Genomic DNA, 56221 nt, shown 5'->3' on the forward strand with positions numbered 1-56221 from the left:
GGAATACCATTGATCAGTTTGGCAACGCCATCACGCTCGGCCTTTTCGGTGAGGTTGACCGGCTTGCCGTCCTTGAGCTGGAACATGTAGCCCTGCACGATGAACTGGCCATCAGCGCTGGCATACAGCACGCGGCTGCCCTTGAGCTTGACTTCATACAGGCCCGCCATCGGGCTTGCGCTGATGCTCTCGATCGGAACATCCAGTTGCAGCGTATCAAGGCTTTTGCGAATGGCTTGTTCGGCGCCGGTATCGGCGAAAGAAAACGTACTGACCAACGCAATGGCTGCGGCGGCAAAAATCTGGGTCACGCGCATGGGAACTCCTGAAGGCGGACAAACGGCCAAGCCTGATACCACGGTGTAAAAACGGGTTTTGGCGGCTCGCTTTCGAAACCGGCAAAGCCTACCACAGATGGCTTGCCGGGCCGACGATCAACTGACGTCCAGCTAGCCTCGCGGATGGTGCTGAGCGTGCAGATCTTGCAAGCGGGCACGGGCTACGTGGGTGTAAATCTGCGTGGTGGACAGGTCGCTGTGCCCCAACAGCATCTGCACCACGCGCAAATCGGCGCCATGGTTGAGCAAATGGGTGGCAAAGGCGTGCCGCAACGTGTGCGGGGACAGCGATTTTTCGATCCCGGCCACCATGGCCTGATGCTTGATGCGGTGCCAGAAGGTCTGGCGGGTCATTTGCTCACCGCGCAGGCTGGGGAACAGCACATCGCTGGGGCGGCCGTTCAGCAACTCGGCACGGCCGTCGCGCAGGTAGCGCTCAACCCAGACAATCGCCTCCTCCCCCATCGGCACCAGCCGCTCCTTGCTGCCCTTGCCCATCACCCGCAGCACGCCCTGACGCAGGTTCACTTGCTCCAGGGTCAGGCTGACCAGCTCGGTCACCCGCAACCCGCAGGCATACAGGACTTCAAGCATGGCGCGGTCACGCTGGCCGATGGCTTCACTCAGGTCTGGCGCGGCGAGCAAGGCTTCTACGTCTGCTTCTGACAGTGACTTGGGCAAAGGCCGGCCTAACTGCGGCATATCGACCTGCAAGGTCGGGTCAACGGCTATGAGCTTTTCACGCAAGAGATAGCGATAGAAACCCCGTGCACCGGACAAAAAGCGTGCAGTCGAGCGCGGCTTGTACGCTTGGTCGAGGCGCCAGGCCAGATGGTCGAGGATCAACTCACGCCCGGCATCGATCAATTCGATGCCGCGCTCCTGCAACCAGCCATTGAACAGCGCCAGGTCGCTGCGATATGCATCGCGGGTGTTGTCCGACAGGCCTTTTTCCAGCCATAAGGCATCCAGAAAGCGGTCGATAAGCGGGTTGTCGATGGCAGGCATTGGCACTCGTACAGCACGGCCAGTGAGCCGCGCACAAATAAAATGTGAATTGAAAAAGCGGCCGCTAGTCTTTCATAGGCAGCCTGCGCGATAAACCATCAGTTTTTACGGGACTACGTATGACCGAACAACAGATTTTGCTGTCTTTCGGCGGTATCGGCCTTGCCGCACTGGCGTCCCAGTGGCTGGCCTGGCGGCTCAAGCTGCCGGCCATCCTGTTTTTGCTGCTGACCGGTATTTTGGTAGGCCCGGTATTGGGCTGGCTCGACCCGCAGGCGCTATTTGGCCCGCTGCTGATGCCGCTGGTTTCGCTGGCAGTGGCGCTGATTCTGTTTGAGGGCAGCCTGACCTTGCACCTGTCCGAATGGCGTGAGATCGGCAGCGTGGTACACCGTTTGGTGACTATCGGCGCCCTCGCGACCTGGGCTGTGATCACCCTGGCTACCCATTGGCTGCTGGGCTTTGACTGGCTGCTGGCCCTGTTGTTCGGCACCCTGACCCTGGTCACCGGGCCGACCGTGATTGTACCGATGCTGCGGGTGGTACGGCCCAAAGCGTCGATTGCCAACATCCTGCGCTGGGAAGGCATCGTTATTGACCCGATTGGCGCCCTGCTCGCCGTGGTGGTTTACAGCTTTATCATCGCCCGCGCCAGCGACAACGGCCTGAGCCAAAGCTTGCTGACATTTGCCGGGGTTATCATCTGCGGCAGCCTGTTTGGCATTATCGGCGGCTGGATCATGGGCCAGATCGTGCGCAAGCAATGGCTGCCGGAATACCTGCAAAGCCTGGCGACGCTGGCCGGGGTGCTGGGGGTATTTATTGCGGCCAACCAGGTGATGCATGAGTCCGGGCTGCTGGCGGTCACGCTCATGGGCATGTGGATGGCCAACATGAAGGGCGTCGATGTGCGCAACATCTTGCACTTCAAAGAAAACCTCAGTGTGTTTCTGATTTCAGGCCTGTTTATTCTGCTGGCCGCACGCCTGGACTTGCACGCCATGATCGGCCTGGGGCCTGTGGTGCTGGTCTTGCTGTTGATTATTCAGCTGGTTGCCCGCCCTTTGAATGTGCTGCTATCCACGGCGGGCTCAAAACTCAACTGGCGCGAGCGCGCCTTGCTGGCCTGGATCGCGCCGCGGGGGATCGTCGCAGCGGCCGTGTCGGCGATTTTCGCGATCCGGCTCAACGAGGCGGGGCATGAAGGTGCGCTGTTGCTGGTGCCGCTAACCTTTGCAGTGATCATTGGCACTGTGGTGCTGCAAAGTGCAACGGCACGGCCGCTGGCGCGCCTGCTCAAGGTCGCAGAACCGCCCCCCAGCGGTTTTTTGATCGTCGGCGCCAACGGCCCGGCCCGGGCCATCGGCAAAGCCCTGCAACAGCAAGGCAGCCGCGTGGTACTCACCGACTCCAACTGGGAGAACATCCGCGCTGCGCGCATGGACAACTTGCCCACTTACTTTGGTAATCCGGCCTCACAGCATGCCGAGACTCATCTGGATTTGGTGGGGCTTGGGCATTTACTGGCCTTGTCGGCGTCTGGCGAGCTGAACACCTTGGCCGCGGTGCGCTTCGCCCATGAGTTTGGCCCGCGCCGGGTGTTTGCACTGGCCAACGGCCAAGAACACCGCCGTTCTGACAAGCATCGCGCCAGCCATGAATACCGGGGGCTTGCGTTGGGCAATCCGGCGCTGACCTACGGGCAATTGGCCAGCGAACTGAGCCAAGGCGCCGAGATGTACAGCACCACGCTGACCGACAATTTCACCTGGGAGGATTACCAGACGTTGCACGGCAAACGCGCCACCCTGCTGTTCGCCCGTGACAGCACGGGCTGGGTGCATGTGGTGACGCCCGAAAGCGAATTGAAACCGGGCGCAGGGTGGACGTTGCTGGCGTTGATCAGGCAGGACGCCTGAATGGATTACGGCTGCTGCGCAGCCGGACGTCGCCTCGCAAAACTCGACAACTGCTATGGACGGAGTACACCCGTGGACGGCGGTCCTGCGGCCCGCATCGCAGCCTCGTGCCTCGTCAGCGACTACACAATCTGTAGGAGCGAGCTTGCTCGCGATCTTTTGATCTGCAAATGGTTTACGGCTGCTGCGCAGCCGGACGTAGCCTCGCAAGGCTCGTCAACTGCTACGGACGGAGTACATCCGTGGACACAATCTGTAGGAGCGAGCTTGTCTCGCGATCTTTTGATCGTGCCTTGACGTCGCGGACTTAATACCCCGGTAACACCGGCACCGGGCGTTTGGCATCGTCGATGGCAACAAAACTGAACAAGCCCTGGATCGCCAGTTCACGACCATCACTGCTCATGCTCTCGACATACACTTCAACTTCAACCTTGAGGCTGGTGTTGCCCACTTTCACGACACGACCAATCAATTCAACAATCGAACCCGCCGCGATCGGGTGGTTGAAGTCGATACGGTCAGTCGAAACGGTCACTAACGGTAAACGGCAGAAACGAGTCGCGGCGATGAACGACACTTCGTCCATCCAGGCCAGTGCTGTGCCGCCAAACAAGGTGTTGTGGTGATTGGTGGTCGAAGGGAATACCGCTTTGGTAATGCTGGTGACGGATAAATCTGTACGACGTTGGATCTCTTGCTCGCGCGAAGTCATGCTTTTTACTACCTACAACTGGACAAAGGTCTGACAAATTTCAGGCAACAAAAAAGCAGCCCGAAGGCTGCTTTTTTCTGCATCGGGAAGCTGGACTTAAGCCAGTTTTTCCTTGATGCGAGCTGCTTTACCGGACAGGTCACGCAGGTAGTACAGCTTGGCTTTACGAACGTCACCGCGACGCTTCACAGCCATGCTGTCGATTTGCGGGCTGTAGGTCTGGAAAGTACGCTCTACGCCAACACCGTTGGAGATTTTACGAACAGTGAAAGCACTGTTCACGCCACGGTTACGCTTGGCAATCACTACACCTTCGAAAGCTTGCAGACGCGAACGGTCGCCTTCCTTCACTTTCACCTGAACGACAATGGTGTCGCCCGGGGCAAAGGTAGGGATCTCTTTGGTCATCTGCTCTGCTTCGAGTGCAAGGATGATTTTGTTAGTCATGCTGTGCTCCTAAGGTAGATCGTCTGGATCTACCATCGATACGTTGTTAACTATCGTCCCGCTCGCGGATATATTCCTCAAGCAGCTTCTTCTCTTCTCCAGAAAGCGAGCGGCTTTCCAGAAGATCGGCGCGTCGTTCAAAGGTCCGCCCAAGGGACTGCTGTAAACGCCAACGCCGGATGTGTGCATGATTGCCACTTAGCAATACGTCGGGAACACGCTGATCCGCATACACCTCCGGTCGGGTGTAGTGCGGGCAATCCAGCAGACCGTCCGTGAAGGAATCTTCCTCCGCGGAGTCCACATGCCCTAAAGCTCCGGGCAGCAGTCGTGTAACCGCATCAATCAGAACCATCGCCGGCAGCTCGCCACCGGAAAGTACATAGTCACCAATCGACCACTCTTCATCGACATAAGCGTCTATAAAACGCTCGTCAATGCCTTCATAACGACCTGCAATAAGGATTAATGCTTCCTCATTCGCCAGTTCGCGTACCGCCGACTGATTAAGCTGGCGGCCTTGGGGCGACAGGTAAATTACCTTCGCCGCCTCTCCGGCTGCTTCTCTGGCCTGAACCAGCGCATCTTCCAGAGGCTTGATCTTCATCACCATGCCCGGACCACCGCCAAATGGGCGATCGTCCACAGTGTGATGCCGGTCCGTTGTGTAGTCCCGCGGATTCCAACAGGTGAGCTGCAAGAGCCCTTGTTTCACCGCGCGACTGGTGATGCCGTAGTCGCTGATGGCGGAAAACATTTCGGGAAACAAACTGATCACTTCTACGCGCAATTTAGCCACGCTTAGAAGTCCGCATCCCAATCCACCTTCATCTCGCCAGCTGCAAGGTCAACGTTCAACACACACTGCTCTGTATAGGGCAACAAGCGTTCACGATCATCCAGGCTACCTGGGCAAGGTTTGACTTCCATGACATCGTTCGAGCCAGTTTCCATAAGGTCTACAATCTTGCCGAGCAATTGCCCTTCAAGGTTGGTCACTTTCAGTCCCTGCAGCTGGTACCAGTAGTACTCGCCGTCGGTCAGTTCAGGGAACAGGCTGCGTGGCACGCAGATTTCGAATTCGCGAAGAAGACCTGCTTCATCACGGTCATCGAGACCCTTGAGCTTTACAACCAGAAACTTGCCGTTATGAGAACGGCCACTGACCAGCTCTGCCTGTCGTACATCATTACCGCGCCGAAGCGTCAGTTTTTTGTAGTCCAACAGGTTATCAATTGGATCCGTAAAGGAGTAAACCTTCACTTCGCCGCGCACGCCGTGAATCGAGTAAATTTTGCCGATAACGATCAAATCATCAGCAGTTTCAGGCGTCACGCTCATATTGCTCAGGCCGCAGCCTTAGCATTGACCTTCACAAGCTGAGCTACACGCTCAGACATTTGTGCACCAACGCCCAACCAGTAAGCGAGACGGTCTTCTTTAACGGAGAAACGAACTTCCTGACCACGGGCAACCGGGTTGAAGAAGCCAATTTGTTCCTTGTGGGAACCGTCACGTGGGTTACGGCTGTCGGTAACGGTCAAGTGGTAAAACGGGCGCTTTTTGGAGCCGCCAAGGGCAAGACGGATTGTTAGCATGTGAACATCGTTCCTGTAGTCGGTGCTGCAAATCTAAATGCACAGCGGGCATAGGTGCCCGAAAGGCCGCATATTCTAAGGAATATCCGGACTTTTGCAAATGTCTTTTTCAGGCGCCTATGGGCCTGCGATGTAGATTTGCCATAAGGCCGCCACGAATGGCGACAGGTCAGCTCCCGCACAACGCGGGTTTGCCGGGTGTCTCGCAAGGTTGCGAGTTACCCGCACGCACGCGTGCGGGCGGGTAATTTACATTTTTGGCATGCCGCCGCCAGGCAACATCGAGCCCATGCCGCGCATCATTTTGGCCATTCCGCCTTTGGCGGAGAATTTTTTCATCATCTTTTGCATCTGCTTGTGCTGCTTGATCAAGCGGCCGATGTCCTGCACCTGAGTGCCGGAACCCATGGCAATACGACGTTTGCGCGAACCGCTGATCAGGTCAGGGTCACGACGCTCGGCCGGAGTCATGGAGTTGATGATGGCTTCCATTTGCTTGAACTGCTTTTCAGCAGCGCCCTGGGCATTGCCCATTTGCGCCAGATTGACACCGCCCATGTTCGGCAGTTTGTCCATGAGGCCGCCAAGGCCGCCCATGTTCTTCATCTGTTGCAGTTGGTCGCGGAAGTCTTCGAGGTCGAAGCCTTTACCTTTTTTAAGCTTTTTAGCCAGTTTGTCGGCTTTGTCTTTATCGAGCGTCTGTTCAGCTTGCTCGATCAGGCTGAGCACGTCGCCCATGCCCAGAATGCGCGAGGCAATACGGTCCGGGTGGAACGGATCGAGCGCGTCGCTCTTCTCGCCCATACCGATGAACTTGATTGGCTTGCCGGTGATCGAGCGCACGGACAACGCCGCACCGCCACGGGCATCACCGTCGACCTTGGTCAGGATCACACCGGTCAGCGGCAGCGCATCACCAAAAGCCTTGGCGGTGTTGGCTGCGTCCTGACCGGTCATGGCGTCGACCACGAACAGGGTCTCGACCGGCTTGACCGCCGCGTGCAACTCCTGGATCTCGGCCATCATCTCGGCGTCGATGTGCAGACGACCGGCGGTGTCGACGATCACGACATCGATGAATTTAAGCTTGGCTTCATTAATAGCCGCTTGCGCGATGGCCACTGGCTTCTGGCTGATATCGGACGGGAAGAACGTAACGCCCACTTCGCCCGCCAGGGTTTCCAGCTGTTTAATGGCCGCCGGACGGTACACGTCGGCCGACACCACCATCACGGTTTTCTTTTTGCGCTCTTTAAGGAAGCGCGCCAGCTTGCCGGCGGTGGTGGTTTTACCCGCACCCTGCAAACCGGCCATCAGAACCACGGCAGGCGGCGCAACATTGAGGAGCAGGTCCTCGTTGGCAGCGCCCATCAGGCTTTCGAGTTCGGCCTGGACGATTTTTACAAACGCCTGACCCGGCGTCAGGCTGCGCGACACTTCGGTGCCGACCGCGCGCTCTTTGACCGAGTTGACGAAGTCTTTGACCACCGGCAAAGCCACGTCGGCTTCCAGCAACGCCATGCGCACTTCACGCAGGGTGTCTTTAATATTGTCTTCGGTCAGCTTGGCCTTGCCGGTGACATGGCGCAGCGTCTGCGAGAGACGATCGGTTAAATTTTCAAACATGCGCGATCCTTTCAGGCCCAAAGTAGACCGGGGTAATTGCGGCCCAGCCCGTGTAAAACTGATGCTCGGCGAGCCTGCGGCGTGGGCAGGTCGCGGATTATAGCGAAGACTGGCCGCCGCGCACACCTTGGCGTCGCGTATGTAGTCTTTCGTGTACGGCCGGTTGTATGCCAAACTCAGCCCTTTCGGGCTTGCCTAACAGGATTTATGCTCCCCTTGTCACCCAGCTTGCTACCCAGCCTCGCCGCCGCCTGCTTATATGCCGCTGCGACCTTTTATCAAGGCAAATGCCTGCGTCAGGGCGCCAAGGCCAACAAACGCCTGTTGGTAACGCTCGGCATTCTTGCCGTCATCGCCCACGCCGCGAGCCTGTTTACCCATTTGCTGACACCGGCAGGCCTTGAGCTGGACTTTTTCAGCGCCGCGAGCCTGATTGCCGTGGCGGTGATCATCGTGACGCTGGTGGCCTGCGCTCGCATCCCGGTCGAGAACCTGCTGCTACTGCTGTACCCGCTGGGGATATTCACCGTACTGATGTCACAGTTCGCCCCCGCCGGCACCGTTCAGGTGGTCGATGAAGAGCCGGGGATCCTGCTGCACATCCTGCTGTCGATTCTGGCGTACGGCATGTTCACGATTGCCGTGTTCCAGGCCTTGCTGCTGTCCTTGCAGAACTACCAGCTCAAGCACAAGCACCCCAAGGGCCTGATCAAAAACTTCCCGCCGCTGCAAACTATGGAAAGCCTGTTGTTTGGCTTCCTGTGGGCGGGCTGGTCGCTGCTGTCACTGTCGCTGATTTCTGGCTGGGTGTTCCTGGGCAACCTGTTTGCCCAGCATCTGGTGCACAAGACCCTGCTCGCTTGCCTGGCCTGGATTGTCTTTAGCGTGTTGCTGTGGGGGCGTAACCGCCTCGGCTGGCGCGGGCACAAAGCCATCCGCTGGACGCTTGCCGGTTTCTGCCTGTTAATGCTGGCCTACTTTGGCAGCAAACTGGTCCGTGAATACATTCTGCATATCTGACGGCGATGAATATGGATAGCTTGCCCCACGGTCCAGTGCTTGCAGTGTTGGCCCTGCTGTTTCTCGGCTTAGGCTTCTTTATTGGCAAAACGTCGCGCAAGGTTGGCGCCAAGGCGCACCGCGACGCGCCGCAGCAGTCGCCCAGCGAAGTCCCGACCCGTGATGCCGAGCCCTCCAGCAGCCGTCCCGGCCTGCTGTCGGGCATTCAGGCGCTGGACAACATCACCGTCAACGACATCCTGATCCCGCGCAGCGAAGTCGAAGGCCTGAACCTCGATGACCCGATCGAAGACCTGATCGAGCAACTGCGCCTGACCAAACGCACGCGCCTGCCGGTGTTTCACAACGACATCAATCAGGTCGAAGCCATCCTCAATACCCGGCACATCCAGCACATGCTGCCCGATGCCAGCCTGACCAAAGAAGCCTTGCTGGCGGTCTGCCACGAACCCTACTTCGTTCCCGAAAGCACCCCACTGCAACTGCAACTGCTCAATTTTCATAAACAGCAGCGACGCATCGGCGTGGTGGTCGATGAGTACGGCGAAGTGCTCGGCATTGTCACCTTGGAAGATATTCTCGAAGAGATCGTCGGCGAATTCGAAAACGAGCAAGACCTCGACAACCCGCATATTGAGCCGCTCCCCGATGGCCGCTATGTGGTCGATGGCGCCGCCAGCCTGCGCGAACTGAACAAAAGCCTGGGCTGGCACCTGCCCAGCGACGGCCCGAAAACCCTCAACGGGCTGGTTACCGAAGCGCTGGAAACCATCCCCGAAAGCACCGTGTGTCTGAAGATCGGCCACTACCGCCTCGAAATCCTCGCCACCGAAGATAACCGCGTCAGCCGTGTGCTGATCTGGCACGACAGCGTCAAGCTCGCGGCCTGATCACCATGTAAGGCCTTGTTACATTCGATTTGGCCTCCCTATAATCAATGCGCTTATCCAAGCCCCGCCGACACGCGTGCTACCCGCACCCAGCGCTGTCAGCGGGTGGCTGCACGTACAATCAGCGCTTGTTCCCATCCCGAACCGCGTTTACACCCAGCCTCAGGGCTTAACGACCATAACAATTGCTCCGGCACATCCAGCCGCCAAGGCGGATAGCGACCACGAGCTCATAACTGTCAGGGATATGCGCATGACTTCCAGCACCACTTACAGCGAAGCCTCGCCTGATAAACCGGCCAATTCCGCGACCCGCGTCGCGACGGCCAGCTTTATTGGCACGGCCATCGAGTTCTATGACTTTTATGTCTATGCCACCGCGGCAGCATTGGTCATTGGCCCGGTATTTTTCCCGCAAACATCCGGCACCGCACAAATGCTGTCGGCCTTTCTGACCTTTGGTATCGCCTTTCTCGCACGCCCGCTGGGTTCATTCCTGTTTGGCCACTTTGGTGACCGGGTCGGGCGTAAATCCACGCTGGTGGCGTCCCTGCTGCTAATGGGCGTGTGTACCATTTTGATCGGCGTGCTGCCGGGCTACGCCACCATTGGCGCCTGGGCCCCGATCCTGCTGTGCGTGCTGCGCTTCGGCCAAGGCCTGGGGCTAGGCGGTGAATGGGGCGGCGCGGCCTTGCTGGCCACCGAAAACGCGCCGAAAGGCAAGCGCGCCTGGTTCGGCATGTTCCCGCAATTAGGTCCGTCGATTGGCTTTCTGGCTGCCAACGGCCTGTTCCTGATACTGGCCATGTCCCTCAGCGACGAACAGTTCCGCTCGTGGGGCTGGCGCATTCCGTTCCTGTTGAGCGCTGCACTGGTAATGGTCGGCCTGTATGTGCGCCTGAAGCTGGAAGAAACCCCGGTGTTCGCCAAAGCCGTGGCGCAACACGAACGGGTGAAAATGCCGATCGTCGAACTCTTTGCGCAATATTGGGCACCGATGCTGCTGGGCGCCGCCTCGATGGTGGTGTGTTATGCGCTGTTTTACATCTCCACGGTGTTTTCGCTCAGTTATGGCGTGGCAACCTTGGGCTACACCCGCGAAACGTTCCTGGGCCTGCTGTGCTTTGCCGTGCTGTTTATGGCCGCCGCAACACCGCTGTCGGCCTGGGCCAGCGATCGTTACGGGCGCAAGCCGGTGCTGGTGGTCGGTGGCGTGCTGGCGATTCTGTCCGGCTTTTTGATGGAACCGCTGCTCACCCACGGCACCACTTGGGGCGTGGCGCTGTTCTTGTGCATTGAGCTGTTTTTGATGGGCGTGACCTTCGCCCCCATGGGCGCCCTGCTGCCGGAACTGTTCCCGACCCGCGTGCGTTACACCGGCGCATCTGCGGCCTATAACCTCGGCGGGATTGTCGGCGCATCCGCCGCACCGTTCTTCGCCCAGAAGCTGGTGGCGATGGGTGGTTTGAGCTGGGTGGGCGGGTATGTCTCGGGCGCAGCGGTGCTCAGCTTGATCGCTGTGCTGTGCCTGAAGGAAACCAGAGAAGCGGACCTGAACAAGGTCGCATAACGACTGTAGGAGCGAGCTTGCCTCGCGATCTTTTAAAGCTCAAAAGATCGCGAGACGAGCTCGCTCCTACAGGTCGCGTTACAGCTCTACGACAACCGCTTGGGCGGCGCGGGTGGCTTTGGCGCGTGCTGCTTCAATCGACTCGTCACGGGCCAGGGCAACGCCCATGCGGCGCTGGCCATTGACTTCTGGCTTGCCAAACAAGCGCAGCGCGGTGTCCGGCTCGCTCAGGGCGGCACCAAGGTTGGCGAATGCGGTCTGGGTCGACTGGCCTTCTACCAGAATCACGGCCGAAGCCGATGGGCCGAACTGACGGATCAACGGGATAGGCAAGCCCAGAATGGCGCGGGCGTGCAGTGCAAACTGCGACAAGTCTTGCGAGATCAGGGTCACCAGACCGGTGTCATGGGGGCGCGGCGACACTTCGCTGAACCACACCTGATCGCCTTTGATAAACAGCTCTACGCCAAACAGACCACGACCGCCCAACGCTTCAGTCACCGCTTTGGCAACGCGCTCGGATTCAGCCAGAGCGATCGGGCTCATAGCCTGTGGCTGCCAGGATTCTTGATAATCGCCCTTCTCTTGACGATGGCCGACCGGCGCACAGAAGGTTGTGCCGCCTACGTGACGCACGGTGAGCAAGGTGATTTCGTAATCGAAGTCGATGAAGCCTTCGATGATGACCCGACCTTTGCCCGCACGACCGCCTTCTTGCGCGTAGTCCCAAGCCTTTTGCACATCGTCAGCGCTGCGCAGCAGGCTCTGGCCTTTGCCCGACGAACTCATCACCGGCTTGACCACACACGGGAAACCCAAGTCTTCGACCGCTTTGCTGTAGTCCTCGAAGGTGTCAGCGAAGTGGTACGGCGAGGTCGGCAAGTCCAGCTCTTCAGCGGCCAGGCGGCGGATGCCTTCGCGGTTCATGGTTAGCGACGTGGCACGCGCGGTCGGGATCACGGTGAAGCCTTCGGCTTCCAGCTCGACCAGCGTCGCGGTGGCGATGGCTTCGATTTCCGGAACGATGAAGTGCGGCTTTTCCAGCTCGATGACGGCACGCAGCGCGGCGCCGTCCAGCATGTTGATCACGTGGCTGCGGTGCGCAACCTGCATGGCCGGGGCATTGGCATAGCGATCAACGGCGATCACTTCAACGCCCAAGCGCTGCAATTCGATGACGACTTCTTTACCCAGCTCGCCGCAGCCACACAGCAATACGCGGGTCGCGGTCGGCGACAGTGGAGTTCCGATACGGGTCATTTCAGGTCCTCAAGGAAGCAAATCATCGAAGGCGCGTGCAACGCTCGCGCCTGCCGGGAAGAAAGGCCAGCATTTTACATGATCCAGCGTGTCAGGCTTTAGCTTGGTTGGCTTTGCGCAACCGCCAGGCCATGGCCAGCCAGACACAGGTCACACCGGCAAATTTTGAAGCCATCGCGGTGATGATCACGCCGGGGGTAAAGGCGTCGATCATGCCGAAGAAGATAAAGGTATCAATCGGGATGCTCAGCGCCGAGCTGATCCACAGACGGTCATGCAGCGGGCGCTTGGTGATGCTGAACACCAGCCAGTCTATGCATTCGGACACCGCAAAGGCGGTGGCACTGGCCAGGGCAATCGAGGGATCGGAGGTGATATAGGACAACACCAGCGCGACCAGCATGGCTATCAACGCGCCATGACCGAAGCGCGTTTGCACCATGTCGCGCAGCACAAAGACCAGCCCACCCCAGGCTGACCAGATGATGTCCAGGTGCGGCGCCGAGGAGAACGCGTAGTTGATCAGCACAACGCTGGCGATGTAAGCGATTAGAAACAGCATGGTTGCGGGTGGCACCTCAAATTAAGGCGCACAGGGTACTTGAGTCATGCATTTTTTTGTAGGAGCGAGCTTGCCTCGCGATCTTTTAGACGATCAAAAGATCGCGAGGCAAGCTCGCTCCTACACGTTCAGGATTGGTTGCCCAACACCCACATCACGCCGCTGGATTTGGCCCGTTCATGACACAAGGCCAGCACTTCGCGGCGCTCGGGGTTAGTCATGCGGCTCCAACGGGTGATTTCGGCCACGGTGCGCTGGCAGCCGGTGCAGATGTCATCGTCGTCCAGTGCGCAAATGCTCACGCACGGCGAGGCGACCGGGCGCTCGGCATCACTCATCGTCTTGCACCGCCAGGTCGCGGGCATAGCGCTGGCCGTTTTTCACATAGCTGGCCGCGCTGGCTTCGAGCATTTTTTTCTGTTCTTCGGTCAGCTCACGCACCACTTTGCCCGGCGAGCCCATGACCAGCGAACCGTCCGGGATCTCCTTGCCCTCGCCGATCAGCGAGTTAGCGCCGATGATGCAATGTTTGCCGATTTTGGCGCCGTTGAGGATGACCGCATTAATACCGATCAGGCTGTAATCGCCCACGGTGCAGCCATGCAACATGGCGTTATGGCCAATGGTCACGCCAGTGCCCAAGGTCAGCGGGTAGCCCATGTCAGTGTGCATCACCGCGCCGTCCTGCACGTTGCTGTGCTTGCCGATCAGGATCAGTTCGTTATCGCCGCGCAACACAGCGTTAAACCAGACACTGGCGCCCTCTTCCAGGCGGACCTTGCCGATCAGGGTGGCATTGGGGGCCGCCCAACTGTCGGGATGTGTGTCGACGCAGGAATCGCCCAAGCGATATTTCATACTGATGTCCTCAAGGCAGGCGTGGCTGTCTGCAGACAGCTCTATACATTGATAAAACGTTCAGGCGGGGTGTGCAGGCTGATGTTGACGTCGTCGTACAGCAGGTTCATCAACTCAACGATCATGATCGCCGACAGGCCCCAGATCTTGTAAACACCAAAACGGTAACTGGGCACATACCAACTGCGCCCCTGGTAATCGATACGGTGGGTGTGCTCGCGCGGATCCTGGCGGAAAAAATCCAGCGGCACGCTGAACACCGCCGCAATCTCGGCATCGTTGGCCAGATACTCGACGTAGTCCGGGACCAGCCCCACATAAGGCGTGACACGGATACCGTGCAGTGAGACCAAAGGGCTGAGAGGCCCGACGACCTCGACCAGCCCCGGCGGCAAACCGATTTCTTCTTCGGCTTCACGCAGAGCAGTAAACACCAGGTCCGGGTCTTCGGGGTCGCGGCGCCCACCCGGAAAAGCCACTTCACCGCCGTGAGTCGACAACCCGCTGGCACGCAGGGTCAATATCAGTTCAGGCTTGTCACTGCGCGTCACCGGCAACAGTACCGCGGCCTCCGGAAAGCTGCGGTCTGTTTCCAGCGTCCGTGGGGTGTAGCGACTCATACGGCTAAGTAGCTCATCCAGCATAGGTCATCTCGATCCGTCACTTATCGGGCATCATGCACCAAATTGCCCAAGGCACCCAAGCCCCAGACTGTCGCAGGGCACAAAGTGGGGCTTGCCGTAAATTCGTCTCAGCCCCAAGATAGGCGCCACAGCGCGAGAGCACAGCATGAAATTTTGCAGTCAGTGCGGCAACTCTGTCAGCCAACATATCCCGCAGGGCGATTCGCGCCTGCGTTATGTCTGCGACCACTGCCACACGATTCATTACCAGAACCCGAATATCGTCGCCGGCTGCCTGCCCACCTGGGGCACGCAAGTGCTGCTGTGCCGTCGCGCCATCGAACCGCGCAAAGGCTTCTGGACCCTGCCCGCAGGCTTTATGGAAAACGGTGAAACAGTCGAACAGGCGGCCCGCCGGGAAACCCTCGAAGAAGCGTGCGCCCAGGTTCAGCAGTTGGCGATCTACACGTTGATTGATGTACCCCACATTAATCAGGTGCATATTTTCTACCGCGCCCAATTGCAAAGCCCCGACTTTGCCGCCGGTGAAGAAAGCCTCGAAGTGCGGCTGTTTGATGAGGCCGATATCCCTTGGTCCGAGTTAGCTTTCCGCACTGTGAGCCGTACCCTAGAATGCTTTTTTTCTGATCGCCCGACACAGGCTTACCCTGTGCGCAGCGAGGCGGTACCGCCGCTGCCAGAGTTGATAACACCCCCACAATAATGATGTTCGCCTTGTACCTCAGGAATACCTCCCTAATGCGCTGGTTGCTTGCTGCACTTTGCCTGTCGTTTGCCGTTACTTGCCAAGCCGCTGTAGTCATGACTATCAACGGTAAGCCCGTCGACAAAGAACAGGTGCTTAAACCACCCCAAGCGTCACAACGGGCCAGTGCCAGCAAATCGGTCGACAAGATCCTGGTGATCAAGTCAGCGCGCAGGCTCGAGCTGATCAGCGATGGAAAAGTGATCAGAAGCTATCGCATCTCATTGGGCAAACAGCCTAAAGGGCCAAAATTACAGGAAGGCGACAAGCGCACCCCCGAAGGGCTGTACTGGGTGGATTGGCGCAAGCGCAGCGACAAGTTCAACCTGGCCATGCACATCAATTACCCCAACATCAGCGATGCCGCCAAGGCTCGGCGTGAAGGGGTGAATCCGGGGTCGATGATCATGATTCATGGCACGCCAGACTCTGAAGAAAACCCCGAAGAGCTGTTTCACACGCTGGACTGGACCGATGGCTGCATCGCCATGAAAAACTACGAAATGCGTGAAGTCTGGAGCATGGTCAAAGACGGCACGATGGTTGAGATACGCCCTTAACCTGCAAAAACGCCGCGCACTAAAAAGCCCGCTGCCCCCCATAAGGGCCAGCGGGCTTTTTACTGCAGCGCCGGGTTAGATATCAGCCAGACGCCACACCTCGTATGCAGGCGTTTCATACGGGTGGCTGTGTTTGAGCGCAGCCACCACGGCATGAATCAACTCATCTGCAACGACCAGCTCAACTTTCCATTCGCCGACATACTCGACCTGACCGGTTTGCCCGATAAACGGCTGACTGCCGTCCAGCGCACGAAACTGGCCCTGCCCCATGGTCTGCCAGGCGCAGTGGTCATAGCTGCCGATGCGACCGCCACCGGCGGCGAATACGGCATCTTTGACCCCATCAACATGGCTTGGCGGAACGAAAAAGCTGAGCTTGTACATGCCTTAGTCGACCCAGACGCGAGCGTTACGGAACATGCGCAACCATGGCGCATCTTCGTTCCACTCTTCAGGACGCCACGAGTTCTGCACGGCGCGGAACACACGCTCAGGGTGCGGCATCATGATCGTCACACGGCCATCACGGCTGGTGAGGCCGGTAATGCCGCGCGGCGAGCCGTTCGGGTTGGCCGGGTAGTTCTCGGTGACCTTGCCGTGGTTGTCGACGAAACGCAGGGCAACGGTGCCCGACAGATCGGCTTGCAACAACGCTTCAGGGCTGGCGAACTCTGCGTGGCCCTCACCGTGAGCGATGGCGATTGGCATGCGCGAACCGGCCATGCCCTGCAGGAAGATCGAGTTCGACTCTTGCACTTGAACCATGGCAACACGGGCTTCGAACTGCTCGGAGCGGTTACGCACAAAGTGCGGCCACAACTCGCTGCCCGGAATCAGTTCGCTGAGGTTGGACATCATCTGGCAACCGTTGCACACACCCAGGCTGAAGCTGTCGGTACGCTCGAAGAAGCCCTGGAACGCATCACGTGCGCGGGCGTTGAACAAGGCCGACTTGGCCCAGCCTTCACCGGCACCCAGTACGTCGCCGTAAGAGAAACCACCGCACGCTACCAGACCCTTGAACTCGTTCAGGTCGACACGGCCGGCCAGAATGTCGCTCATGTGCACGTCGATCGCGTTGAAACCGGCACGGTCAAATGCCGCTGCCATTTCAACCTGACCGTTAACGCCCTGCTCACGCAGAACGGCAACTTGTGGGCGAATGCCTTTTTTGATGTACGGCGCGCTGATGTTGGCGTTGACGTCAAAGCTCAACTGAGCGGTCAGGCCCGGGTTGTCTTCTTCCAGCAGCACGTCGAATTCTTGCTGTGCGCAGTCTGCGTTGTCACGCATACGCTGGATCTGGAAGCTGGTTTCAGCCCACTGGCGCTGCAACTCGCCTCGCTGACCAACAAACACTTTGTCACCGTGGAAGCTGATGGTGACTTCGCTGTTGTTCAGCGGCTGACCAATCACGTCCACGCATTCACCCAGACCCGCCGCGCTGAACTGTGCGAGCACGTCAGCGGTAGCGTCCTGGCGAACCTGGATCACGGCACCCAGCTCTTCGTTGAACAGCACGGCCGGCAATTGACCAACGCTGTCGGCCAGGCAATCGAGGATCAGGTTCAGACCGCAGTGACCGGCAAAGGCCATTTCCATCACGGTGGTCAGCAAACCACCGTCGGAACGGTCGTGGTAAGCCAGCAGGTGGCCATCAGCGTTCAGGCCTTGAATCACGGCGAAGAAGGCCTTGAGGTCTTCTGCGTCGTCAACGTCCGGGGCTTGTTTACCAAGCTTGCCGTAGGTCTGGGCCAGGATCGAAGCGCCCATACGGTTTTGGCCACGGCCCAGGTCGATCAGGATCAGATCGGTCAGGCCTTTGTCCATGCGCAGTTCTGGGGTCAGGGTGCGGCGAACATCGAGCACCGGTGCGAAACCGGTGACGATCAACGACAGCGGCGAGGTCACGCTCTTGTCGGTGCCTTCATCGTTCCAGCGGGTTTGCATCGACATCGAGTCTTTGCCCACCGGAATGGTGATGCCCAGCTCAGGGCACAGTTCCATGCCGACCGCTTTCACGGTGTCGTACAGACGTGCGTCTTCGCCTGGGTGGCCCGCCGCCGACATCCAGTTAGCGGACAGTTTTATGTCAGAGATTTTGCCAATTCGCGAGGCCGCGATGTTGGTCAGGGTTTCACCGATGGCCATGCGGCCCGATGCCGGAGCATCCAGCAGTGCCAGCGGCGTCCGCTCGCCCATGGCCATGGCTTCACCGGTGTACACGTCAAAGCTGGTCGCGGTAACGGCAACGTCTGCCACCGGCACCTGCCACGGGCCGACCATTTGATCACGGGCAACCAGGCCGGTGATGGTACGGTCGCCGATGGTGATCAGGAAGCTCTTGCTGGCGACTGCCGGGTGGTGCAGAACGCGCTCGATACACTCGCCCACGTTAAGCGCTGCTGGATCGAAGTCATCGCCCAACTCGGCTTCACGCACCACCGAACGGTGCATGCGTGGCGCCTTGCCCAGCAACACTTCCAGTGGCATGTCCACCGGGCTGTTGCCGAAATGGCTGTCGGTGACGGTCAGTTGTGGCTCGGCAGTAGCCTCGCCCACCACGGCAAACGGGCAACGCTCACGCTCGCAGATCGCCTGGAAGCGCTCGAAGTCTTCAGCGCTGACTGCCAGAACGTAACGCTCTTGGGATTCGTTACTCCAGATTTCGTGCGGGGCCATGCCCGGCTCGTCGTTTGGAATGTTGCGCAGTTCGAAACGGCCACCACGGTCGCCGTCGTTGACCAGCTCAGGGAAGGCGTTGGACAGACCGCCCGCACCCACGTCGTGGATGAAGCTGATCGGGTTTTTGTCACCCAGTTGCCAGCAACGGTCGATCACTTCCTGGCAGCGGCGTTCCATTTCCGGGTTTTCGCGCTGTACCGAAGCGAAGTCCAGGTCGGCCGAGCTTGCGCCGGTAGCCATGGACGAGGCAGCACCGCCGCCCAGGCCGATCAACATGGCCGGGCCACCCAGCACGATCAGCTTGGCGCCAACGGTAATTTCGGCTTTTTGTACGTGTTCGGCGCGGATGTTGCCCATGCCGCCCGCCAACATGATGGGCTTGTGGTAACCGCGCACTTCATCACCGTGCGGGGTGGTGATGGACTGCTCGAAGGTACGGAAGTAACCGGTCAGAGCCGGACGGCCGAACTCGTTGTTGAACGCCGCGCCACCCAGCGGGCCTTCAATCATGATGTCCAGCGCCGTCACGATGCGCTCTGGCTTGCCGTACGGCACTTCCCATGGCTGGGTAAAGCCCGGGATTTGCAGGTTGGACACGGTAAAGCCGGTCAGGCCTGCCTTTGGCTTGGCGCCACGGCCGGTTGCACCTTCGTCACGAATTTCGCCACCGGAACCGGTCGCAGCACCCGGGAACGGGGCAATGGCGGTTGGGTGGTTGTGCGTTTCAACCTTCATCAGGATGTGCACAGGCTCCTGCACCGCGCCGTACTGACGGGTTTCAGGGTTCGGGAAGAAACGCCCGCCTACGCTACCGACGATCACCGATGCGTTGTCTTTATAAGCCGACATAACGCCTTCGCTGTGCATCACGTAGGTGTTTTTAATCATGCCAAACAGGCTTTTTTCCTGGCTTTGGCCGTCGATGTCCCAGCTGGCGTTGAAGATCTTGTGGCGGCAATGCTCGGAGTTCGCCTGGGCAAACATCATCAGTTCGATGTCGTGCGGGTTGCGGCCCAGACCATTGAACGCATTGACCAGGTAGTCGATTTCGTCTTCGGCCAGCGCCAGGCCCAACTCGACGTTGGCTTTTTCCAGCGCGGCGCGACCACCACCCAGCACATCAATGGCGGTCAGCGGCTTTGGCTCGGCATGGCTGAACAGACCGGCGGCCTGCTCCAGGTCGCCCAGTACGATTTGGGTCATGCGGTCATGCAGAACCGATGCAATCAGCTCGGCATCGGCGTCGCTGAACTGGCCAGCCACATAAAAAGCAATACCGCGTTCCAGGCGCTGGATTTTCGCCAGGCCACAGTTACGGGCAATATCGCTGGCCTTGCTCGACCAAGGAGAAATGGTGCCAAACCGCGGCAACACCAAAAACAGTCGGCCATTTGGCTCTTGGACCGGCACGCTTGGGCCGTACTTCAGGAGACGAGCCAGTACCTGCTGTTCATCGCTGGTCAGATCACCGGTGACATCGGCAAAGTGGGCGAACTCAGCATACAAACCACTGACAGCCGGAACCTTTAGGCTCAGTTGTGCAAGGAGTTTGCTGTGGCGAAAGGCAGAAAGGGCAGGAGCGCCGCGCAGGATCAACATCTTCGGGACAGCCTCGGAGGGGTGTGCTTTGAGGCCCGGCATTCTAGCCTAAACCTTCGGTCACGGCACCCGAAACGGCACACTAGACGTACGCCAAACGTCGTTAATCGACCAAATCCTTATTCTTTATGGCTATCAGCGTGTAAACAGATGGTCGGTAATGATCTTTAGACCTCGTTCCAACCCCCATTCCACAGGGGTTACAGCGTTTTGGGCGGCTGTTATCAGAATGCCCACAGATTGTCGAGATATGGCACCCGTGCTGCTTTGCGTATACTGCGCGCATGTTTTCTCTAACTGCATTCCGCCAGCGTGGGGCCAAGTGGCTGCTCGTAACCGGACTCTTCCTGATGCTCGGTGCCTGCGTTGAAAAACCCAGCACCCTTGAGCGCGTAAAGGAGGATGGGGTACTGCGGGTGATCACCCGTAACAGCCCGGCCACCTATTTTGAAGATCGCAACGGCGAAACCGGCTTTGAATACGAGTTGGTCAAACGCTTTGCCGACGACCTAGGCGTCAAGCTGGAAATCGAAACGGCTGACAACCTCGACGACCTTTTCAACAAGCTGGGCCAACCTGACGGCCCGGTTTTAGCTGCTGCCGGTCTGGTCAGCAGCGATAATCGCCTCGCACAAGCCAAGTTTTCTCACCCGTACCTCGAAGTCACGCCGCAGATCATTTACCGCAACGGGCAATCACGCCCTACCACGGCGGCCGATCTGGTCGGCAAGCGCATTACCGTACTCAAGGGCAGTTCCCACGCCGAACAGCTCGCCGAACTTAAGAAGCAATATCCCGGCATCGAATATGACGAGTCCGACGCCGTTGAAGTCGTCGACTTGCTGCGCATGGTCGATGAAGGGCAGATCGACCTGACCCTGGTCGATTCCAACGAAATGGCCATGAACCAGGTGTATTTCCCTAACGTACGCGTAGCCTTTGATTTGGGCGATGCCCGCAGTCAGCGCTGGGCCGTGGTCGCAGGCGAAGACAACAGCCTGCTCAACGAGATCAACACTTACCTGGACAAGGTCGAGAAAAACGGCACCCTGCAGCGCCTTAAAGACCGCTACTACGGGCACGTTGATGTATTGGGCTATGTGGGCGCCTACACCTTTGCCCAGCACTTGCAACAGCGCTTGCCCAAGTACGAAGTGTTCTTCAAAGATGCCGCGAAAAAAGAGCAGATTGACTGGCGCCTGCTGGCAGCCATGGGCTATCAGGAATCCTTGTGGCAAGCCGCCGTAACCTCTAAAACCGGGGTTCGCGGTCTGATGATGCTGACCCAGAACACCGCGCAGGCCATGGGCGTATCCAACCGGCTGGACCCCAAGCAAAGCATTATGGGGGGCGCCAAGTACCTGGCTTACATCAAGGACCAACTGGACAGTGATATCGCCGAGCCAGACCGTACCTGGTTTGCACTGGCGGCCTACAACGTGGGCACCGGGCATCTGGATGACGCACGCAAACTGGCGGCCAAAGAAGGCCTGAACCCGAACAAGTGGCTGGACGTGAAGAAAATCCTGCCTCGCCTTGCGCAGAAGCAGTGGTACAGCAAAACCAAATATGGCTACGCCCGTGGCGGCGAGCCTGTGCACTTCGTGGCCAACATCCGTCGTTACTACGACATCCTCACCTGGGCCACACAGCCACAGCTTGAAGGCGACCAAGTGGCCGACGGCAAACTGCACATCCCCGGCATCGACAAGACCAAGCCCAAAGAAGAACCGCAGCTGTAACGCACGCTATCGCGTAGGGCCAGATCACACTGTAGGAGCGAGCTTGCCTCGCGATCTTTTCAAAGGTCAAAAGATCGCGAGGCAAGCTCGCTCCTACAGGTTTTGAATATGTCTTAGGCTTTTGAGGCCGCGAGAATCAAGGCTTTCATCTCGGAAACGGCCGATTTGAAGCCGACGAACAGTGCATGGGCAACCAATGCATGGCCAATGTTCAGTTCGTTGATGCCCATGATCGCCGCCACGGCTTCAACGTTGTGGTAGTGCAGACCATGGCCGGCGTTCACAATCAGCCCCTGCCCCAGGCCAAAGGCCACGCCATCAGCCACGCGTTGCAGTTCTTCAGCCACGTCAGTCGGGGTCTGGGCATCGGCATAACGACCGGTATGCAGCTCAATGGCGGGAGCGCCCACACGGCGCGACGCCTCGATCTGGCGCTCGTCCGCATCAATGAACAGCGAAACTTCACTGCCAATCTTGCTCAAACGCTCAACCGCAGCCTTGATCCGCGCTTCTTGCCCGGCAACGTCCAGACCGCCTTCGGTGGTCAGTTCTTGACGGGTTTCAGGGACGAGGCAGATATGCGCCGGACGAATGCGCTCGGCAAACGCCATCATCTCTTCGGTCACGCCCATTTCGAAGTTCATGCGCGTTTGCAGCACATCCTTGAGCAGCAAGACATCGCGCTCTTGAATGTGGCGACGGTCTTCACGCAGATGCACGGTGATGCCGTCGGCACCCGCCTCTTCCGCGTCCAGAGCCGCTTTGACCGGGTCCGGGTAACGCGTGCCTCGCGCCTGACGCAGCGTAGCTACGTGGTCGATGTTCACGCCAAGAAGAATGCGATTGCTTGTGGTCACGAGGGCTCTCCTGAAGAGTTGAAGATTCGGCGCACAGCATACCGGTCTATTCAGGGCTTGCGAAACAACTCACGACTGGCCAAGGGCTTACCGGCCAAATGAACGGCCAACGCCTGACGCATCAGGCGCTTGGCCGCCGACAAGGCGCCCGTTGCAGTCCAGTCGGCTTGCGCCATGGCCAGCAACTCAACGCCGTTGAACAACCCCGGCTGCAACAACCAGACACGCTCAAGCCCGGCATCCACTTGCAGGCGATACAGGCCATCGGCCTCGATTGCACCGCCGTGGATGTCTTCGGTCAACGAAAAGCTGTAACCCAGGTCGTCCAGCAGCCGCCATTCGAACGCCCGCAGCAAAGGCTCCAACGGTCGCCCTTCGGCCAGGGCCAGCAAGGTAGCAGCGTAGTGATCGAACACTGCGGGGTGCGGGTCTTCGGCAGGCAGCAGACGCACCAGCAGTTCATTGAGATAGAGCCCGCTGAACAGGGCTTCGCCATTGAGCCAGGTCGAAACGCCAGCGCTTTCCATACGTCCGACATTCTTCAGCTCGCCGCGACCATGGAACTCGATTTCCAGCGGCACAAACGGCCGGGCCAGCGTGCCCGCCTTGCCCCGCGCATTACGCAGCACGGCACGCAGACGACCTTGCGGCGTGATGAAATCCACCAGCGCACTGGTTTCACGGTAAGGACGACTGTGCAGGACGTAAGCGAGTTGAGGGACGATGGATTTGCTGGACATTGCACAAGGATCTCAAAAGATCAAAAACGCCCTCACCCTGACCCTCTCCCGGAGGGAGAGGGAACCGACCGAGTCGATGAGGGATTCAACAAAGCACTTACAGAGTGAAGCACATTGCCGACATCCCCCGATCAGCCCCCTCTCCCTCCGGGAGAGGGTTGGGGTGAGGGCTGTTTGTTACTGGTCGCCATAGCCCAGCGAACGCAGGGCGCGTTCGTCGTCGGACCAGCCGCCTTTAACCTTGACCCACAGGTTGAGCATGACTTTGGAGTCGAACAGCAGCTCCATGTCTTTACGCGCTTCAGTGCCGATGCGCTTGATGCGCTCGCCTTTGTCGCCAATGATGATTTTTTTCTGACCGTCACGCTCAACCAGAATCAAGGCATGAATGTGCAAGGTCTTGCCCTGCTGCTTGAATTCTTCGATCTCAACGGTGATCTGGTACGGCAGCTCTGCACCCAACTGGCGCATGATCTTTTCACGAACCAGCTCAGCGGCAAGGAAGCGGCTGCTGCGGTCGGTGATCTGGTCTTCCGGGAAGAAGTGGTCGTTTTCCGGCAGGTGATCAGCAATCACACGCTCAAGAGCATCGAGGTTGTGGCCGTTTTGAGCCGAAATCGGCACGATCTGGGCATTCGGCAATTGCTCCTGAAGCCAGGTCAGGTGCGGCATCAATTCCGTTTTGTCTTCGATGCGGTCAGTCTTGTTCAACGCCACAATCAACGGGCCGGTCACAAACTGGACGCGCTCAAGAACCATTTGGTCTTCTTCAGTCCACTTGGTGCGATCCACCACGAAGATCACCACGTCGACGTCTTTCAACGCAGCCGACGCAGTTTTGTTCATGTAGCGGTTCAGGGCTTTTTCGCCGCCCTTGTGCATGCCCGGCGTGTCAACGTAGATGGCTTGAATATCGCCTTCGGTCTTGATGCCCAGCATGTTGTGACGGGTGGTCTGAGGCTTGCGCGAGGTGATCGCCAGCTTTTGACCGAGGATGTGGTTCAGCAGTGTGGATTTACCCACGTTTGGTCGACCAACGATGGCGACATAGCCACAGCGAGTTGCAGTTGAATCAGTCATGGCCATTCTCCACGCCAAGGGCAATCAGTGCTGCTGCGGCCGCTACCTGTTCGGCAATGCGACGGCTCACACCCTGACCTCGGCTTTTTTCATTCAATAGGGCAATTTCGCACTCAACAAAGAAAGTGCGGCAATGCGGTTCACCTTGAATATCCACCACTTCGTAGCGTGGCAGTTCACAGGCGCGCGACTGCAAGTACTCTTGCAGGCGTGTTTTGGGATCTTTATTGGTGTCGACCAGGGTCAGGGTCTCGAACTCGCCAGCCAGCCAGGCCAATACGCGATCACGGGCGGTTTCCATACCCGCGTCGAGGTAGATGGCGCCAATCAGCGCTTCAAGGGCATCTGCCAGGATCGACTCGCGACGAAAACCGCCGCTTTTCAGTTCGCCCGAACCCAGACGCAGGTACTCGCCCAACTCAAAACCGCGCGCCAGTACGGCCAGGGTTTCGCCTTTGACCAAACGCGCACGCAGGCGCGACAGCTGCCCTTCACGGGCCAGCGGGAAGCGATCAAACAACGCTTCACCGGCGACAAAGTTGAGGATTGCATCGCCCAGGAACTCAAGACGCTCGTTATTGCGCCCCGCGAAACTGCGGTGTGTCAGGGCCAGGATCATCAGCTCCTGGTCTTTGAAGGTGTAGCCGAGCTGACGCTCTAAACGATTTAAAGAAAAACTCACGATTTACCCACGCTGAGTTCGTGGCCGAATGTCACCACCGGACCGATATTAGGGATCAGTGATGCTCGTTTATCGCATAGCAAATGGACAGGGAACTGGCTGTTCGCCGCCGTCACACTTAACGCTTTGTTCAAATCCACATCCTGAATACTGTTGACCGCCCTGCCAGAGACGGCAGACGGTCGTAAGAACCGTCAGGCGCCCGATTTATCAGGACGCCTGAAAAGCATTCGGCGCTGTTATTAACAGCGCCGTCTTGGCTACTTGATCAGCCCCACCCGCGAGAAGTTCGGCAGATGGCTCATCTTGGGTTCCGGCCAACTCATCCAAACAGCGAAGGCCTTGCCGACAATGTTCTGGTCGGGAACCATGCCCAGCTCATCTTTGGGAATGTTCGGATCATCCCAGTAACGGCTGTCGTTCGAATTGTCGCGGTTGTCGCCCATCATGAAGTAGTGCCCGGCCGGAACCGTCCACTCGTTATCAGGTGGCGCGCGATAGCGGCTCATTTCCTTGCGGATCATGTGCTCGACTTCGCCCAGCTTCTCTTTGTACAGCTCGGCACTGCCCAAAGTGCCCGGCTCGGTACCCACCAGTTGCTCGGCAACCAGTTGGCCATTGACGTACAAATGCTTGTCGCTGGTGTAGCGAACGGTGTCGCCCGGCAGGCCCACTACACGCTTGATGTAGTTGACCGACGGATCGCTTGGGTAGCGAAACACCATCACATCCCCGCGCTGCGGATCACCCACTTCGATGATTTTCTTGTCGATCACCGGCAAGCGGATCCCGTAAGAAAATTTGTTCACCAAAATGAAGTCGCCCACATCCAGTGTCGGCTTCATCGAGCCCGACGGAATCTGGAACGGCTCAACCAGAAACGAACGCAGCACCAGCACGATGAACAACACCGGGAAGAACGACTTGCCGTACTCGACCAGCAACGGTTCCTTGTTGAGCTTCTCGATGACCTGCATATCAGCCGGCTGAACAGTGGCCTGATAGTTGGCAATGGCCTTGCGCCGGCGAGGTGCCAGGAAGACCAGATCGAGCAGCGCCAGCAAACCGCAGACGGCGACAGCAATAACCAGCAACAGCGGGAAATTTAGTGACATAGGACCTAGCTATCCAACCTGAGCACCGCAAGGAAGGCTTCTTGTGGAATTTCCACGTTACCCACTTGCTTCATGCGTTTTTTACCGGCCTTTTGCTTTTCCAACAGCTTGCGCTTACGGCTAACGTCACCACCGTAGCATTTGGCCAGTACGTTCTTTCTGAGAGCCTTGACAGTGGTTCGCGCCACAATCTGCCCGCCAATCGCGGCCTGGATTGCAACATCGAACATCTGACGCGGAATCAGTTCTTTCATTTTTTCGGTTAGCGCACGCCCTTTGTAGTGGGCGTTGTCACGGTGAACGATCAATGCCAGGGCATCGACTTTTTCGCCGTTGATCAATACATCCAGCTTCACCAGATTAGCCGACTGGTAACGGTCGAAATGGTAATCGAGCGAAGCATAGCCGCGACTGGTGGATTTGAGACGGTCGAAGAAGTCCAGAACCACTTCGTTCATCGGCAAATCGTAGGTCACTTGTACCTGAGTACCCAGGAACAACATGTCGTGTTGAACGCCACGTTTTTCGATACACAGGGTTATGACGTTGCCCAGGTGCTCTTGAGGCACAAGAATGTTGGCACGCACGATTGGCTCGCGCATGTCCTCGATGGCAGACAAGTCTGGCAGCTTGGACGGGTTATCGACGTAAATCGTTTCGCCGTTCTTGAGCAGCAGCTCGAAAATTACCGTCGGCGCCGTGGTAATCAGGTCCAGGTCGTATTCGCGCTCCAGGCGCTCCTGAATGATTTCCATGTGCAGCATGCCCAGGAAGCCGCAACGGAAGCCGAAGCCCAGTGCGTCAGAGCTTTCTGGCGTGTATTGCAGCGACGAGTCGTTGAGCGTCAGCTTCTGCAACGCATCACGGAAGTCTTCGAAGTCATCGGAGCTGACCGGGAACAGGCCCGCGTACACCTGCGGCTGAATGCGTTTGAAACCTGGCAGCACTTCAACATCAGGGGTTGTACTCAGGGTCAGGGTGTCACCTACCGGCGCACCGTGAATGTCCTTGATACCGGCGATGATGAAGCCCACTTCACCGGCCTTGAGGTCGGCAGTGGCAGTGTGTTTCGGGTTGAACACACCGACGCTGTCCACCAGGTGGACCTTGCCGGTGGATTTAACCAGGATTTTGTCACCCTTCTTCACGCGGCCGTGGCGCACGCGTACCAGGGACACAACACCCAGGTAGTTGTCGAACCAGGAGTCGATGATCAACGCTTGCAGCGGATCTTCGATATTGCCGGTAGGCGCAGGAATGGTGTGCACCAGGCGCTCAAGCACTTCGTCGACGCCCAGGCCGGTTTTGGCACTGCAGGTCACGGCGTCAGTGGCATCGATGCCGATGATTTTTTCGATTTCTTCTTTCACGCGGTCAGGATCGGCCTGCGGCAGGTCGATCTTGTTCAAGACCGGCATCACCTCAAGACCCTGCTCGATAGCGGTGTAGCAGTTGGCAACGGACTGGGCTTCTACGCCCTGACCCGCGTCGACAACCAGCAACGCACCTTCACAGGCCGCCAGAGACCGGCTGACTTCGTAGGTGAAGTCAACGTGGCCCGGGGTGTCAATGAAGTTCAGCTGATAGGTAATGCCGTCTTTGGCCGTGTAGTACAGGGTAACGCTGTGGGCCTTGATGGTAATCCCACGCTCACGCTCCAGGTCCATGGAGTCCAGTACCTGGGCTTCCATTTCGCGGGCAGTCAGACCACCGCACATCTGAATGAAACGATCGGCCAGCGTCGACTTGCCATGGTCAATGTGGGCGATGATGGAGAAATTGCGGATATGACTCAAATCACTCACGGGTCAACACTCAAAAAAAGTCGCAGGCAGACTGCCCGCCGAAAAATAGCCGGGAATTGTACCTGATCCCTGAGCCAAGCGTCACGTTCACAAAAAAGCCCCTATCAAGTGATAGAGGCTTTTTGATCAACCCAAGGGGTATTGATCAACCGGCCCTGCGCAACAACCAGAAACCGGCCAGCGCACAGATACCGGCTGGCAACAGCACCGCGAACAGCGGCGAGAAGCCAAACACCAGGCTGGCTGGCCCCAGCAGGTCTTGCGCAATCTTGAACGCAAAGCCGATCAATACACCGGTAAACACGCGCTGCCCCAAAGTAACAGAACGCAGAGGACCGAAGATGAAAGAAATGGCCATCAATACCAGCGCAGCCGTGACAAATGGCTGCAATACCTTGACCCAAAACGCCAGCCAGTAACGGCCGTTGTTCAGACCCTGGTCTTTCAAATAGTGGATATAGCCCCACAACCCGGAAATCGACAGCGCATCCGGGGCCATGACCACGGTATTAAGCAGCTCGGGGCTCAGGGAAACGTCCCAGCGCTCTTCAGGCGTGTTAACGACTTCAGTGTTGCGCTCGTGGAAGACCGTAGTCGCCACATCACTCAGTTCCCAGTGGTCCTGCGTGAAGTTGGCTTTTTTGGCGAAACTGGCAGACAGCAGGTGGTGTTCTTTATCGAAACGATAACGTGTCACCCCCAGCAGCATGCCATCGGGCTGAACCGCGTTGATGTGGATGAACTCATCCCCCTCGCGGTGCCACATACCATGCTTGGAGCTTTGGGCATCACCGCTGCCCTGGGCCAGAGCCCTGTTGGCCTGGGCCACCGACTCGGTCGCGGGTGCCAGGTACTCGCCAATCAGAATACCGGCCAGCATCAACACCAGCATCGGCTTCATGACCGCCCAGACAATGCGACCGGTGGACACACCCGCCGCCCGCATGATGGTCAGCTCGCTGTTGCTCGCCAGGCTGCCCAGGCCAATCAGGCAGCCGATCAGGGCCGCCACCGGCAGCATGTCGTAAAGACGACGCGGCGCTGTCAGCATCACAAAGCTGAAAACATCGGCCATGGTGTAAGAGCTGGAGAGGTTCTTGACCTCATCAATGAAGGCAAACAGCGACGCCAGGCCGACGATGATCCCCGACACCGCGAGGATCGCCAGCAACACGCTTTTACCAATGTAGCGATCGAGCTTAACCATGAGCCAGCTCCTTCGCGCTGCGACGAGTCGCCAATTTCAAGCGCAACGGCTCCCAATAGAACAACAACAGACCAATGATCAAGAACAGACCGTGCACCCACCACAAGCCCAGCGTGGGTGAAATATTGCCTTTTTCGAGGGCGCCACGGACCAGAATCAAGGCGGTCACGTAGCCCATATAGAGAAGGATGGCTGGCAACAGCTTGAGGAAGCGGCCCTGGCGCGGGTTGACTCGTGACAGCGGAACAGCAATGAGGGTCACGATAAAGACCAGCAGCGGCATGGAAATACGCCACTGCAACTCAGCAATCGCCTTTACGTCAGGGTTGCCGATAAGGCTGCTGGTAGGCATCGCATCGCGGTCGGTGACTTCATTGCTGACATCAGGCTTGGGAAGCAATACGCCATAGGTGTCGTATTTGATGGCGCGGTAATCCGCCAAGCCAGGGTTGCCGTCATAACGATAGCCGTCATCTAGAATCAACCAGCGGCTGCCATCCGGGCGCACTTCCTGGCGGCCCTTTTGCGCGACCAAAATGGAAATACTGCGATCCTTGGCGTCCTGACCGAGGTTCTTCTGGGTGATAAACACGCCCCCCAGATTCGTCCGGTCATTGGTCAGCTGTTCGGTGTAGGTCACCCGGGAGCCATCGTTCAGGGTCTGAAAGCGGCCCGGTTCCAGGGTATCGAACTCGGTCAGGGCATCTTGTTTGTTGAGCAGCAATTGAAACTGCGTAGCGCCCTGAGGCGCCAGGCTCAAGCTCAACCAGGCAACGATCAGCGCCACGATAGTGGCCGGCACCATGCTGATGGCCAACAGACGTTGCTGGCTCATGCCGGTGGCCGACAGGACCGTCATCTCGCTTTCGAGGTACATGCGCCCGTAAGCCAGAAGAAAGCCCAGAAACAGGCCCAGCGGCAAGATCAGTTGCAAGAAGCCGGGCAAGCGAACGCCCATGATCAAGAACAGCGAGCTGGGGTCCATGGCGCCCGAGGCAGCCTGGGCCAGGTATTTAATGAAGCGACCGCTCATGATGATGACCAGCAGCACAGCGCTGACAGCGCTCAATGTAAGCAGGACTTCGCGGGATAGATAACGGAAGACGATCAAACCAGACACTCCAGGGGTCGTCAGGCTAAGGCGGCCAAACAAGCGGCATAGCGAATCGACACTAGCTCATGTAGATGAGCCTAGTCGTTTAAAAAGATGGCGCATTATCCTGTGAATGGCCGCGCCTGTCACTGCGCATGCTCAGCCAAGGCTTTAAAGCGCTGATTTGGCAGCATTCGAGGGTTGTCAGGCGCGGCCGACGAGGTTCAAACTGCCTGCCTTGACGCCCGCCTGAAGCACAGGTGAAGCGCTGTATCTTTCAAGCACGCGAACCGCACCGTTTGTGCGCACGTTGACCATTTGATTCAGGGACCCGGACATGGAACTGGTTGTAAAAAGCGTCAGCCCAGAAACGTTGAAAACGGCCACTCTCGTGGTCGCCATCAGCGAAGGCCGCAAACTCGGCCCTACCGCTAAAGCCATCGACGAACTCACCGGTGGCGCCATCAGCGCCGTGGTAAAGCGTGGCGACATCGCCGGCAAAACCGGCCAGAGCCTGTTGCTTCACAGCCTGCCAAACCTCAAGGCCGAGCGCGTATTGCTGCTGGGCACAGGCAAAGACGAAGCACTGGGCGACCGCCCTTTTCGCAAAATCATCAGCGGCGCGCTGAGCGTCCTTAAAGGCCTGGGCGGCAGCGACGCGGTGTTCGCACTCGACGAACTGGTGGTCAAGGGCCGTGACAGCTACAGCAAAACTCGCCTGCTGGCCGAAACCCTGCTCGACGGCGAATACACCTTCGACCGCTTCAAAAGCCAGAAAGCCGAACCCCGCGCCCTGAAAAAAATCACCCTGCTGACCATCAAGGCCGCACAGGCTGAAGTGCAGCGCGCAGTCACCCACGCGCAGGCCATTGCCAGCGGCATGTCGTTCACCCGCGACCTGGGCAACCTGCCACCGAACATTTGCCACCCGATTTTCCTGGCCGAACAAGCCAAGGACCTGGGCAAAGAATTCAAGGGCCTGAAAGTCGAGATCCTTGACGAGAAAAAAATCAAGGATCTGGGCATGGGCGCGTTCTATGCGGTCGGACAGGGCAGCGACCAGCCGCCACGCCTGATCGTGATGAACTACGCAGGCGGCAAAAAATCCGAGAAGCCTTTTGTGCTGGTCGGCAAAGGCATCACGTTCGACACCGGCGGCATCAGCCTCAAGCCGGGTGCGGGCATGGACGAAATGAAGTACGACATGGGCGGCGCTGCCAGCGTGTTCGGTACCCTGCGTGCCGTGCTTGAGCTGAAACTGCCGATCAACCTGGTGTGCATCCTGGCCTGCGCCGAAAACATGCCAAGCGGCGGCGCTGCACGTCCGGGCGACATCGTGACGACCATGAGCGGCCAGACCGTTGAAATCCTAAACACCGACGCCGAAGGCCGTCTGGTGCTGTGCGACGCCCTGACCTACGCCGAACGCTTCAAGCCGCAAGCGGTGATCGATATCGCCACCCTGACCGGCGCGTGCATGGTGGCCTTGGGTGCTCACACCTCGGGCCTGATGGGCAACAGCGACGAACTGATCGGCCAATTGCTGGAAGCCGGCAAACAAGCCGACGACCGCGCCTGGCAACTGCCGCTGTTCGACGAATACCAAGAGCAACTGGACAGCCCGTTTGCCGACATGGCCAACATTGGCGGCCCTAAAGGCGGCGCCATCACCGCGGGCTGCTTCCTGTCGCGCTTTGCCAAGGCCTACCACTGGGCTCACCTGGACATCGCTGGCACCGCATGGGTCAGCGGCGGCAAGGACAAAGGCGCCAGCGGCCGCCCTGTGCCTTTGCTGACGCAATACCTGCTGGATCGCGCCAACGCTTGAAGCTGACAATCGACGGTTGCGCCGCCTGATGGCGGCGCAACCCCGATTCAGGAACCGCAATGACCTCAGAACCCGATACAGAGCTGACCAAGGTCGACTTTTATATCCTGCCCAGCGCCGAACCTTCAGCGCGGCTGGACTTTGCCTGCAAACTCACTGAAAAAGCCTGGCGCCTCGGCCACCGGGTGTACCTGCATTGCAGCGATAGCGCTCAACGTCAGGACCTGGACGAGCGTCTGTGGCGCTTCAAGGGCGAAAGCTTCGTACCCCACAGCAACACCGAAGACCAACCTGACGGCACGATTGTCATGGGCCTCAGCGAAGCCCCCGCCAGCCATCAGGATTTATTGATCAACCTGGACCTCAAAGTCCCTGAATTCTTCAAACGTTTCGCCCGCGTCGCTGAAGTCGTGGTCGAAGACCCCGCAGTTCGCCTGGCTGCACGGGAGAGTTTTCGCTTCTACCGTGAACACGGCTATCCTCTGCAAGACCACAAGCTACAACGACTCTGAGCACACGATGGACACCTCCAATTCGCCGAAAAAAGCTGCACACCTGCTCGACGATCTTGAATCCATTCGCCAGTTGCTGGGCGATGACGGTTTGCAACCGCCGCTGCTGACGGAAATGGTCGGTCATGGCGGCGAGCAAATTCCGTTGCTGTCGGATGTCATCGACGACACGGTCGCCCCCGAGCCAGACCCGGAGCCTGAATCGGCGCAAATACCGTTGGTCGGCATCGCTGAGGCCCCCAAGGCCGAAAAAGCCCCGGACGCATTGCTCGTGCACCTGGACAAAGAACTGCGCACGGCGGCGCAGGCGATCATGCACGAGGTCATCAACGACTTCGCCCCGCACATCGAAACCGAAATCAAACGCCGCCTCGATGCGCACATGGAGCGCCTGTTGGCGCAACATCAGAACTGACGGCACACGCAAATCCCGCAGGAGTGGCCGCCCCGTCTTCGACGCCGCGCTGTCGCGCAGCAAACAGGCCACCGAATATCTTCAGCATCCCCCAATCAGTTCCCTCTCCTTAGGGAGAGGGCTAGGGTGAGGGTGAGGGGGCTCTTGACTTGAGTACATATCCGTTGCTGCGGCAACGGCCACTTAGGGTTCCGGCCTTACGCCGCGTCACTTTGCAAAAGCGGCAAAGTAACCAAAACGCTTTTGCCCCTACCCCTCGGTGCCTCGCTTTGGCTCGGCATGCCCTCACCACAGGCCTTGCTCCGTAGGCCCGCCGCGATCGGCCATCCATGGCCGTGTCGCGGCTAACCCGGCGTCCTGCCGGGTTACCCACTGCGCAAAACCTGCGTTCGGCCAGCGTGGTTTAATGGGGCCTTTTAGATCAAGATCAAAAGCAAGATCTAAATCAAAAGATCGCGAGCAAGCTCGCTCCTACAGGGCCTTTAGAATCAATCACTTATTTTGTGTTTGATAGGAGCTGCCGCCCCGTCTTCGACGCCGCGCTGTCGCGCAGCAAACAGGCCACCAAGTATCTTCAGCATCCCCCAATCAGTCCCCTCTCCCTCCGGGAGAGGGCTAGGGTGAGGGGCTTTTTGCTTTTATGTACATATCCGTTGCTGCGGTAACGGCCCCTTAGGGTTCCGGCCTTACGCCGTGCCACTTTGAAAAGCGCAAAGTGGCCAAACGCTTTTTGCCCCAACCCCTCGGTGCCTAGCTGTGGCTCGGCATGCCCTCACCACAGGCCTTACTCCGTGGGCCCTCTGCGCAAAACCTGCGTTCGGACAGCGTGGTTTAACGGGGCTTCTTAGATCAAGATCTAAAGCCAGATCAAGATCAACAGATCGCGAGGCAAGCTCGCTCCTACGTAGTTTCGCCCTCATGCAGCGCACACCTCGCCCTCAGCGTCCCGCCCCGCTATACTTGCCGGCTTTCCTGAATTAATGCCAATAGGGTCCCGCCGCGCATGGATAAGACCTACCAGCCGCACGCCATTGAAACTTCCTGGTACAAAACCTGGGAAGAAGAGAATTATTTTGCCCCGCAAGGCGCGGGCGACCCGTACACCATCATGATCCCGCCGCCGAACGTCACCGGCAGCCTGCACATGGGTCACGGTTTTAATAACGCGATCATGGACGCCCTTATCCGTTTCCGCCGTATGCAAGGTCGCAACACCTTGTGGCAGCCGGGCACCGACCACGCGGGTATCGCAACCCAGATGCTGGTTGAGCGTCAGATCGAAGCACAAGGTCTGAACCGCCACGACCTGGGCCGCGAGAAGTTCCTGGAAAAAGTCTGGGAATGGAAAGATCAGTCTGGTGGCAACATCAGCCGTCAGATCCGTCGCCTGGGCTCGTCCGTAGACTGGAGCCGCGAGCGTTTCACCATGGACGACGGCCTGTCAGAAGCGGTGAAAGAAGCCTTTGTACGCTTGCACGAAGACGGCCTGATCTATCGCGGCAAGCGCCTGGTTAACTGGGACACCAAGCTGCACACGGCGATCTCCGACCTTGAAGTGGAAAACCACGACGAGAAAGGCTTCCTGTGGAACCTGCGCTACCCGCTGGCTGACGGCGCCAAGACCGCAGAAGGCCTGGACTACCTGGTCGTCGCCACTACCCGCCCGGAAACCATGCTCGGTGACTCGGCTGTTGCGGTAAACCCGGAAGACGAACGCTATAAAGCCCTGATCGGTAAATTCGTTGAGCTGCCCCTGGTTGGGCGCCGCATACCGATCATCGCCGACGACTACTGCGATCCAGAGTTCGGCACCGGCTGCGTGAAAATCACCCCGGCCCACGACTTCAACGACTATGAAGTCGGCAAGCGCCACAACCTGCCGCTGCTGAACATCTTCGACAAAAACGCAGCCGTTCTGCCTGCCGTTCAAGTGTTCAACCTCGACGGCACGCTGAACGACTCCATCGACGGCACCCTGCCAGCCAAATACGTTGGCCTGGACCGTTTCGAGGCGCGTAAGCAAATCGTTGCCGACTTCGACGAAGCCGGCCTGCTGGTCAGCGTCGACGACCACGCCCTGAAAGTGCCGAAAGGCGACCGCTCGGGCACCGTGATCGAACCGTGGCTGACCGACCAGTGGTATGTATCGACCAAGCCATTGGCAGAACCTGCTATCGCCGCGGTTGAAGACGGGCGCATCGCGTTCGTGCCTAAACAGTACGAAAACATGTACTTCTCTTGGATGCGTGACATCCAGGACTGGTGCATCAGCCGTCAGCTGTGGTGGGGCCACCGGATCCCGGCCTGGTACGACGAGTCGGGCAAAGTCTACGTAGGCCGCGACGAAGCCGAAGTGCGTGCCAAGCACAACCTCGGCCCGGACGTTGCGCTGCAACAGGACAACGACGTACTCGACACTTGGTTCAGTTCGGGCCTGTGGACGTTCTCCACCCTGGGCTGGCCTGAGCAGACCGATTTCCTGAAAACCTTCCACCCGACCGACGTGCTGGTCACCGGCTTCGACATCATTTTCTTCTGGGTTGCCCGGATGATCATGCTCACCATGCATTTGGTGAAGAACGAAGACGGCACCCCGCAAGTTCCGTTCAAGACCGTGTATGTACACGGCCTGGTCCGTGACGGTCAGGGCCAGAAGATGTCCAAGTCCAAAGGCAACGTACTGGACCCGCTGGACATCATCGACGGTATCGCTCTCGAAGACCTGGTGGCCAAGCGCACCACCGGCCTGATGCAGCCAAAACTGCTGAAGAAGATCGAGAAGCAGACCCGTGACGAGTTCGCTGACGGCATCGCCAGCTACGGTACCGACGCCCTGCGCTTCACGTTCTGCTCGCTGGCCTCCACCGGTCGCGACATCAAGTTCGACATGGGCCGCGTTGAAGGCTATCGCAACTTCTGCAACAAGATCTGGAACGCCGCACGTTACGTGCTGGACAAGGGCGAAGACTGCGGCCAGAACGGCGAAGCCTACGAACTGTCGCTGGCTGACCGCTGGATCATCTCGCAGTTGCAGCGCACCGAAGCCGAAGTGACCCGTCACCTCGACCAGTTCCGTTTCGACCTGGCCGCACAAGCCTTGTACGAGTTCATCTGGAACCAGTATTGCGACTGGTACCTAGAACTCTCCAAGCCTGTGCTGTGGGACGAAAACGCCCCGGTTGAGCGTCAGCGCGGCACTCGCCGTACGCTGGTTCGGGTTCTGGAAGTGGCCTTGCGTCTGGCGCACCCGTTCATGCCGTTCATCACGGAAGAAATCTGGCAGCGCATCGCGCCGCTGGCGGGCGCGCAAGGCAAAACCATCATGCTGCAACCTTGGCCAGTGGCCAACGAAGCTCGCATCGACCAGGCTGCCGAAGACGACATCGAATGGCTCAAGGGCTTGATGCTCGGCACGCGTAACATCCGTGGCGAAATGAACATCGGCCCGGGCAAACCGCTACAGCTGTACCTGAAAAACGTCAGCAGTGAAGACCAGCGCCGTTTGACCGAGAACGACGCCTTGCTGAAAAAGCTGGCTAAACTCGAGTCGATCACCGTACTGCAAGACGGTGCCGAAGCGCCTCTGTCTGCCACCGCGTTGGTGGGCGAGATGGAAGTGCTGGTGCCGATGGCCGGCCTGATCGACAAAGATGCCGAGCTGGCGCGCCTGGACAAAGAAATCCAGCGCTTGCACGGCGAAGTGGCCCGCGTTGGCGGAAAACTGTCGAATGCGGCCTTCGTTGACAAGGCTCCGGCCGAAGTCATTGACAAGGAACGCGCCAAATTGGCCGAGGCTGAACAAGCCTTGAGCAAGTTGGCGGACCAGCACGCGCGGATTTCCAGCCTGTAACAGCGCTGCGCACCTGATCGCGGGCAAGGACGCTCCCGCAGGGTTAACCCCTGCCGGGGCGGCCTTGCCCGCGATTGCTTTTGTGGAACCCAATGAACATGACCACCCCACGCACCTCCAAAGCCACACGCCACAAGCCCAAGGCTACGGGTGAGAACAAACCGGCTGCACCTCGGGTAAAGCCCAGCCTGCACCCGCGCAACCGCCACCAGGGCCACTACGACTTTGCGCAACTGATCAAGATCTGCCCGGAACTGGGCGCGTTTGTGATCATCAACCCGTACGGCAAAGAGAGCATCGACTTCGCCAACCCGAGCGCAGTGCGGGTGTTCAACCGTGCGTTGCTCAAGTCCTTCTACGGCATTGCCCACTGGGACATTCCCGCTGACTACCTGTGCCCTCCGGTGCCGGGCCGCGCCGATTACGTGCACTTTCTCGCGGACTTGCTGGCCAGCGTCAACGATGGCCAGATCCCGCAGGGCGCCAATGTGCGCGTACTGGACATCGGCACCGGCGCCAACTGCGTCTACCCGCTGATCGGCCACTGCGAATATCGCTGGCAGTTCCTCGGCACCGACGTTGATGCCACGGCGGTCAAGACCGCCAAGGCGATTGTGCAGTCCAACAGCCTGAACAAAGCCATCAGCCTGCGCCTGCAGCCAGATCCGCAGAAGATCCTGCTGGACCTTCTGGACAGCAACGAGCGTTTCGACCTGACCATGTGCAACCCGCCGTTCCACGCCTCGCTGGACGAAGCCACGCGTGGCAGCGAGCGTAAATGGCGAGCACTGGGCAAGGCAGACCCCAAGCGCAAACTGCCAGTGCTGAACTTTGGTGGCCAGGCTGCTGAATTGTGGTGCGAAGGTGGCGAGCAACGCTTTGTGACCCAACTGATCCGCGAAAGCGTGCACGTGGGCCGTCAGGTGCTGTGGTTCAGCGTGCTGGTGTCCAAGGCTTCGAACCTGCCAGCGGTTCAGACCGCGCTGAAAAAAGCCGGCGCGCGTGAAAGCCAGGTGGTTGAAATGTCCCAAGGCAACAAGCAAAGCCGCTTTGTAGCCTGGACCTTCCACGACAAAGACCAGCAGCAAGTGTGGCGCGAGAAGAACTGGAAGTAAGCCTTTCCCCACTGTAGGAGCGAGCTTGCCTCGCGATCTTTTGATCTTCTAAAAGATCGCGAGGCAAGCTCGCTCCTACACAGGATTTTCGCCCATAAAAAAACCGCGCTTGGGATCACTCCCAAGCGCGGTTTTTTAATGCGTTCTTACTTGTTAACAGCGTCAGTCAGGCCTTTAGCCACAACGAGCTTGATAACTTTCTTGGCAGCGATTTCGATGGCAGCGCCAGTCGAAGGGTTACGGCCAGTACGGGCAGGACGCTCGGTCACTTTCAGTTTGCCAATACCTGGCAGAGTGATTTCGCCGCCATTTTCCAGCTGATCAGCAACGATTTGACCCAGTTGGTCCAGCAGAGCACGCACGGTAGTTTTCGGTGCGTCTACAGCTTCAGCCAGATCAGCGATCAGTTGGTCTTTAGTAATAGCCATTGAGATGTTCCTTCCCTATCAAATTCATTTGGTTTGCAAAGTGCAAGGTCAGCTATCGAGCCAGAAATCGAGGGTCTGGCACGCCCGTTTGCTTTCACGACGAATCGCGGATGTAGAGTGCTAAAACGGAGTTTGGTTCGACCTGACACAGGCTGAATGCATGCTTTGCGCCGTTACACAGCGCAAGACCGGGCAAAACTAGCACAGAGACGGTTAAATATCCGCCTCTACCTCGCCATTTGGTCAGCTTTATCGCCTTAAAAGCGTAAAAAAACCGCTCTACACCGTCCATCCCCTCCCTAAAGGCGGTACGAAGGCTGCCCAGTGGCTCAGGTGCGGTACACTTAGCGCCTTTCCGGGCGCATGCCCTCCCCGCTCATTATTCGCCGAGAAGCCCATGCCGATCCGTCATTGCATCGTTCATTTGATTGAGAAAAAACCCGACGGTACGCCCGCTGTTCTCCACGCCCGCGACTCTGAATTGGCCGAGTCCCAGGCCATCGAGAACATGCTCGCAGACCTCAACGAAAGCTATAACGCCAAGCAAGGCAAAGCCTGGGGCTTTTTTCATGCTGAATCCGGGGCGCATCCGTTCAGCGGCTGGCTCAAGGAGTACATGGAGGGCGGTCAGGACTTCACCGCGTTTAGCCGTGTGGCCGTCGAGCACCTGCAAAAGCTGATGGAAGAATCCAACCTGTCAGTGGGCGGCCACGTGCTGTTTGCCCATTACCAGCAAGGCATGACCGACTACCTGGCCATCGCCCTGTTGCACCACAGCGACGGCGTGGCGGTGAACTCGGAACTGGACGTGACCCCGTCACGTCACCTGGACCTGGGCCAGTTGCACCTGGCGGCACGGATCAATATTTCCGAGTGGCAGAACAACAAACAGTCCAAGCAGTACATTTCTTTTATCAAAGGCAAAAACGGCAAAAAGGTCTCTGAGTATTTCCGCGACTTTATCGGTTGCCAGGAAGGCGTCGACGGCCCCGGCGAAACCCGCACGCTGCTCAAGGCGTTCAGTGATTTCGTTGAAAGCGAAGACCTGCCCGAAGAGTCTGCCCGTGAAAAAACCAAGACCCTGGTGGACTACGCCAGCAGCCAGGCCAAAATCGGTGAACCGATGGGCCTCGAAGAGTTGTCGGAGTTGATCGACGAAGAGCGCCCAAAGGCGTTTTACGACCACATCCGCAACAAGGACTACGGCCTGTCGCCGGAAATTCCGGCAGACAAACGCACCCTTAACCAGTTCCGCCGCTTCACCGGGCGCGCTGAGGGCTTGTCTATCAGCTTTGAAGCCCACCTGCTGGGCTCCAAGGTCGAATTCGATGAAGAAGCCGGCACACTCGTTATCAAGGGCCTGCCGACCCAACTGCTCGACCAGCTCAAGCGCAACAAGTGATGTTGAACGGCATCCTCAAGAAAGTCCTGTTTGTGCTGGTGGTGGTCGTGGTCTTTCAGAACTGGGGCAAGATCGAGCGGGTGCTAAACCCCTCCGGTGTAGTCCCGGAACACACCCGGGCCAGCGCCCGGGTGGTGCTGTACGCCACCGAGTGGTGCGGCTACTGCAAGGCCACGCGACGCTTTCTGGACCAGAAAGGCATCCCGTACACAGAGTTTGATATCGACAAGGATGTCGCCGCCCGCCAGACCTACGAAGCATTGGGCGGGCGCGGGATTCCGATTCTGGACGTCAATGGCACCTTGCTCAGGGACTTCAACCCGGACGCAATCCTCGCGGCGTTGAAATAACCAAAAATCTGTAGGAGCGAGCTTGCCTCGCGATCTTTTGATCGTTTAAAAGATCGCGAGACAAGCTCGCTCTTACAGTGCCAACTGGCTTTGCACCAGGCACTCTTTGGCGCTTTTCTTGAGCTTTTTAATCAGCCGCTCCTGACGCAAGGCTTCGCCTTTGTCTGGCCACGATTCGACATAGACCAGGGCCACCGCAGGGCTTGAGGCAAAAAAGCGCGCGCCTTTACCGGTCTGATGCTGCACGAAGCGGCGCGCCGGGTCATCGCTGATGCCGCAATACAACGAACCATTGGCCGCACGCACCAAATACACAAACCAGGGTTTGGAACTCACATTTAACGTCCGGCTTGATACGCTTTGAGGCCTTTTTTCGCTTGGGCGCGAATGGCGTTTTTCACCAGCGGTGTCCAGCCCAGCAAAACGCCCTTGGCCCCCAGCGCCTGCCGCGACCAGCGCCACAGGTCAAAGTGGTCATGGTGCTCGCAAATTTTGCCGTCGCGAAAAACAAACCGGGCCTGAATATCGTTAACCACCGTATTGCCGGTCTGGCTGAACAGATACGTCGCCACCCAATGTGCACTGCCGCGTTGCGCATCGGCCTGAACCTGATCGAAGGTCAGGCTGAAATCCTTGGCCCGCGTGGTCAGCATGCGCCACATGTCGGTGGCGTTGTGACCGCGTAGTTCGCCAAAGACCGGGTCGCTGAACACTACGTCGTCGGTGTAGCACTCGCCCATCGCTTGCGCATCAAGCTGTGCAAACGCTTGGTAAAAACGCGTGATTAACGCTTGATGGTCTTGGCTCATGGCAGGGTCCGTGCGGGTAGGAATCTGTGCACGATAATCTGCAATGAGCCGAAACACTACGGGCTTTGAATTTTCTCGCTCTGCACGTTGACGTATAGCGCGCGCCCGGCCCCCAGGCCCGCGACAATGGCACACAGGCCAATCACGGCAAAAATCCAGCCCAGCGCATCCCAACCACCGGTCACTTCATGGACCACGCCCACTGCCAGCGGGCCCAGTGACGCCAGGGTGTAACCTACGCCCTGGGCCATGCCCGAGAGGTTGGCGGCGACGTGCGAGTCGCGAGAGCGCAGCACAATCAGGGTCAACGCCAGGCTGAACGTCCCGCCCTGCCCCAGACCCAGCACAACAGCCCAACTCCACAAGCTGTCCATCGGCGCATACAGACAGCCAAACAGCCCGGCCAGGGTCAGGCCCATGACCAGCACGATCGCCAGACGCTGATCCTTGCCCCGCGTCGCCAGCCAGGGCGCTGTCAGTGCCGTGGCCAACTGCACGATCACTGAACCTGACATCACCAGGCCGGCATCGGTCGGGGTCAGGCCGCGGCCGATCAGAATCGATGGCAACCAACCAAAAACGATGTAGGACAACGACGATTGCAGGCCCATGTAGAGCGTCACTTGCCATGCCAGCGGGTCGCGTAAAAGCCCCTGCACGCGGTAAGCCACGTTGTGCGCGCCTTGACGCTTACCCACCTGCGGCAACCAGAAAATGGCCGCCAACAAGGCCGGCAAGGCCCAAAAGCCCAGGCCCATTGCCCAACTGTCGCCCAGGTAATGGCTCAGCGGCACCGTCGCCCCGGCCGCCAGTGCTGCGCCGAGGCACAACGCCATGGTGTAGACGCCGGTCATGGTCCCGGCATGCCCGGCAAAATCGCGTTTGATAATCCCCGGCAGCAATACGCCGATCACACCGATACTGGCGCCTGCCAGAATGCTCCCGGCAAACAGCCCGACCTCACCCAGGCAACTGCGCAGCACGATCCCGCCGCCCAACGTCAGAAGAATCCCGAGCACCACCCGCTCAGTGCCAAAACGCCGGGCCAGAATCGGCGCCAGGGGCGCAAACACGCCCAGACACAGCACGGGCAAGGTGGTCAGTAAACCGGCCTGCGCGGCCGACAAGCCCAGGCTGTCCGACACAACACCCAGCAAGGGCGCCACGCTCGACAGCGCCGGGCGCAAATTCAGCGCCACCAGCACCAGCCCCAACAGCAACAACCACGGGCGCAGCACCACAGGGGGCGTCTGTTGTACGTGTTCGTCATCAACTTCGGCGTCGATCAGTAATTCTTCCAGTTCATCCAGATGACGAACGGCTTCGCTGCTGGCTGACGAGGGATGGTTCATGGCCTTCTCCGGTTCAGGGTTCATTGATCAACGTCCGGCAAAGCGCCATAGCCCGTTGTGGGTCTTGTTGTTTGACGGCCTCCAAGAGTTCGACATGCAGGTCGAACACCGATTGGCGGCGCGGGTAAATATCCAGCGTCTTGCGCAACTGACTGGAAACAATGCTTGAGGTGTAGCGGTACAACTCCGTCAACGCCGGGTTATGCGCGGCATCGATCACATGCTGGTGGAACTGCAAGTCACAGCAAATGTAGGTGTCGAGTTCGCCGTGATAGTGCTGGCCACTGAGATCGAGTGCTTGCTGCATCAGGCGCAAGTCCTCATCGGTACGGCGTACGGCCGCCAGGCCAACGGCCTCAACTTCAAGGATGTGGCGCATCTCGCGCACCTGGTCCATCGAACAGGCCGACAACGTGCGCAAGGTGTCCATGGGATCGACCCGCCCGCGCAAGTAACTGCCGTCGCCCTGACGGATCTCAATCAGCCCGGCAAAGGCCAGCACGCGCATGGCTTCGCGCACCGTATTGCGGCTTATGCCCAACTCCGCCGCCAATTCCGGCTCCGTCGGCAAGCGTTGGCCGACCTCCCAGGCGCCGTTGTTAATTCGCGTGCGCAGTTGTTCAAGGGCCTGATCGACCAGGGAGCGTTTTATCAGCGGAGAAGCGTCTGTCATGGAATCCGTCCTTTCATCCAATCATAGGATGAATTTTCTTACATGCTAGTCAGCGCCTTCCCTTAGAGCAATCAACTACAGATTAAAGGGCCGCTTAACTTGAAAAATAATCGTTGAACTAAAAACCCTTAAAGGGTAGTTTTGAGCGCATCGAGGCACTCTCTTATGGAAAAGAAGACACCCCACTACACCCTTCAGTGCATACAAGATGACGTAAAACGGCTGGGAGCCGTGGCGTTTACCAAAAGTGCGCTGGATGGTGGGCGCATGCTGGGGCTAACACTCGCCCAGATGCTCTGGGTGATCGCGTCTCTGGAGCGCAGGCTCTTGTACAAATCAATGTCGACTTACGCAGACCCCAAAGTCTGGCAAGACGTCTACCACGCTCAAGCCTACGGCTTGGCCCTGTACATCAAGGTGACCTACCGTCCCGGTGGAGGGCCGCCCGTCATTGCCTTCAAGGAAAAAGACTGATGAGCAAGCATGATTGCTACACCTGTGGCGCACCCAACGCGATGCACCCGTTCAAGGGCCGCGATTTCACAGTGACGTTCAAACAATTAACCCGCCACGTGCCCAATCTGGCAGGCGAGCAATGCAGTGAATGTGCTGAGGTCGAGTTCGATGCGCCCAGCGCAGAGCGTTATGCCCAGGCAGGTGATGAACTGATCGAGGATGCCAAGCGGGTCGTGGCAGACGAGATGAAACGTATCCGGCGTAAATTGCACTTCACCCAAAAAAGCGCGGTGCAGTTACTGTCCGGCGGCGGCCACAATGCGTTCAGCCGCTATGAGCGGGCCGAAGTCGAACCGCCCAAACCGCTGTTTGTGTTGATGCGCCTGCTCGATCGCCACCCGGAACTGGTCAAGGAGCTGCACGCGATCTACGAATGCGCGGATATCAATGCGCTGTTGGAGCAGAAGCAACAACAGCGCGAGAAAACACGTTAACCCCTCGGTCGCCGCGTTTGCATCAATGCAGAATTTGATTCAGGAACAGTTTGGTCCGGTCGTTCTGCGGGTTGTCGAAGAAATCATTCGGCGCAGCCTGCTCGACGATTTCACCCTTGTCCATAAAGATCACCCGGTTGGCCACGGTCCGGGCAAAGCCCATTTCGTGGGTCACGCAGAGCATGGTCATGCCGTCTTCGGCCAGGCCGATCATGGTGTCGAGTACTTCCTTGACCATTTCCGGGTCGAGCGCTGAAGTCGGCTCGTCGAACAACATGATTTTAGGCTTCATGCACAGCGCACGGGCAATCGCCACCCGCTGCTGCTGACCACCGGACAACTGCCCCGGAAACTTGTGGGCCTGCTCCGGAATACGCACGCGCTGCAAGTAATGCATGGCGATTTCTTCGGCCTGGCGCTTGGGCATTTTGCGCACCCACATCGGCGCCAACGTGCAGTTTTGCAGGATGGTCAGGTGCGGGAACAAGTTGAAGTGCTGGAACACCATGCCGACTTCACGGCGCACGGTTTCGATCTGCTTGATGTCGTTGGTCAGCTCAACCCCATCCACCACAATGCGCCCTTGCTGATGCTCTTCAAGGCGATTGAGGCAGCGAATGGTGGTCGACTTGCCCGAGCCCGAGGGCCCGCACAACACGATCCGTTCACCCGCCTGCACGTTCAGGTTGATGTCCTTGAGCACGTGAAACTGGCCGTACCACTTGTTAACGTCCTGCATCTGAATAATGCCTTCAGGGCTAGCAGGCTTTTTAATTGCTTCACTCATATCCAACTCCTACTAACGCTTGTGGCCAGTGTCCAGCTTGCGCTCCAGATGTATGGAGTAGCGGGACATACCGAAACAGAAAATCCAGAACACCAGGGCGGCAAACACATAACCCTCGGTCGCCATGCCCAGCCAGGTCGGGTCGGCGGCGGCTTGTTTGACGCTGTTGAGCAGGTCAAACAGGCCGATGATGATCACCAGGCTGGTGTCCTTGAACAGGGCAATAAAGGTATTCACGATGCCGGGAATGACCAGCTTCAGGGCTTGCGGCAAGATCACCAGGCCCATGCTGCGCCAATAACCCAGGCCCATGGCTGCCGATGCTTCGTACTGACCTTTGGGAATGGCCTGCAGGCCGCCGCGCACCACTTCGGCCACGTACGCCGACTGGAACAGGATCACCCCGATCAGCGCCCGCAGCAGCTTGTCGAAGTTCATGCCTTCAGGCAGAAACAACGGCAGCATCACCGAGGACATGAACAGCACGGTGATCAGCGGCACACCACGCCAGAACTCGATGAACGTCACGCACACCACGCGAATCGCCGGCATGTCCGAGCGACGCCCCAATGCCAGCAAGATGCCCAATGGCAGTGCTCCGGCGATGCCCACGGTGGCGATCACCAGCGTCAGCATCAGGCCGCCCCATTGGCTGGTGGCGACGGTGGTCAGGCCCCAATGCCCACCGTGCAGCAGGCTGTAGGCGAGAATCGGGTAGATCACCAAAAAGCTCAGCCCGTAGACCGCCTTGTGTTTGAAGCGCGAAATAAACAACGGCGCAGCACCAAAGATGGCCAACAACACCGTCGTATCGACGCGCCAGCGCAGTGCCGAAGGGTAATAGCCGTACATGAACTGGCTAAAACGCTGCTCGATAAACACCCAGCAGGCACCGCTTTTGGTGCAGTCTGCCCGGGTCGTGCCCACCCAATTGGCGTCAAATAGCGCCCAGCTCAGCAACGGCGGCACGATCAACCAGACCAGGTAGAGCGCAAACAGCGTAAGCAAGGTGTTGAGCCAACTGGAAAACAAGTTCGCCCGTGCCCAGGCAACCACGCCAATCCGGTTGCCCGGTGGCGGCATATCAGGTTTGAAAACATGCGTCGTCATGGTCGCGCCCTCACCGTTCGATCAGCGCAATGCGCGTGTTGTACCAGTTCATCAGCAGCGAAATGCTGATGCTGATCGCCAGATAAACGCTCATGGTGATGGCAATCACTTCAATCGCTTGCCCGGTCTGGTTCAGCACCGTACCGGCAAACAGCGAAACCATTTCCGGGTAGCCGATACCTGCCGCCAACGATGAGTTTTTCACCAGGTTGAGGTATTGACTGGTCAGCGGCGGAATGATCACTCGCAGCGCCTGCGGGATGATCACCTTGCGCAGCGTCGGCCCGGGGCGCAGGCCCAGCGAGGCAGCAGCTTCTGTCTGGCCATGGCTGACCGACTTGATGCCCGAACGCACGATCTCGGCAATAAAAGCTGCGGTGTACACCGTGAGGGCGATGGTCAGCGCCAACAGTTCCGGGATCAGCACCCAGCCACCAACAAAGTTGAAGCCCTTGAGCTCGGGCATTTCCCAATGCACTGGCGCACCGACTACCAGCGCGCACAGCCCTGGAATCACCAGCAACAGGCCCAACGCGGCCCAGAAGGTGTGAAACGCAACACCGGTGGCTTCAAAGCGTTTTTTCGCCCAGCGCACCATCACCACCACGGCCACAATCGCCAGCAGCACACTGATCACAAACGGCCAGAACGCAGGTGTCGCAATGGCGGCCGGCATGTTAAGGCCACGGCTGCTCATGTAAAACGTGTCGGCAAAATTGTGGCTGTTACGCGGCCCCGGCATGGTCAAAAAGACCGCGAAGTACCAGAACAGGATTTGTAGCAACGGCGGGATATTGCGAAAAACTTCGACGTAGACCGTCGCCAGCTTGTTGATCATCCAGTTCGGAGACAATCGCGCGACGCCGACAATAAAGCCCAGAATGGTCGCCAGGACCACGCCAATCACCGACACCAGCAGCGTGTTCAGCAGGCCGATTACAAAGACCCGGGCGTAGCTGTCGGACTCGGTGTAATCAATTAAATGCTGCGCAATGCCAAACCCGGCACTGCGTTCCAGAAAATCGAAACCCGAGGTAATCCCCCGGTGTTGCAGGTTGGTCTGAGTGTTGTTGAACAAGTACCAACCCATGAAGACCACCAGCGCGACGGTGATGATCTGAAATACCCACGCACGCACACGTGGATCGCCAAGGCTGAGCCTGGGCTTGGGTGCGCCGACTTTTGTCTGCATGAAATGCCCCAGTAAAAAATGGATCAAAAACAGCACCCGGTGGTTGGCCCACCGGGTGACAGGGCTTATCAGCGCACAGGCGGTGCGTATTGAATGCCGCCGTTGTTCCACAAGGCGTTCAGCCCGCGGTCAATGGCCAGAGGGGTGCTTTTACCGAGGTTTTTCTCGAACACTTCGCCGTAGTTACCGACCTGGCTGACGATCTGTACAACCCAGTCCTTCGGCAGTTTCAGGTCTTTACCGTATTCGCCATCCGCACCCAGCAAACGGGCAACGTCCGGGTTTTTGGTCGACTTGGCTTCAGCCACGACGTTTTTAGAGGTGATGCCGGCTTCTTCAGCGTTGAGCATGGCAAACAGTGTCCAGCGCACGATGCTGAACCAGTCTTCATCACCCTTGCGCACGACCGGGCCCAATGGCTCCTTGGAAATGGTTTCTGGCAAGACGATGTAGTCGTTCGGGTTGGCCAGCTTGCTGCGTTGTGCATACAGCTGGGATTTGTCCGAGGTCAGCACGTCGCAACGGCCGCTCTCAAGGGACTTGGCGCTTTCGTCAGAGGTATCAAAGGTGATCGGGGTGTATTTCAGGTTATTCGCCCGGAAGTAATCCGACACGTTAAGTTCTGTGGTGGTCCCGGCCTGAATGCAGATGGTCGCACCGTCCAGCTCCTTGGCACTTTTCACGCCCAGCTTGTTGTTGACCAAAAAGCCAACGCCGTCGTAATAGGTCACGCCGGTAAACAGCATGCCCATGCCCGCATCACGGGAACTGGTCCAGGTGGTGTTGCGCGACAGCACATCCACTTCGCCCGATTGCAGGGCAGTGAAGCGCTCCTTGGCGTTTAGCTGGCTGAATTTGACCTTGGTGGCGTCGCCAAATACGGCAGCGGCGACAGCGCGGCAGACATCGGCATCGATCCCCAAAATCTTGCCGTCTTTGTCAGGCACCGAGAAACCCGGCAAACCGTCGCTGACACCACACTGCACGAAGCCTTTCTTTTTAACGCCATCCAGTGTTGCGCCGGCATGAGCGAAACCCGTGACACTCAACACCACAGCGGCGGTGGCCAGGGCCAGGGTGGATTTCAACTGCTTCATTCAAACCTCCAGTCTTGCTTTGTTGTGTTTGAACAAGACCCGCCGCCCCCTTGTGAGGCATTGTTGACCCGTGTTGGCTTTTTATGGGGCCAAGCGGCATAAGCCTTGAGCGATGGATATATCGCACTCGCCTTCAAACTGAAGCGCTCACTTGAGCTGTTGAATTCCTTGTCTAACTTCACCCGTCAGGTGTTTTGCTGCCCCACCCTCGCCTGTAGCCTGTTAGTGTTACCCGCGAAGATGCTTCAGCTAACGTCCCTGTGCTCATAGCAAGGCCCGTACCACTGTGGAGATTTATGCCTCTCGATATGTTTCTTTAGGTAAAACGTTCAAGCAGGCGACATCTTCTTTAAATTTGAAACGAACACGCACTCTTCTTGCGCACGCTTTTTGCGCGAGCGCCCAATAATGGAGCAGCCATGACCGACCCTCTGATCCTTCAACCGCAAAAGCCCGCAGACGCTTGTGTGATCTGGCTTCACGGCTTAGGTGCCGACCGCTACGACTTCCTCCCGGTGGCCGAAGCACTGCAAGAAACGCTGCTGACCACGCGGTTTGTTTTGCCCCAGGCGCCGACCCGTGCAGTGACGATCAATGGCGGATATGCCATGCCCAGCTGGTACGACATCAAGGCCATGAGCCCGGCCCGTTCGATCAGTGAACAAGAGCTCAACGAATCGGCAGACACCGTGGTTGCGTTGATCGAAGAACAGAAAAGGGCCGGAATAGACGCCAGCCGAATTTTCCTCGCCGGTTTTTCCCAAGGCGGCGCCGTGGTCTTCCATACCGCCTATCTAAAATGGCAGGGCGCATTGGGTGGCGTACTTGCCCTCTCCACCTATGCCCCAACCTTCAGTAATGAGCTGGAACTGTCCGCCAGCCAGCAACGCACGCCGGCTTTGTGCCTGCATGGCCAATATGACGAGGTCGTCCAGAACGCCATGGGCCGTACCGCGTATGAGCACTTGAAGCGTTTGGGTGTGAGCGTTACATGGCAGGAGTACCCAATGGGGCACGAAGTGTTACCTGAAGAAATTCACGACATCGGTACCTGGCTGACCGAGCGCCTGCGCTAAAAACGAAACATCCAGTCGTTTACTACGCCGAGCACGCGACTTGCATTACACTGCCCGGCGTACACTCCTTAACCAACTGATGAGATGACCGTGCTCAAAGCACTCAAAAAAATATTCGGCAAAAGCGAGGCTGAGCCGCTCGCGCCAGCGTCCATGACTCCCCCCAGCAGCCCCAGCCCGCGAACCGACGCGCAACAGCCTGGCCGTTCTGCACCTGCACCCGCCGCGGTGTCCACGCCCGCAGCCACGCCCGCACCCGAACCTGCGCGCACAGAAAAACCCAAAGCGGCCAAACCACGGCGTGCACCGGCGCCAAAGCCTGTGGTCATCCCGTGGAAACTCGAAGACTTCGTGGTTGAGCCACAAGAAGGCAAAACCCGCTTTCATGACTTCAAGCTCACCCCTGAACTGATGCACGCCATCCAGGACCTAGGTTTCCCGTACTGCACGCCGATCCAGGCGCAAGTGCTGGGCTACACCTTGAGTGGCCGCGATGCCATTGGCCGTGCCCAGACCGGTACCGGCAAAACCGCAGCGTTTCTGGTCTCGATCATCAGCCAGCTCACCCAAACCCCGCCGCCCAAAGAGCGCTACATGGGCGAGCCGCGCGCGCTGATCATCGCGCCGACCCGCGAACTGGTCGTGCAAATCGCTAAAGACGCCGCCGACCTGACCAAATACACCAACCTCAACGTCATGAGTTTCGTGGGCGGCATGGACTTCGACAAACAGCTCAAGCAGCTGGAAGCCCGTCACTGCGACATTCTGGTGGCCACACCGGGCCGTCTGCTGGACTTCAACCAGCGCGGCGAAGTGCACCTGGACATGGTTGAGGTCATGGTGCTCGATGAAGCTGACCGCATGCTCGACATGGGCTTCATCCCGCAAGTACGCCAGATCATTCGCCAGACGCCGCCAAAGGCCGAGCGTCAGACCTTGCTGTTCTCTGCGACCTTCACCGAAGACGTGATGAACCTGGCCAAACAGTGGACCACCGACCCTGCGATCGTTGAAATCGAAGCGCAGAACGTGGCCAACGAATTGGTTGAGCAACACGTGTACGCGGTGGCGGGTGCTGACAAATACAAACTGTTGTTCAACCTGGTGAACGACAACGGCTGGGAACGCGTGATCGTATTTGCCAACCGCAAAGACGAAGTGCGGCGCATCGAAGAACGCCTGGTGCGCGACGGCATCAATGCTGCGCAACTGTCCGGCGACGTGCCCCAGCACAAACGCATCAAGACCCTCGAAGGCTTTCGCGAAGGCAAAATCCGCGTGCTGGTGGCGACCGACGTCGCGGGTCGCGGCATCCACATCGACGGCATCAGCCACGTGATCAACTTCACCCTGCCCGAAGTACCGGACGACTACGTGCACCGTATTGGCCGTACAGGTCGTGCGGGCGCAGCGGGTGTTTCCATCAGCTTTGCCGGTGAAGACGACTCGTACCAGTTGCCGTCCATCGAAGAAAAGCTGGGCCGCAAAATCAGTTGCGAAACACCGCCGACTGAACTGCTGCGCCCTGTGGTCAGAGCGGTACGCAAGCCGCATGATCCGAGTGAAACGGCTTAAAACGTCAGCCCCGACGTCTGCACAAGGGGCGGGTTTTCGCGATCTTTTAAGCCAAAAGATCGCGAGGCGAGCTCGCTCCTACAGTGGTTTTTTAAGAATTTCGCACTGCGGGCACACTGATTTTCCTTCGCTCAACGCCAGCATTTGCGTTGAAGGCGCTAGCGACATGCCCTGCATGGGCGCCACCTCCCCCGGCAACAACGGCACCGCAGGCAGGCCCGGTACGGGCAAGCCGCCCAGCAATATCGGGCAACTGGCGTAGATGCCCGCCGCACCAATCAATACATGCTGCCCGCCCGCCATCAGGGTGATGTTGGCCCCGGCTTGCAAGACCACCCGCGCCCCGGCCTTGATATGCACGTGCATACCCGCTTCAGCCACCAGCGCGTCGCCCACCACGGTGTGGCTGCTGACGGCCACGGCCAGGTGGTCGTTGGCCTTGAGCTGGACCTTGCGATCCAGGCTGACGGTGCGTTGTTCTTCTGCCTTGAGCACCGAGACGCTGTTGCCGGTGACGGTTTCTTCGCGCTTGCCCTCGATCTGCAAGCGGCTGTCGTTTTTGATGTGTTGTTGCAGATCGCGCTGGGCGTGGAGGTAGATGTGCTCCAGACCTTTGCGGTCTTCGATGCGCAGTTCGTTGTAGCCGCTCCCACCTGGAGTGCTGCGGCTACGTAATACGCTTTGGGTTTTGTTGGCGGGCAATGTGAGCGGGGTCGGGTTGAGGCTGTTGGCCAGGCAACCGCTGATGATGGGCTGGTCCGGGTCGCCGTTGAGGTAACCCACCAGCACTTCCATGCCCACGCGCGGGATGGTCACCGCGCCGTGGTTGTCCCCCGCCCAACTCGACGAGACGCGCAGCCAGCAGCTGCTTTGATCGTCATCGATAGCGCTGCGGTCCCAATGAAATTTAACCCGGACCCGGCCGTACTCATCGCAATGGATCTCTTCCCCCACCGGCCCGGTGACGCGAGCCGTTTGGCTACCGATCAGTCGCGGCTTGGGGAAGACGGTTTGCGGGCGGTAGGTCACCGCCTCTGGCGTGGCCTGGAAGGTGTTGCGATAGCCTTGGCTAAAGCCGCCTGCGTCGGCCTGGGCTGTGTTGGCGCCATACTCTTCCAGCACTTGCGGCTGCTTGCCTTCGTGCTGAACGCCAATCAACAGCCAGCCGCTATCGAACGTTGCATTGGGGTGCCCGGTCATCGGCAATAAATGCCCCGTACGCAGGCTGGGTTGATTGCTGCTACCGCTGGCCTGGCAGTAGCCGGCTTGATGATGCTCAAGTGTGCGCTGGCTTTGCCGTTGGCCTTGGGCCGTTTCAGTGAAGCGCCCCGGATAGCTGTAGTTTTCAAGCGCGCGTTCGTTATGTTCAGCGCTGCTGCCTGCCTCCAGCGTGCGGCTGGCCTGCTGAAAGTCATAATCGCGGCGAAACGTACGGTTGGTGCTGGCCTGCAAGCGCAGTCCAAAGTGATCGATGGACGGCTGCGAAGCAACCATGCCCGCACGGTGTACGTAGGGCGTCGGTTGGTTGAGCGAGGTAAACGCTTGCTGCTTGTCGCCGAACACCAGGTGATGGCCGTCTGGCGAGTGCCGAAAGTGGTAGTGGAAGCCCTCTTCGAAACACAGACGCTGAATAAAGCGCAAATCGGACTCGCCGTATTGCACGCAATAATCCCGTGGCGTGTAAGACGAGAACGAATTGAAGGTGTAGGCGTTGCCGAGAATGCCGTGCTCTTCGAGCAAGGTCTCGATGATCTGCTGCACGGTTAAATGCTGAAAAATTCGGTAGTTGGTGCGATGGGCCAGGTAGGCCAGTTGCGGTTCCAGTGTCAGGCGATAGTGCGTCAGCCGCGTACCGGGGCTGCTGCGACCCATACTGGAAATATGCCCGTGGATCCCCTGCCCCTGGCTGTCAAACGCAAGAAACGCAGGCTGATGCAGCCATTCCTCGAGGTCCAGGTCAGCGCGTGCGCTGACCAGTTCAAGTTCAAAGGCATAAGGCGTGCTGATGGCTTCATTGCCCGTGAAGGCCAACACCTGAAGCTCATGGTCGGCGCCCTTGATGCTCAAGCTAAAACGGTTGTTACGGGCTGAAATGGCCATCCGTGAATCCTTCCCGACAGAGAGGCAGGCACGCTAACGGATGAACAGGAATCGACGCTGTAGGAGACTTCTGAAAAAAATAAAAGAAATCACGCCGTGTCCTGGCTGCGATCTTTTATTCCCGAAAAGATCGCAGCCTTCGTGCCTCGGCAGCTCCTACAATTTGGGGAGTGAGCGCTGCCAGCGCTCGGCGGCGGCGTCGTCACTGGCCCGGCCTTCGACCCAGCGCGGGCCGTCGGCGGTCTGTTCTTTCTTCCAGAAGGGTGCGCGGGTTTTCAGGTAGTCCATCACGAACGCGCAGGCATCAAAAGCCGCCTGACGATGGGCGCTGGCCACACCGACAAAGACGATGGGCTCGCCCGGCTCCAGTGCCCCGACCCGGTGCAGCACTTCGAGGCTGAGCAGCGGCCAGCGCTGTTGCGCTTCGACCACGATTTTGGCCAAGGCCTTTTCGGTCATGCCGGGGTAATGCTCGAGAAACATCCCCGCCACGTCGCGCCCGTCATTGAAGTCGCGCACATACCCCACAAAACTCACCACCGCCCCCACACCCAGGTTGGCTGCGTGCAATGCGTTGACTTCTGCGCCCGGATCAAAGGCGGTCGTTTGCACCCGAATGGCCATGGCTCAGCCCCCGGTCACGGGCGGGAAAAAAGCCACGGTATCACCGTCTGTCAGCGGTTCGTCGAGCTTGCACAGTTCTTCATTGCGCGCGCACATCAGGTTGACTTCGGCCAAGACCTGCCACGCATCGCCCTGTTGCAACAGGTGCTGGCGCAACTGATCAACAGAGGTGAATTGGCCTTCGACCGAGACGCTGTCCAGCCCCAGCGCCTCACGGTAGCGGGCAAAGAAGTGCACGTGGAATGTCATGACGCGTCTGCCTGAAAGTGGCCGCTCTTGCCGCCGAGTTTTTCCAGCACACGCACGTTTTCGATGGTCATGCCACGGTCGACGGCCTTGCACATGTCATAAATAGTCAAGGCCGCCACGCTGGCAGCGGTGAGGGCTTCCATCTCTACCCCGGTCTGCCCGGACAGTTTGCAGCGCGCGATGATCAACACTGCGTCGATGCCTTGGGCGCTGAGTTCAACCTTGACGCTGGTGAGCATCAACGGATGGCACAGCGGGATCAGATCTGAGGTTTTCTTCGCCGCCTGAATCCCGGCAATTCGCGCCACGGCGAACACGTCGCCCTTGGGGTGGTCGCCATTGACGATCATGTCCAGGGTTTCAGCACGCATGCGTACCACGGCTTGTGCCACCGCCTCACGGGACGTCACCGCTTTATCGGTGACATCAACCATGTTGGCGCGGCCTTGGGCATCTAAATGAGTCAGCACAGGGAGTTCTCCAGACAAGAGCTGCCAGTGTAAGCCCGAGGTTGCGTTTTGCCCACGTATGCGACGGACATCGACCTCACGAATACCGCGCATCCGAACATCGAATTGGCCGCCTGGCGGGTTTGCACGTACAACGTGCACATCGTTCAGAGAGGTTAAATCCATGCCATTTTTTATAGCCATTGCCCTGAGTTTACTGGCCGGCGCCGCCGTACCGATGCAAGCCGGCAGCAACGCCCGACTCGGTGCCGTGCTCGGTCACCCGTTCTGGGCCACGGTCATTTCCCTGATGGTCAGCGGCGCGGCGATTGCGGTGGTGATGCTACTGGTCAAAGTGCCCCGCCCCAATCTTGGCGCACTGCTGGGCGGCCCTTGGTGGATGTGGCTCGGCGGCCTGGCCGGAGTGTTTTACATCACCGTGGCGCTGATTACCGTGCCGCGTCTGGGCGCGCTCAACTTCATCATGGCGGTGGTGGTGGGCCAGTTGATCATCTCGCTGGCGATTGATTACTTCGGCTTGCTCGGGCTGCCAAAAAACACCCCCAGCCTGCAAAAACTGTTGGGCGTAAGTGTGGTGCTGGCCGGATTTTTGATCGCTTCGCGCGGCTGATTATGGGTAGGAGCGAGCTTGCCTCGCGATCTTTTGATTTTTTAAAAGATCGCGAGACAAGCTCGCTCCTACAGTGAAATCTGGCGAAGCACACCCCGCAGCCAGCGATGCCCCGGGTCGTCACTGAAACGCTGATGCCAGACTTGTATGTAGTTAAAAGGAGCCACGTTCAACGGCGGCGGCAATCTGACCAGCGAATCGGCCAACGGCAGGCTGTCCAGTGTGCGAGTGGCAACCGTCAGGATCAAGTCCGTGTCGCCAATGACACTCGGGGCTGCACTCCAATGAGGCACGTTCACCGCGACATGGCGCTGTAAGCCCTGAGCGCGCAACACGTTGTCGACTTCACCCTGGGTGTTGCCGTCCATCGACACCAAGACGTGAGGGCGTTGCAGGTAGGTGTCGAGGTCCAGCACGCCACTCTCGGGCAGGACGTTGCGGTTGAGCAGGCAGGTAAAGGTTTCTTCGAACAGCACCTCGCTGCAGAGGAACTCGGGCAGCGTGGCGAAAACACCCAGCGCGAGGTCGATCTTGCCGTGCTCGAGTTGTTCGAGCATGCCCAGACGGCTGTCCTGGACCACCACCAGCGAAATGCCGGGCGCCAGTACTCGGAGTTGTTCCACCAACTTGGGCAACACGATGGCCGCGCCGTAATCGGACATCGCCACGCGGAATGTGCGTTGAGATTCCCCCGGCACAAAGTCGACCGACTGACCGAGCAAGGTTTCGATCTGCCCCAGAATCACCTTGAGCGGCGCCTGAAGGTTTTGCGCCAGCGTACTGAGTACCACCTCGTTGCCCTGCCGAATCAGCAGCGGGTCATTGAGCAATAACCGCAGCTTGCTCAGCGAATGGCTGATGGCCGGCTGGCTCAAGTGCAAACGCACACCGGTGCGGGTTACGTGCTTTTCCGTGAGCAGCGCATCGAGCACCACCAGCAGATTCAAATCGATAGTGCGCAGTAACACCTTGGCAGCTCCTGAATAAACATGGCTGGCGCCACAACGAAACCGGGCGGCTCTAGGCCGCCCGGATCAAGGTTATGTCAGAAGTGTTAGAGATGCGACTCTGCGTACTCGGCCAGGATCGAACGAGGGACGCCTTGCAGGGCGATGTGCACACCGTTGGGGAAGTCTTTGAAACGCTCCGTCAGGTAGGTCAGCCCCGAACTGGTGGCTGACAGGTAAGGCGTATCGATCTGCGCCAGGTTGCCCAGGCACACTACTTTAGAGCCCGCGCCCGCCCGGGTGATGATGGTTTTCATCTGGTGCGGCGTGAG

General features: G+C 58.5%; 56 protein-coding genes and 1 pseudogene (2 of these 57 only partly in view). 19 read left to right on the forward strand and 38 right to left on the reverse strand.

What is annotated here, in order from left to right:
* Together ACJJU9_RS19885 and xerD are read right to left on the reverse strand one after the other, a co-directional pair.
* Positions 1 to 317 carry the 5' portion of a thioredoxin fold domain-containing protein gene (locus ACJJU9_RS19885; protein WP_048368169.1) on the reverse strand. The gene continues 415 nt to the left of window position 1, outside the view, so 317 of the gene's 732 nt are visible here — the first part of the coding sequence; its start codon is at positions 315 to 317; its stop codon lies off the left edge, out of view.
* A gap of 132 nt (positions 318 to 449) precedes the next feature.
* Positions 450 to 1346, reverse strand: coding sequence for a site-specific tyrosine recombinase XerD (xerD, locus tag ACJJU9_RS19890; RefSeq protein WP_048368170.1), 897 nt, complete (start codon positions 1344 to 1346; stop codon positions 450 to 452).
* 119 nt (positions 1347 to 1465) lie between these two features.
* On the opposite strand from xerD, the gene ACJJU9_RS19895 reads away from it, so the two are divergent.
* Complete coding sequence (locus ACJJU9_RS19895; protein ID WP_407729362.1) at positions 1466 to 3265, forward strand: cation:proton antiporter; 1800 nt, start codon at positions 1466 to 1468, stop codon at positions 3263 to 3265.
* A gap of 307 nt (positions 3266 to 3572) precedes the next feature.
* Here ACJJU9_RS19895 and ACJJU9_RS19900 read toward each other — a convergent pair whose 3' ends face one another.
* From ACJJU9_RS19900 to ffh, 6 genes are all read right to left on the reverse strand, one after another.
* Complete coding sequence (locus ACJJU9_RS19900) at positions 3573 to 3980, reverse strand: acyl-CoA thioesterase (RefSeq protein ID WP_048368173.1); 408 nt, start codon at positions 3978 to 3980, stop codon at positions 3573 to 3575.
* Between the two features lie 96 nt (positions 3981 to 4076).
* The gene (gene rplS, locus ACJJU9_RS19905) at positions 4077 to 4427 is read right to left on the reverse strand and encodes a 50S ribosomal protein L19 (RefSeq protein ID WP_003175895.1); all 351 of its coding nucleotides are present in this window, start codon (positions 4425 to 4427) and stop codon (positions 4077 to 4079) included.
* Between the two features lie 46 nt (positions 4428 to 4473).
* Entirely contained in the window at positions 4474 to 5226 is a 753-nt protein-coding gene (gene trmD / locus ACJJU9_RS19910) for a tRNA (guanosine(37)-N1)-methyltransferase TrmD (RefSeq protein ID WP_048368174.1), read from the reverse strand.
* Positions 5227 to 5228: 2 nt separating this feature from the next.
* On the reverse strand, positions 5229 to 5768 hold the full coding sequence (gene rimM / locus ACJJU9_RS19915; protein ID WP_407729363.1) for a ribosome maturation factor RimM: 540 nt from the start codon (positions 5766 to 5768) through the stop codon (positions 5229 to 5231).
* Positions 5769 to 5773: 5 nt separating this feature from the next.
* A complete protein-coding gene (gene rpsP, locus ACJJU9_RS19920; protein ID WP_048368177.1) occupies positions 5774 to 6025 on the reverse strand; it encodes a 30S ribosomal protein S16 in 252 nt (83 codons plus the stop codon).
* 249 nt (positions 6026 to 6274) lie between these two features.
* Positions 6275 to 7651, reverse strand: a complete 1377-nt coding sequence (gene ffh / locus ACJJU9_RS19925) for a signal recognition particle protein (protein ID WP_407729364.1) — start codon at positions 7649 to 7651, stop codon at positions 6275 to 6277.
* Positions 7652 to 7858: 207 nt separating this feature from the next.
* Between ffh and ACJJU9_RS19930 the strand changes: the two genes are divergently transcribed.
* From ACJJU9_RS19930 to ACJJU9_RS19940, 3 genes and pseudogenes are all read left to right on the forward strand, one after another.
* Positions 7859 to 8671 carry an inner membrane protein YpjD gene (locus ACJJU9_RS19930; protein WP_048368180.1) on the forward strand — a complete coding sequence of 271 codons (813 nt, stop codon included), beginning with the start codon at positions 7859 to 7861 and terminating at the stop codon, positions 8669 to 8671.
* Between the two features lie 185 nt (positions 8672 to 8856).
* Positions 8857 to 9561: pseudogene (locus tag ACJJU9_RS19935) on the forward strand (transporter associated domain-containing protein); the annotation flags it as partial.
* A 253-nt stretch (positions 9562 to 9814) separates the two neighbouring features.
* Complete coding sequence (locus tag ACJJU9_RS19940; RefSeq protein ID WP_407729365.1) at positions 9815 to 11131, forward strand: MFS transporter; 1317 nt, start codon at positions 9815 to 9817, stop codon at positions 11129 to 11131.
* Positions 11132 to 11209: 78 nt separating this feature from the next.
* On the opposite strand, the gene purT is transcribed toward ACJJU9_RS19940, so the two are convergent.
* From purT to ACJJU9_RS19965, 5 genes are all read right to left on the reverse strand, one after another.
* On the reverse strand, positions 11210 to 12391 hold the full coding sequence (gene purT / locus ACJJU9_RS19945) for a formate-dependent phosphoribosylglycinamide formyltransferase (RefSeq protein ID WP_048389720.1): 1182 nt from the start codon (positions 12389 to 12391) through the stop codon (positions 11210 to 11212).
* A gap of 91 nt (positions 12392 to 12482) precedes the next feature.
* Positions 12483 to 12953 carry a VUT family protein gene (locus ACJJU9_RS19950; protein WP_048368183.1) on the reverse strand — a complete coding sequence of 157 codons (471 nt, stop codon included), beginning with the start codon at positions 12951 to 12953 and terminating at the stop codon, positions 12483 to 12485.
* A 128-nt stretch (positions 12954 to 13081) separates the two neighbouring features.
* Entirely contained in the window at positions 13082 to 13291 is a 210-nt protein-coding gene (locus ACJJU9_RS19955) for a DUF1289 domain-containing protein (RefSeq protein WP_123749687.1), read from the reverse strand.
* Complete coding sequence (locus tag ACJJU9_RS19960) at positions 13284 to 13811, reverse strand: gamma carbonic anhydrase family protein (protein WP_048389723.1); 528 nt, start codon at positions 13809 to 13811, stop codon at positions 13284 to 13286. Before ACJJU9_RS19960 ends, ACJJU9_RS19955 begins: the two co-directional genes overlap by 8 nt.
* A gap of 41 nt (positions 13812 to 13852) precedes the next feature.
* Entirely contained in the window at positions 13853 to 14455 is a 603-nt protein-coding gene (locus ACJJU9_RS19965) for a CoA pyrophosphatase (RefSeq protein ID WP_048368187.1), read from the reverse strand.
* 145 nt (positions 14456 to 14600) lie between these two features.
* On the opposite strand from ACJJU9_RS19965, the gene ACJJU9_RS19970 reads away from it, so the two are divergent.
* Complete coding sequence (locus ACJJU9_RS19970; RefSeq protein ID WP_048368188.1) at positions 14601 to 15158, forward strand: NUDIX hydrolase; 558 nt, start codon at positions 14601 to 14603, stop codon at positions 15156 to 15158.
* Between the two features lie 35 nt (positions 15159 to 15193).
* Positions 15194 to 15760: a murein L,D-transpeptidase family protein gene (locus ACJJU9_RS19975; protein ID WP_153328816.1), complete on the forward strand. Its 567-nt coding sequence runs from the start codon at positions 15194 to 15196 to the stop codon at positions 15758 to 15760.
* Positions 15761 to 15835: 75 nt separating this feature from the next.
* On the opposite strand, the gene ACJJU9_RS19980 is transcribed toward ACJJU9_RS19975, so the two are convergent.
* Together ACJJU9_RS19980 and purL are read right to left on the reverse strand one after the other, a co-directional pair.
* Positions 15836 to 16147: an NGG1p interacting factor NIF3 gene (locus tag ACJJU9_RS19980; protein WP_407729366.1), complete on the reverse strand. Its 312-nt coding sequence runs from the start codon at positions 16145 to 16147 to the stop codon at positions 15836 to 15838.
* Positions 16148 to 16150: 3 nt separating this feature from the next.
* The gene (purL, locus tag ACJJU9_RS19985; protein WP_407731018.1) at positions 16151 to 20047 is read right to left on the reverse strand and encodes a phosphoribosylformylglycinamidine synthase; all 3897 of its coding nucleotides are present in this window, start codon (positions 20045 to 20047) and stop codon (positions 16151 to 16153) included.
* 284 nt (positions 20048 to 20331) lie between these two features.
* On the opposite strand from purL, the gene mltF reads away from it, so the two are divergent.
* Positions 20332 to 21789, forward strand: a complete 1458-nt coding sequence (gene mltF / locus ACJJU9_RS19990; protein ID WP_048368192.1) for a membrane-bound lytic murein transglycosylase MltF — start codon at positions 20332 to 20334, stop codon at positions 21787 to 21789.
* A 113-nt stretch (positions 21790 to 21902) separates the two neighbouring features.
* On the opposite strand, the gene pdxJ is transcribed toward mltF, so the two are convergent.
* The 8 genes from pdxJ to lptF all read right to left on the reverse strand — a co-directional run bounded on the left by pdxJ (position 21903) and on the right by lptF (position 30386).
* On the reverse strand, positions 21903 to 22646 hold the full coding sequence (pdxJ, locus tag ACJJU9_RS19995; protein WP_407729367.1) for a pyridoxine 5'-phosphate synthase: 744 nt from the start codon (positions 22644 to 22646) through the stop codon (positions 21903 to 21905).
* A 50-nt stretch (positions 22647 to 22696) separates the two neighbouring features.
* The gene (gene recO / locus ACJJU9_RS20000; protein WP_048389731.1) at positions 22697 to 23386 is read right to left on the reverse strand and encodes a DNA repair protein RecO; all 690 of its coding nucleotides are present in this window, start codon (positions 23384 to 23386) and stop codon (positions 22697 to 22699) included.
* Between the two features lie 177 nt (positions 23387 to 23563).
* On the reverse strand, positions 23564 to 24466 hold the full coding sequence (gene era / locus ACJJU9_RS20005) for a GTPase Era (protein ID WP_048368196.1): 903 nt from the start codon (positions 24464 to 24466) through the stop codon (positions 23564 to 23566).
* A complete protein-coding gene (rnc, locus tag ACJJU9_RS20010; protein WP_048368198.1) occupies positions 24459 to 25148 on the reverse strand; it encodes a ribonuclease III in 690 nt (229 codons plus the stop codon). The genes era and rnc overlap by 8 nt, the downstream gene beginning before the upstream one ends.
* A gap of 260 nt (positions 25149 to 25408) precedes the next feature.
* Complete coding sequence (lepB, locus tag ACJJU9_RS20015) at positions 25409 to 26263, reverse strand: signal peptidase I (protein ID WP_407729368.1); 855 nt, start codon at positions 26261 to 26263, stop codon at positions 25409 to 25411.
* A gap of 5 nt (positions 26264 to 26268) precedes the next feature.
* The gene (gene lepA, locus ACJJU9_RS20020) at positions 26269 to 28068 is read right to left on the reverse strand and encodes a translation elongation factor 4 (RefSeq protein ID WP_048368201.1); all 1800 of its coding nucleotides are present in this window, start codon (positions 28066 to 28068) and stop codon (positions 26269 to 26271) included.
* 145 nt (positions 28069 to 28213) lie between these two features.
* Positions 28214 to 29275 (reverse strand): LPS export ABC transporter permease LptG, encoded by a 1062-nt coding sequence (gene lptG, locus ACJJU9_RS20025; protein WP_123749679.1) that lies wholly within the window; start codon positions 29273 to 29275, stop codon positions 28214 to 28216.
* Entirely contained in the window at positions 29268 to 30386 is a 1119-nt protein-coding gene (lptF, locus tag ACJJU9_RS20030) for an LPS export ABC transporter permease LptF (protein WP_048368203.1), read from the reverse strand. The genes lptG and lptF overlap by 8 nt, the downstream gene beginning before the upstream one ends.
* A gap of 319 nt (positions 30387 to 30705) precedes the next feature.
* Here lptF and ACJJU9_RS20035 point away from each other — a divergent pair, with 319 nt between their 5' ends.
* The 5 genes from ACJJU9_RS20035 to rlmF all read left to right on the forward strand — a co-directional run bounded on the left by ACJJU9_RS20035 (position 30706) and on the right by rlmF (position 38088).
* Positions 30706 to 32196 carry a leucyl aminopeptidase gene (locus ACJJU9_RS20035; protein ID WP_407729369.1) on the forward strand — a complete coding sequence of 497 codons (1491 nt, stop codon included), beginning with the start codon at positions 30706 to 30708 and terminating at the stop codon, positions 32194 to 32196.
* A gap of 83 nt (positions 32197 to 32279) precedes the next feature.
* Positions 32280 to 32708 carry a DNA polymerase III subunit chi gene (locus tag ACJJU9_RS20040; protein WP_048389811.1) on the forward strand — a complete coding sequence of 143 codons (429 nt, stop codon included), beginning with the start codon at positions 32280 to 32282 and terminating at the stop codon, positions 32706 to 32708.
* 7 nt (positions 32709 to 32715) lie between these two features.
* Positions 32716 to 33123 carry a DNA polymerase III subunit chi gene (locus ACJJU9_RS20045; protein ID WP_153373933.1) on the forward strand — a complete coding sequence of 136 codons (408 nt, stop codon included), beginning with the start codon at positions 32716 to 32718 and terminating at the stop codon, positions 33121 to 33123.
* 1003 nt (positions 33124 to 34126) lie between these two features.
* Positions 34127 to 36973: a valine--tRNA ligase gene (locus tag ACJJU9_RS20050; protein WP_048389763.1), complete on the forward strand. Its 2847-nt coding sequence runs from the start codon at positions 34127 to 34129 to the stop codon at positions 36971 to 36973.
* A 98-nt stretch (positions 36974 to 37071) separates the two neighbouring features.
* Entirely contained in the window at positions 37072 to 38088 is a 1017-nt protein-coding gene (gene rlmF / locus ACJJU9_RS20055) for a 23S rRNA (adenine(1618)-N(6))-methyltransferase RlmF (RefSeq protein WP_123750133.1), read from the forward strand.
* A 146-nt stretch (positions 38089 to 38234) separates the two neighbouring features.
* On the opposite strand, the gene ACJJU9_RS20060 is transcribed toward rlmF, so the two are convergent.
* A complete protein-coding gene (locus ACJJU9_RS20060) occupies positions 38235 to 38516 on the reverse strand; it encodes an HU family DNA-binding protein (protein ID WP_019412143.1) in 282 nt (93 codons plus the stop codon).
* A gap of 397 nt (positions 38517 to 38913) precedes the next feature.
* Between ACJJU9_RS20060 and yejK the strand changes: the two genes are divergently transcribed.
* Both yejK and ACJJU9_RS20070 read left to right on the forward strand, forming a co-directional pair.
* Entirely contained in the window at positions 38914 to 39918 is a 1005-nt protein-coding gene (gene yejK / locus ACJJU9_RS20065; RefSeq protein WP_048368212.1) for a nucleoid-associated protein YejK, read from the forward strand.
* Positions 39918 to 40268 (forward strand): glutaredoxin family protein, encoded by a 351-nt coding sequence (locus ACJJU9_RS20070; RefSeq protein ID WP_407729370.1) that lies wholly within the window; start codon positions 39918 to 39920, stop codon positions 40266 to 40268. Before yejK ends, ACJJU9_RS20070 begins: the two co-directional genes overlap by 1 nt.
* Positions 40269 to 40340: 72 nt before the next feature.
* Here ACJJU9_RS20070 and ACJJU9_RS20075 read toward each other — a convergent pair whose 3' ends face one another.
* Genes ACJJU9_RS20075 through ACJJU9_RS20090 form a run of 4 tightly spaced genes read right to left on the reverse strand, consistent with a single transcriptional unit; the run spans position 40341 to position 43102 of the window.
* Positions 40341 to 40604: a GIY-YIG nuclease family protein gene (locus ACJJU9_RS20075; protein WP_048368214.1), complete on the reverse strand. Its 264-nt coding sequence runs from the start codon at positions 40602 to 40604 to the stop codon at positions 40341 to 40343.
* A 2-nt stretch (positions 40605 to 40606) separates the two neighbouring features.
* Positions 40607 to 41077 (reverse strand): nuclear transport factor 2 family protein, encoded by a 471-nt coding sequence (locus ACJJU9_RS20080; RefSeq protein ID WP_123749675.1) that lies wholly within the window; start codon positions 41075 to 41077, stop codon positions 40607 to 40609.
* 56 nt (positions 41078 to 41133) lie between these two features.
* On the reverse strand, positions 41134 to 42453 hold the full coding sequence (locus ACJJU9_RS20085) for a CynX/NimT family MFS transporter (protein WP_273222249.1): 1320 nt from the start codon (positions 42451 to 42453) through the stop codon (positions 41134 to 41136).
* Positions 42443 to 43102, reverse strand: a complete 660-nt coding sequence (locus ACJJU9_RS20090; protein ID WP_153373936.1) for a FadR/GntR family transcriptional regulator — start codon at positions 43100 to 43102, stop codon at positions 42443 to 42445. Before ACJJU9_RS20090 ends, ACJJU9_RS20085 begins: the two co-directional genes overlap by 11 nt.
* A 165-nt stretch (positions 43103 to 43267) precedes the next feature.
* Between ACJJU9_RS20090 and ACJJU9_RS20095 the strand changes: the two genes are divergently transcribed.
* Both ACJJU9_RS20095 and ACJJU9_RS20100 read left to right on the forward strand, forming a co-directional pair.
* Positions 43268 to 43576 carry a type II toxin-antitoxin system MqsR family toxin gene (locus tag ACJJU9_RS20095; protein ID WP_048389771.1) on the forward strand — a complete coding sequence of 103 codons (309 nt, stop codon included), beginning with the start codon at positions 43268 to 43270 and terminating at the stop codon, positions 43574 to 43576.
* Positions 43576 to 44052 carry a type II toxin-antitoxin system MqsA family antitoxin gene (locus tag ACJJU9_RS20100; RefSeq protein ID WP_048389772.1) on the forward strand — a complete coding sequence of 159 codons (477 nt, stop codon included), beginning with the start codon at positions 43576 to 43578 and terminating at the stop codon, positions 44050 to 44052. The genes ACJJU9_RS20095 and ACJJU9_RS20100 overlap by 1 nt, the downstream gene beginning before the upstream one ends.
* Before the next feature lie 22 nt (positions 44053 to 44074).
* On the opposite strand, the gene ACJJU9_RS20105 is transcribed toward ACJJU9_RS20100, so the two are convergent.
* The 4 genes from ACJJU9_RS20105 to ACJJU9_RS20120 all read right to left on the reverse strand — a co-directional run bounded on the left by ACJJU9_RS20105 (position 44075) and on the right by ACJJU9_RS20120 (position 48238).
* Positions 44075 to 44839, reverse strand: a complete 765-nt coding sequence (locus tag ACJJU9_RS20105; RefSeq protein WP_048368223.1) for an amino acid ABC transporter ATP-binding protein — start codon at positions 44837 to 44839, stop codon at positions 44075 to 44077.
* Positions 44840 to 44851: 12 nt separating this feature from the next.
* The gene (locus ACJJU9_RS20110) at positions 44852 to 45949 is read right to left on the reverse strand and encodes an amino acid ABC transporter permease (RefSeq protein WP_407729371.1); all 1098 of its coding nucleotides are present in this window, start codon (positions 45947 to 45949) and stop codon (positions 44852 to 44854) included.
* 10 nt (positions 45950 to 45959) lie between these two features.
* Positions 45960 to 47141 carry an amino acid ABC transporter permease gene (locus ACJJU9_RS20115; RefSeq protein ID WP_048368469.1) on the reverse strand — a complete coding sequence of 394 codons (1182 nt, stop codon included), beginning with the start codon at positions 47139 to 47141 and terminating at the stop codon, positions 45960 to 45962.
* Positions 47142 to 47209: 68 nt separating this feature from the next.
* Positions 47210 to 48238 carry an amino acid ABC transporter substrate-binding protein gene (locus ACJJU9_RS20120; RefSeq protein ID WP_048368227.1) on the reverse strand — a complete coding sequence of 343 codons (1029 nt, stop codon included), beginning with the start codon at positions 48236 to 48238 and terminating at the stop codon, positions 47210 to 47212.
* A gap of 419 nt (positions 48239 to 48657) precedes the next feature.
* Here ACJJU9_RS20120 and ACJJU9_RS20125 point away from each other — a divergent pair, with 419 nt between their 5' ends.
* Both ACJJU9_RS20125 and rhlB read left to right on the forward strand, forming a co-directional pair.
* Complete coding sequence (locus tag ACJJU9_RS20125; protein WP_407729372.1) at positions 48658 to 49314, forward strand: alpha/beta hydrolase; 657 nt, start codon at positions 48658 to 48660, stop codon at positions 49312 to 49314.
* An 84-nt stretch (positions 49315 to 49398) separates the two neighbouring features.
* Complete coding sequence (rhlB, locus tag ACJJU9_RS20130) at positions 49399 to 50889, forward strand: ATP-dependent RNA helicase RhlB (RefSeq protein WP_048368230.1); 1491 nt, start codon at positions 49399 to 49401, stop codon at positions 50887 to 50889.
* A gap of 78 nt (positions 50890 to 50967) precedes the next feature.
* Here rhlB and ACJJU9_RS20135 read toward each other — a convergent pair whose 3' ends face one another.
* From ACJJU9_RS20135 to moaC, 4 genes are all read right to left on the reverse strand, one after another.
* Positions 50968 to 52989 carry a type VI secretion system tip protein VgrG gene (locus ACJJU9_RS20135; RefSeq protein WP_407729373.1) on the reverse strand — a complete coding sequence of 674 codons (2022 nt, stop codon included), beginning with the start codon at positions 52987 to 52989 and terminating at the stop codon, positions 50968 to 50970.
* A 156-nt stretch (positions 52990 to 53145) separates the two neighbouring features.
* Entirely contained in the window at positions 53146 to 53613 is a 468-nt protein-coding gene (gene moaE, locus ACJJU9_RS20140; protein WP_407729374.1) for a molybdopterin synthase catalytic subunit MoaE, read from the reverse strand.
* A gap of 3 nt (positions 53614 to 53616) precedes the next feature.
* Positions 53617 to 53862, reverse strand: coding sequence for a molybdopterin converting factor subunit 1 (gene moaD, locus ACJJU9_RS20145; RefSeq protein ID WP_407729375.1), 246 nt, complete (start codon positions 53860 to 53862; stop codon positions 53617 to 53619).
* The gene (moaC, locus tag ACJJU9_RS20150) at positions 53859 to 54332 is read right to left on the reverse strand and encodes a cyclic pyranopterin monophosphate synthase MoaC (protein ID WP_407729376.1); all 474 of its coding nucleotides are present in this window, start codon (positions 54330 to 54332) and stop codon (positions 53859 to 53861) included. The genes moaD and moaC overlap by 4 nt, the downstream gene beginning before the upstream one ends.
* Positions 54333 to 54495: 163 nt before the next feature.
* On the opposite strand from moaC, the gene ACJJU9_RS20155 reads away from it, so the two are divergent.
* Entirely contained in the window at positions 54496 to 54942 is a 447-nt protein-coding gene (locus ACJJU9_RS20155) for a DMT family transporter (RefSeq protein WP_048368235.1), read from the forward strand.
* A 68-nt stretch (positions 54943 to 55010) separates the two neighbouring features.
* On the opposite strand, the gene ACJJU9_RS20160 is transcribed toward ACJJU9_RS20155, so the two are convergent.
* Together ACJJU9_RS20160 and ACJJU9_RS20165 are read right to left on the reverse strand one after the other, a co-directional pair.
* Positions 55011 to 55910 (reverse strand): LysR substrate-binding domain-containing protein, encoded by a 900-nt coding sequence (locus ACJJU9_RS20160; protein WP_407729377.1) that lies wholly within the window; start codon positions 55908 to 55910, stop codon positions 55011 to 55013.
* An 86-nt stretch (positions 55911 to 55996) separates the two neighbouring features.
* Positions 55997 to 56221 carry the 3' portion of a PhoH family protein gene (locus tag ACJJU9_RS20165; RefSeq protein ID WP_407729378.1) on the reverse strand. The gene runs 1170 nt beyond the window's last position, so 225 of the gene's 1395 nt are visible here — the last part of the coding sequence; its start codon lies off the right edge, out of view; its stop codon occupies positions 55997 to 55999.

Source organism: Pseudomonas helleri, assembly GCF_045830615.1.
Lineage (GTDB): Bacteria > Pseudomonadota > Gammaproteobacteria > Pseudomonadales > Pseudomonadaceae > Aquipseudomonas > Aquipseudomonas helleri.

Excerpts from the sequence above, each read along its gene's own strand:
- ACJJU9_RS20090 (WP_153373936.1), bottom strand. The coding sequence starts at position 43,102 with ATGACAGACGCTTCTCCGCTGATAAAACGCTCCCTGGTCGATCAGGCC.
- ACJJU9_RS20115 (WP_048368469.1), bottom strand. The coding sequence starts at position 47,141 with ATGCAGACAAAAGTCGGCGCACCCAAGCCCAGGCTCAGCCTTGGCGAT.
- ACJJU9_RS20050 (WP_048389763.1), top strand. The coding sequence starts at position 34,127 with ATGGATAAGACCTACCAGCCGCACGCCATTGAAACTTCCTGGTACAAA.
- ACJJU9_RS19965 (WP_048368187.1), bottom strand. The coding sequence starts at position 14,455 with ATGCTGGATGAGCTACTTAGCCGTATGAGTCGCTACACCCCACGGACG.
- ACJJU9_RS19955 (WP_123749687.1), bottom strand. The coding sequence starts at position 13,291 with ATGAGTGATGCCGAGCGCCCGGTCGCCTCGCCGTGCGTGAGCATTTGC.
- era (WP_048368196.1), bottom strand. The coding sequence starts at position 24,466 with ATGACTGATTCAACTGCAACTCGCTGTGGCTATGTCGCCATCGTTGGT.
- ACJJU9_RS20120 (WP_048368227.1), bottom strand. The coding sequence starts at position 48,238 with ATGAAGCAGTTGAAATCCACCCTGGCCCTGGCCACCGCCGCTGTGGTG.
- rhlB (WP_048368230.1), top strand. The coding sequence starts at position 49,399 with ATGACCGTGCTCAAAGCACTCAAAAAAATATTCGGCAAAAGCGAGGCT.
- moaD (WP_407729375.1), bottom strand. The coding sequence starts at position 53,862 with ATGACATTCCACGTGCACTTCTTTGCCCGCTACCGTGAGGCGCTGGGG.
- rplS (WP_003175895.1), bottom strand. The coding sequence starts at position 4,427 with ATGACTAACAAAATCATCCTTGCACTCGAAGCAGAGCAGATGACCAAA.
- ACJJU9_RS19970 (WP_048368188.1), top strand. The coding sequence starts at position 14,601 with ATGAAATTTTGCAGTCAGTGCGGCAACTCTGTCAGCCAACATATCCCG.
- ACJJU9_RS20080 (WP_123749675.1), bottom strand. The coding sequence starts at position 41,077 with ATGAGCCAAGACCATCAAGCGTTAATCACGCGTTTTTACCAAGCGTTT.
- ACJJU9_RS19950 (WP_048368183.1), bottom strand. The coding sequence starts at position 12,953 with ATGCTGTTTCTAATCGCTTACATCGCCAGCGTTGTGCTGATCAACTAC.
- ACJJU9_RS20125 (WP_407729372.1), top strand. The coding sequence starts at position 48,658 with ATGACCGACCCTCTGATCCTTCAACCGCAAAAGCCCGCAGACGCTTGT.
- ACJJU9_RS20085 (WP_273222249.1), bottom strand. The coding sequence starts at position 42,453 with ATGAACCCTGAACCGGAGAAGGCCATGAACCATCCCTCGTCAGCCAGC.
- ffh (WP_407729364.1), bottom strand. The coding sequence starts at position 7,651 with ATGTTTGAAAATTTAACCGATCGTCTCTCGCAGACGCTGCGCCATGTC.
- rlmF (WP_123750133.1), top strand. The coding sequence starts at position 37,072 with ATGACCACCCCACGCACCTCCAAAGCCACACGCCACAAGCCCAAGGCT.
- ACJJU9_RS20110 (WP_407729371.1), bottom strand. The coding sequence starts at position 45,949 with ATGACGACGCATGTTTTCAAACCTGATATGCCGCCACCGGGCAACCGG.
- ACJJU9_RS19960 (WP_048389723.1), bottom strand. The coding sequence starts at position 13,811 with ATGAAATATCGCTTGGGCGATTCCTGCGTCGACACACATCCCGACAGT.
- ACJJU9_RS19980 (WP_407729366.1), bottom strand. The coding sequence starts at position 16,147 with ATGTACAAGCTCAGCTTTTTCGTTCCGCCAAGCCATGTTGATGGGGTC.
- ACJJU9_RS20060 (WP_019412143.1), bottom strand. The coding sequence starts at position 38,516 with ATGGCTATTACTAAAGACCAACTGATCGCTGATCTGGCTGAAGCTGTA.
- recO (WP_048389731.1), bottom strand. The coding sequence starts at position 23,386 with ATGTCCAGCAAATCCATCGTCCCTCAACTCGCTTACGTCCTGCACAGT.
- yejK (WP_048368212.1), top strand. The coding sequence starts at position 38,914 with ATGCCGATCCGTCATTGCATCGTTCATTTGATTGAGAAAAAACCCGAC.
- ACJJU9_RS20095 (WP_048389771.1), top strand. The coding sequence starts at position 43,268 with ATGGAAAAGAAGACACCCCACTACACCCTTCAGTGCATACAAGATGAC.
- rpsP (WP_048368177.1), bottom strand. The coding sequence starts at position 6,025 with ATGCTAACAATCCGTCTTGCCCTTGGCGGCTCCAAAAAGCGCCCGTTT.
- ACJJU9_RS20045 (WP_153373933.1), top strand. The coding sequence starts at position 32,716 with ATGGACACCTCCAATTCGCCGAAAAAAGCTGCACACCTGCTCGACGAT.
- ACJJU9_RS20100 (WP_048389772.1), top strand. The coding sequence starts at position 43,576 with ATGAGCAAGCATGATTGCTACACCTGTGGCGCACCCAACGCGATGCAC.
- ACJJU9_RS19930 (WP_048368180.1), top strand. The coding sequence starts at position 7,859 with ATGCTCCCCTTGTCACCCAGCTTGCTACCCAGCCTCGCCGCCGCCTGC.
- ACJJU9_RS20135 (WP_407729373.1), bottom strand. The coding sequence starts at position 52,989 with ATGGCCATTTCAGCCCGTAACAACCGTTTTAGCTTGAGCATCAAGGGC.
- moaE (WP_407729374.1), bottom strand. The coding sequence starts at position 53,613 with ATGGCCATTCGGGTGCAAACGACCGCCTTTGATCCGGGCGCAGAAGTC.
- lepB (WP_407729368.1), bottom strand. The coding sequence starts at position 26,263 with ATGTCACTAAATTTCCCGCTGTTGCTGGTTATTGCTGTCGCCGTCTGC.
- xerD (WP_048368170.1), bottom strand. The coding sequence starts at position 1,346 with ATGCCTGCCATCGACAACCCGCTTATCGACCGCTTTCTGGATGCCTTA.
- ACJJU9_RS19975 (WP_153328816.1), top strand. The coding sequence starts at position 15,194 with ATGCGCTGGTTGCTTGCTGCACTTTGCCTGTCGTTTGCCGTTACTTGC.
- purL (WP_407731018.1), bottom strand. The coding sequence starts at position 20,047 with ATGTTGATCCTGCGCGGCGCTCCTGCCCTTTCTGCCTTTCGCCACAGC.
- ACJJU9_RS20070 (WP_407729370.1), top strand. The coding sequence starts at position 39,918 with ATGTTGAACGGCATCCTCAAGAAAGTCCTGTTTGTGCTGGTGGTGGTC.
- ACJJU9_RS19895 (WP_407729362.1), top strand. The coding sequence starts at position 1,466 with ATGACCGAACAACAGATTTTGCTGTCTTTCGGCGGTATCGGCCTTGCC.
- purT (WP_048389720.1), bottom strand. The coding sequence starts at position 12,391 with ATGACCCGTATCGGAACTCCACTGTCGCCGACCGCGACCCGCGTATTG.
- mltF (WP_048368192.1), top strand. The coding sequence starts at position 20,332 with ATGTTTTCTCTAACTGCATTCCGCCAGCGTGGGGCCAAGTGGCTGCTC.
- ACJJU9_RS20105 (WP_048368223.1), bottom strand. The coding sequence starts at position 44,839 with ATGAGTGAAGCAATTAAAAAGCCTGCTAGCCCTGAAGGCATTATTCAG.
- ACJJU9_RS20155 (WP_048368235.1), top strand. The coding sequence starts at position 54,496 with ATGCCATTTTTTATAGCCATTGCCCTGAGTTTACTGGCCGGCGCCGCC.
- ACJJU9_RS19900 (WP_048368173.1), bottom strand. The coding sequence starts at position 3,980 with ATGACTTCGCGCGAGCAAGAGATCCAACGTCGTACAGATTTATCCGTC.
- lptG (WP_123749679.1), bottom strand. The coding sequence starts at position 29,275 with ATGGTTAAGCTCGATCGCTACATTGGTAAAAGCGTGTTGCTGGCGATC.
- rimM (WP_407729363.1), bottom strand. The coding sequence starts at position 5,768 with ATGAGCGTGACGCCTGAAACTGCTGATGATTTGATCGTTATCGGCAAA.
- ACJJU9_RS20035 (WP_407729369.1), top strand. The coding sequence starts at position 30,706 with ATGGAACTGGTTGTAAAAAGCGTCAGCCCAGAAACGTTGAAAACGGCC.
- ACJJU9_RS19940 (WP_407729365.1), top strand. The coding sequence starts at position 9,815 with ATGACTTCCAGCACCACTTACAGCGAAGCCTCGCCTGATAAACCGGCC.